Here is a 57,671-nt window from a genome sequence, read left to right as displayed (position 1 = left end):
ATTTCTAAGCGAAGATTTCGTATTCTTAACAAATTCTGAATATGCTAATTCGATAAAGTCCGATCGTTTCGTGGATACCGATCCCATTTGGGCGCCTGATAATCGACATATCGTTTTCTCCTCGGATCGTCTTAGTCCCGGCACGCCGAATTTAGTCCTCTGGGACACTAAAGGATTAAGCAAGGCAAAGTTATTGACGAAAACCGGAGCAGCGAGTCCTTTCTGGTCGGAGGACGGGAAGAGAATCGTATACATTTCTTATTCGGAGTCGCCGAGAGGCGAATTGTATTCGATTGAGGTTGCGACAGGACTGATTAAAAGGATCACGAAAGATAATTATCTGGATTTTTCGCCTAGCTTTTCTCCGGACTCAAAATTCATATATTACACTTCGATCCGGAAAGATTCGGATAATAACGGAAAAATCGATGAGCGAGATAATAGCATAATCGTCAAAATCGACCTTTCCAACGGTCGAGAGGCGTTGCTGACATCCGGAAATTTTTCGTTATTCGATACTAAATATTCGAGGTTTAACGGCGGTAGCATTCTGTTTACCGCATCGTTTTACGAAACGATGAATATTTATTTTTTGCCCGAAAACGGTTCCGTTCCTAAAGCGAAGAACATCGCGGAACAATTCGATCTAGCTCTTCAATATAAACGAAAGCAAAGTTTCGAAAATTTTATATTAGCAATCGATTCCATGGATTCGTATTTTTCGGAGGATCCTTTATTCCCGATATTTAAAGCTAAAGGATTATTAGAAAAATATAAAGAATCGAAACGAAAAGGGAATTTGCAGGTTCTCGCGGAAGTCCGAAGAGAGATGACTTCCAACAGACTGCACCCCGACGCGGGCTTGTCATTCGCATTCCTACTGGAGGCGGATGGCGCGACACCCAAAACGCTTAAGGATTATTCCACGGCATGGGAGAAAGTTCCGAAAATAAACCGGAATGCGCTGGCAGCGTTGGAGGAAGAAATCGGAGACGCGTATATTAGTCGGAACGATGAGGACTCGGCCCTCGGAGTATTCGAATCTTTGCGAGTTAGATTTCCCGATTACCACCATGATCGGGATGTACTCCGGAAAATCGGCGCCTTGAGATTCAGCGGGTCGGAACGTTCGGGTTGGGTTCTTCCGAATTCTTTGCTTTTAGTCGCTAACGATCCAAAGTCGAATATGGAAGATTTGAGAAATATATACGAATTACTCGAATCCGAGACGGTTTCCGAGCGTTCAGATGCGGAGAAAATATCGATTGCCGATACCGCCGAAAAAGCGAATTCGCTCCGAACAAAATCTCCCGTACTTCACCGTTTTTTCTCATATGTAAAGGCCTTAGGTTTAAAGGGACAGGGCGATTTTAGGCAGAGTAATTCCATTCTTGACGGTTTTCTCGAACAGTTAAAGGCCGAGGACCCTTTATTCTTAAAAACGCATATTCTAAAATCGGAAAATTTTAGAGGTGTGGGTGATACCAGGAACTCCCTTTCGGAATTGAGAATTTTCCTCGAAAATTACGATGGCGCTTCCGGTGTCGCGATCGATGAAAAAGAGATGGAACGCTCTTTTCTCTATTTCGAAAATTTGGCTCGGAACTACGAAAACAGGTCCGATTTTTTACAAGCCTCATTCCACTATTTTTTTAACGCTGAGAACATGTTCCTCGCGAAAAGTAAGAATTTGTTTTTAGATACTCTGTATAAAGATTACGCGATATATTACCAAAGATTAATGGTTGATACTTCTTTCAAATTGGCCAAATCGATCAGCGACAAAAACGCGAAAGGATTGCTCGGGACTTTGAATCCGGTGGAATTTGATCCTTTGGATAAGAAGGAAGGATTATTTTACGTAACTCAATACTATGAAAAGGAGAAAATCCTTCCTCGAGCTAGAACATTTCTCGATTTGGCGACTCTTTACGGGTACGCATATTATCTGATCAATCGGTCGGTTATTCGGGAGACTTACTTTTACGCCGCCGGAACAATGGATGTCGCAAAAAAGGAAGCTGCTTTACGAGATTTTAAACAAGCCGAATACGAGCTAAGGTGGATCATATTCTCCGATCCGACATATCATGACGCCTATCAGCTGTTAGGCTGGTTATATCAGTACGTCGATATAATGAAATCTAGAAAGCCGCCTGATGCAGAGTTATCGGATGAGGATCAGTACGCGGCCGTTTATAAGAAGTATTTTCCGGAGAAAAACTTCGAAGAAAACGTAGAGCTTTATAGTCAAATTCTGGAGCTTCTAGGGGAGGGTTTCGCGAATAAAAAGGCGCTATCCGACTTACGCTTAAATCTCGGGAATAACTATTTCCTTCTTAAGAATTATCCGAAAGCCGACGAACAATACTCGTTAGTAGAGTCTTACTCTAAGTTTATTCTCTCCAAAGCACAGTTCGAAGATTATCGTCAGAAGGCGGTGTTTCTATTTAATTCGGCGCGATCCTCCATTTATATGTCGCGATACTCGGACGCCATTCGTAAATTGAACGAGGCTTCCGATCTATATTCAAAAAACGAATTTTCCAAGCTATATTACCAATCTGATCCTCGAGGGTCGATAGAAAGTTACCATGAAAAATTAGCTTTAATCTATACTCTTACGGGCTTATCTCATATGGAATCGGGAGAATATAGCGCCGCGATTCCTTTCTACAAAGACGCACTTAAGTTAAATGATTTTTCTCGTTTAGTGGATCCTGTTAATTTACATAATGCCCTCGCGCTCTGTTTTCAGAAAATCGGATCTTTAAGCGAATCGGAAGAAAATTTGAGGAAAGCGGAATTACTCGTAAAGGAGAAAGGAGTCAATTGGTTTCCTCGTAAAGTAAAGATTACTTTCTGGGATTATTTTTGGGATCTCGTATTCGATACGGTCCTTCCCGATTCTACCCGAATTTCAGGGTCAGGAAGATTTCCCGAGGCGATTCCTGCATCCTACCAGCCTCTATTATCTTCCGGTATCCGAATCAATAATCTTCTACTGGAGCAAAATTACGAGCTGGCGGGAGAGGAGACGGATAAACGTCTTGCATACGTAAATGGAAAAGGTTTGAGCGGAAGCTTTCCCGGAAAATTGATTAAATCTCAATCTTGGAACGATTTAGGATTCGTTAAATATAAAAGGAACGAGTTCGAACAGGCCAAGGCCGCATTTCGCTCGGGAAAGAGTTATGAAGCGTCGACAAGCGAAATTTCGTTCAAGTCACAAAGCACGTTCCGACGTTATTTATATTCTCTCTTTGCCGAAATCGAGGCGGACGATAAAAATTTAAGGTTTAATGCGGAGGCGGAGCTGGAGGAAGCATATCGGTTCCTTTACTCTATGAAAAGGAACTATATCGATTCGTGTCTGTCCATATCCGATGATCAGGATAAGGTCTCACTTAGAAAACGATGCGAGGAAACATTCTACAAAGAAAATTATGATTATGATATTCTAATATCGAATCTCCTTTATTATTTAGGCGAAGAGGAACTTAAGCGAAAGGATTGGATTTCCGGATTTGAAAAACTCGGTTTGGCAGTTTCGTTGCTTGAAGATCCTTCCGGGCTACCGAAAGAAATCGTCGGATTGGCTCAAGATCCTTTTTCTAAGAAGGAAAGAGTCATTCATTCATTGAGTCGTGCGAGCATCTATTTTCGACTCGGAGATCTGGAGCGCGCCTACCTCTGCTTGAATTTTGCGGAGGAGATGGCTAACGAATTTTTTTACGCGCATGAACTCGTCCAAACTTGGGTTTTACAGGCCAGATTGGACATGATATCGGGAAAGTCTTCTCGAGCAAAAGAACGTTTACTCAAAGCCGAGAATCTCATTCAAAAACAAGCTCATATCATTCCCGAAGTGAAAGGGTTTTTGCTAAGGGATTTATATGAAACCAGGATTCGCTACGAAGTGGAATCGGGTAATCCCGCTGGAGCTTTAAAGACTTGGGATCGATATCGATCCGTTTTATTATTTAGAAATTTTGAAAAAGGAACTTGGGAATTCGAAGGGAATCCAAAGGAATATCTTCAATTTGAAACATCGTGGAAATATTTTCGCACGGCTTACTTAAAATACCAGATTGCGTTGGAAAGACGAGTTGAAATAAAAGAAGCGGAGTCGGAATTGAACGCGGCATCCGTTTCGGCAGTGCAGTCGCTGGAGCTATTGAGGAAAGTTTTTCCGAGTCGGTCCGCGTTCCTTAACCCGTTCCGTGAAACGACTGATCAGAATTTAGGTCCTCAAGAGAGCGAATTTAGGATCATTAAGGTAATGGGAAAGAATTTTGCACGAATTCGGAGAGCGGAATCGCTCCGATTCGTCACAGTCTTAGGCAACGAAGAGGAAGTTTTCGCCGAGTTGTCACGGCAACCCGAGTGGTCTGTGCCTAAAAGAATATTCGATCCGGGAAATACAGACTACGCGGATCTTTTCGTGCGTCGAGTCGAGGGATTGATTCTAAAAACCGATTTGGATTTGCCTCGGGAACATAACGAAGCCTTGCCGAGGACGATAGCTTCGTATCTCGACATTTCTTCCAGATTAAAAGTTCGTAATGTAGCCTCCGGTTTTTTGGGACATTTACGGGACGATTCCGATATAATTGTATCCCCGTTTCCGGAAGTCGAAGGCGATTTTCTCTTCGGCGAGCGGGTGCGAGATCGGTTGGATTTAAAGGAGATTTTTTCCAAACGTCATAAAATTTCTTCCATTATTTTCGTGACTCCAAAGCGGGTATCGTGGCGAAAAATCGCGAAGGTCGCCTCTGCAAGCATCGGTTCAGGTGTCGATAAAGTATTCGTGTGCCAGGATTCAAAGGACTGCATTGCGAACGTGCTTGCGGAGATTGACGGACAAAGAATCGCCCCGAATGTCTATAGGTTCGGTCGGATTTCACTAAAAAGAGTGCCGAATAGAATCCGAGCCGAATCTCTTCTCGCGGAATCCAGATCGCTTGAAATATCGGGGAAGTATCAGGCCGCTTATGACAAAATTTACGAGGCCAAAGATTTTGTAGAAACCGGATCCGATTTTTCTCGTAGAATTGAAGCAAATCTGCTTAGGCTTTTAAGGCGAAATCATCCGAAGCTTTCGATCGAGGAAATACAAACACTATCGTATGAGACGCGCGACATTCCCCTATTAGAAGAATTGAATTTTTCTCTTTGCCTCGCTGCGCTGTTGGATCACGACGAATTAGATTGTTCCGGAAGAAAGCTTCCTGCGGACAAGAAAGATTTAATTTCCGCAGTTTCTGCTTTAAAGCAGGGACAGGACCCCGGAACCAAGTTTGATGAATTGGTCGATATCGGAATTTATGACCCTTTCTTACTTCGAATTCGCTTAGCAGAACTTGCTTTGGAAAGTTATTTTCCGGTAATTGTGAAAGAGCAATTAATGAAGGCAGCCAAAATCGCGAAAGGGGCCGAATCCCTAACACTCGTATCGAAATTATCCGAGGATATAGTCGAACAAACCGCTCTGCTAGAAGAAATTTCCGAGCCGAAACGCGGAAAAGGAGTCGCTTCGAATTTGGAAAATCGACTGGAGGAAAGTGAGCGATATAAAAGACGACTGATCGACCTTGCCGACAAGAAATCTTTCGGAGGGAAAATTTCGCCGATCGCCTTATATTCGGAAGTGTTTGGGGCATCGCAGGAATTATTTTCATCGCTTACTTCTTCGGAAAGAGCGGTGATCGCGGATTTATTGAGATACTCGATAGGAGATGAAATGGTCGGAGAAATATCCGATTTTCTCTCTTCTTACATCGAATTCGAGAGAAAGAAAGGAAATCTGCCGAGGGTTGTGAGATTCATGATCGAACTTTCTCGCGCATATTATTCTAAAGGAGATTACGAAAATGCGCGAAAATGGATGCTTAAAGCCGAAAGCGAACCGGGACATTTTCAAGATTCGGAAATCGACTATCTGAAATATAAGGTAAACGTGTTAAACGGAAAACCGCAGACGACCGCTTCCGATTCTCCTTTTTCCCTATTTACAAAATTCTATGAAGAATCTCTTTCGACTGCTCCTAAGAATTTTCTCGATATAGCGAACCGGTGGGTAAACTCGCGAAAACGAGCTTCTTTGACTCCGAGAGAGAGGAGAGAGCTGAACGATTTCTTGACGTTTCTGCAAACTCTCGCTTTTAAAAAAAATGATTCGGAGGTTTTCTTCGATCTCTGTGTCGCTAAAGACAAGGTTTCCATCGCTAGAAAGACGATTCTCGGTAAAGAGCCGCTTTTTTCCGATATCCCGAAATTCGAGCCAGTCTCGCATAGATTGGAAGAAAAACTTCCGATAGGCCAGGAATTTCTTGCGGTGGCGGATCTCGGCCTTACGACCTTCTACATTAAATTTACGAAAGGAAAATCTAATGGAGATATCGCCTATAAGGATAACCGCAAATTAAAAGCGGCTATTCGGCAATATCATGAAGAGGCGGAAAAAGGAGGCTCTGAAATTTTATTGAGAGAATCCTTGGAAACGGAATATCGCCAGAATATTAGGATTTCGAAGAATAAGATCACCTATATGTATCTTCCGAATTACCATTTTCTCGTTCCATTAGTTCCTCGTTCGGAGGAGGAAATCTATTATGTGACGGATCCGGTCTCTTTTCTGGAAAACCCTATTCATCAAGAAAAGGACGAATTTTTACCCGGCTTTAATATCATTGCTCGGGAACCGAATTCGGCTCCCGATTGGTATAAACGATTATTAAAGTTAGACGCATTGGAACTGGGAAGTAAGACCGGGCATTCGGGGGTTTATCCTTTTTTCATAATGCAGGAACCGCTCGAGCTTGATTTTAATCGTGGAGTTCTATTCGGTGGAAAGCCGTTGCCTGAAATTTCGGAGGCCAAGCAAAAAGGTACGTGGATGCTTTCATCGTCTTTTCTGAAAGAATTCGACTTCGGTTCCGAGAATTTACGGGACTCTCTTTACTTTTTGCAGAAATCTCTCCGGGGATCCGGTATAGTAAATCTCGGTTTTCAGACGGATACGCATAACTCACGATTCTTAAAAGAATTAACGAGACGCGAAGATTCTAGAATATCTCTTCGAAATCGATTTTTGAGAGCGATTGAAATCATGCGAGACGTTTATCCATTTGATAAATATTGGAATGGGTACCGTCTCTTTACGACATCGATCATAAGTAAATAACGGACAAGAGGGAGTTTAGCTATGGGTTTTTGTATTCCCCACCCGTCGTGGGTGGGGGCCGGATCGGCGGTACCCGGGGGATTCCATCATGTATCAGATTTATCGTTTTTTTGCAGAAGTTGTAGGAGCTCCTACAAGAATTTTAATGCATTGTTTTCTTGACGGTTCTGATAGTTTCTGATATGGAGTTTCTTTCGTAAAACCGCCTCCATCCCCCACGAGCCTGTTGAAAAAGGGATGCAATTTTAGGGAACTTGCTAGATTTACGGAATGGCAAAGTTCAAGAATACGGATCCGAATCAGCTTAGAATGTACGTTTTAGAGTTCAAGGAATTGTTCGGGGAAGAACATCCGATTCACGGTTTTAAGAAAGTCATTGATCGGTTAGATTTCGAAGATTTCGAAAAGAATTACCAGAATGATGAGACTGGAAGACCTGCAATTTCACCGAAGAAAGTTATTTCGGCTCTTTTTTATTCCATTTTAATCGGCAATATCTCGATGCGGGAACTCTGTAGGTTATCCAAACTCAGAGCTGAATTGATCTATCTTCTGGATGGAGAAGAGCTGGATCATAGTTTTATCTCAAAGTTCAGAAAGACTCACAGAACTGAAATCGAAGATCTATTTTCTCAAACGGTATTTCTCGGTTACGAAAGCGGTTATATAGATTTTGAAACCGTTTCCATAGATGGCACTAAGATAAAGGCGAATGCGAATCCCGATGATATAGGGGACCTGGAAAAATTCGAGCTTAGACTTGAACAAATCGAAAAGGTAAGTAAGGTCAAATTTCAAGAATGGGAAAAGTCTGCCGATATGGATCGTTCTCAAATTCGAGACAAAAGAAAAGAATTAGAACTAAAGGCAGAAAAGCTTCAGGATGCGGTAAAATTCCTAAAAAAGCACAAAGACCGTCGTAGAGTCCATCTCTATGAGAGAGATTGCGATCTACAGAAAAAAGGAAACGTATTCCTGGTAGGTTACAATGCTCAAGCGGCGGTCGATTGCAAATCCAACATGATCATTTCTCACAGTGTGGAAACGGAACAATCCGATACTAAGTTTGCGGAGAAAATGATTCGAAAAGTCGAATCTTGCTACGAATTCTTAAGATCGGAAAAACAAGATTTAAATAGAATTCAATATGTCTTAGATGCCGGTTATGCAAGCGAAAGTAATTTCCAGAGATTAAAAGACTTCGATCTTTATTGTCCCGATCAAAAAGTAACAAGGTTATTTCAAGCAGGGAAGATCCCAAAAGTTACCGATTTCTCCAAACGAAGGCCTCCGTTCATCAAATTTATCTATGAAAAGAAAGCCAACAACTTCGTCTGTCCATCGGGCAGAACACTTAAATTCCGATCCGAAAAGTATCTTCATGGACAATACAGTTATTCGGATTACAGATCGACGGGTTGCAACGGCTGTAAGTTGAAACATTTCTGCACAAAAGGTCGATCTAAATCCATTTTGGTGAATTCTAATAACTTGAGAAGAAACTACATTCATTTAAGTCCAAGTAAAAACTACCATCCGAGCGAGCTGAATAATTTCTACACGATGGAAATGCGCAAAAAGTTACAAAACCCGAAATCGAGAAAAATTTATGCCAAACGGTTTTCTTCGATTGAAGGCGTCTTTGGTGCAATGAAAGGATCTCGTGCAGGAAATAGATTCATGACAAAAGGATTGGAAAAAGTTTCTCTTGAATGGTCCGAAAGATGCTCCGCTCACAACATAGGAAAAATTTGCGGATTTCGGTATATTTAAACGATCTGCTACGGCAGTCCCTTCTTCTTTTTGCCATTCGCTTTAAAGAGGAAGAAGAATTTTCAGACAAACCAGGCCTCTTTTTCAACAGGCTCCCCACCCAGGAAGGGTGGGCCCGCGCGCGACTTGAATCATACTTTACGAATTTCTAATCTTTCTCGGAGTCTAAAAGTGTTTTTCTTTCAGCCGAAGATAGCGAAACAAGCTTGCGCATTTCTTCATGGAATTTTCCGAAATCGCGACCGACCTCCAAAAACTTCCTTTCAAAGAAAGCCGAACCGGAATGATAGCGAAGCATTCCGACAAAATCCTCGTTGTTCCAATCTCGTTCGGACAGTTTTTTACCGTTTACGGTCTTCCAATTTCGCTGTCCGAGTTCTCTCTTGAAGGATAAAAGAATTTCGCCTTTCTCTTTTCGTATTTGTTCTTCGGAAATCTTTTTTGAATAAAGATTTTTCAGCAATTCTGCGGTTTCTCGTAAAAGCTTTTTGTATTGTTCTCGCTCCTGCTCCGAAGATTCGCGAGCTTCCACAAGCTTCTGACCGCCAATCGAAAATAAATAAGCCTTCGTTCCGGCCTCTTCTACGAAACTCGCATAACTTTCGTTAAAGACGCTATCTCCCGGAAAATAGACCGTTGCATGCGCCATTTCATGTAAAACTAAAGCGGCGAGATCCGCTCGATCGTCGTATAATTGCGCGGAAAATAGCGGGTCTTCAAACCAACCGAGAGTGGAATAACCGGCAGTGATTCTGATTCGAGTGTCCCAACCTTCTTCTTTGAGTCGCGTTTCCTCTTCCTTTGCTTTTTCCAGCGAAAAATAGCCTTTGTAAGGAACAGAACCGATGATTGGAAACCACCAGGTGTAAGATTCGAATCGCAAAGGATGGCAGGCGCTTACATGCCAACCGACCGCATTGCGATCCAATGAGATGAAACTTTTGAAACCGCCTTTCGAGGAAAGAGCCAAGGATCGTATTCCGAAATCCCTGATCCGTTCCACTTCCTTTAATTTTTCCTTCGTTCTTTCGGAAACTGAAGGATCCGAAAGAACTTCTTCAAACGGTCGCTTCTGTATGACGATTTTTGCCTGCTCTTTACCGATATGAAAGAGATAGGGAATACAGCCTTGGGAAGAGATCCAGAATAGAAAAAGGATAGGAACCGGTAGACGCCCTCTGGAGAATCCGAGTCGACGATTTGCCAACCTGGCGACAGGATGGGCCAAGGTAGTTTTCATGCGATTCTCTCTTCCTCCAGTTGTGGTTGTGAACGCCGGGCTGGCGGTTCTATTGATTCTAATCCTAATTCTCCCAGGCGAAGGAGGGTTGTCTTCCTTTTTCCGGGGAGATAAGCCTCTCGACTACGGAGAGCAAAAAGCCGGGATCGAACTTCAAAACGCATTTCGCAATGTTTACAGACTGGCAAAAGATTCCGTCGTATCGATTCGAACAAAAAAGTCGGATCTTATCGTAAGTCCATATCATTACTTCGATTATAGAAACGAACGGCTTGCTTCCTTCGGAAGCGGTTTTCTAATTCATGAAAAAGGATATATCGTTACCAACTTTCATGTGATCGAAGGAGCGGAGAGTATAGAAGTCATCACTTCGGACGGGAGCGTCTTTCCGGCTAAGTTTGTCGGAAGCCACGAGAGAGCGGATATTTCGCTTTTGAAAATTCGCGAAGGTTCCGGGTTGAAACCCGTGCGTTTCGGAAATTCGGACGATATTGAAGTCGGTGATTGGGCGATTGCGATCGGCTCTCCGTTCGGTTTAGAACGATCTTTCTCGGTAGGCGTTGTTTCGGCAAAATACAGGGAGGATTTGGATGAAACAGGGCAGACGCATATTCAGATTGATAGCATGATTAATCCGGGCTCTAGCGGCGGGCCCTTATTAAATATTTATGGAGAAGTTATCGGCATCAATCGACTTATCCGAAGCGATACGGGACGGAATACCGGAATCGGTTTCGCGATTCCGATGAATTATGCGAAGAAAATCATTCAACTGATTCAGGAAAACAAAGGAAGAATTATTCGTCCCGCCACCCTCGGCGTTATGGCAACGGTTCCTCTAACGGACCACCGGAAAGCCTTGGGCATTCCGGACGACTGGACCGGTGTTCTCGTTTACGATATAGAGGCGGGTTCTTCCGCAGAATCTTCGGGAATGAAACGGTATGATTTCATTCTAGAGGCGAATGGGCTGCCCGTAAAAAATATTAATGATCTTCGGGAGCAGGTCGGAATAGTGGGATTAGGGGGGAGGCTTAAACTCAGAATTTATCGAGAAAAAAGTCTCCAAGAACTCGTAGTCCGATTAGTGCAAAAATAAAAAAGGACTACAGGCGGGATATGAGAAGAAATATCGTTCATAGCGGTGCGGATGCTCTCATCTATGAGATCCGTCAGATCGTTGCAGTCGCTAAAAAGTTGGAAGCATTAGGCGTTCAAGTCACCTACGAAAACATCGGTGACCCGATTCAAAAAGGCGAGAAGGTAGCTCCTTGGATGAAAAAGATCGTCGCGGATCTTATTCTCGAGGATAAGTCTTGGGCCTATACCGCAACGCAAGGATATGAAAAAACCCGCAAGTTTCTCGCCGAAAAAGTAAATGAAAGAGGGGGAGCACAGATTACTTCCGACGATCTTTTGTTCTTTAACGGCCTCGGAGACGCCGTTGCAAAAATATTCGGTTTTATGAGAAGGGAAGCTCGTGTGCTCGGACCGAGTCCAGCATATTCGACTCTTTCTTCGGCAGAAGCGGCGCATTCCGGCTACGAACATATGACTTACAATCTCCTTCCTGAACGAGGTTGGATGCCGGATTTGGAAGATATCGAAAACAAAGTAAAATACAATGATTCGATTGCGGGAATTCTACTGATTAATCCGGATAATCCTACCGGGGCAGTATATGGAAAAGACGTAATGCGTCAGATCGTTTCCATCGCGGAAAAATACGACGTTATGATCGTTTGTGATGAAACGTACGCCCATGTAAACTACTCCGAAACGGGAACGATTCATCTGTCCGAGGTGATTGGAGACAAAGTATGCGGTCTTGCGCTCCGTTCCATCTCTAAAGAATTTCCTTGGCCCGGCGGCCGCTGCGGTTGGGTGGAGATTTTTAATAAAGATAAGGATCCTATCTTCGCGCGTTACGTAAAATCCCTCCTAGACGCAAAGATGCTGGAAGTCTGCTCTACGACTTTACCGCAAATGGCGATTCCTGAGGTGTATTCTCATCCCGAATTCATCCCACATTTAAAGTCGAGAAACGAAAAATTTAAAAAAAGAGCGAAACTCGCGACTCAATATTTCGACAACCTCAAAGGAGTCCGAGTCGTAGAACCGAAAGGCGCATTTTATCTCACCGTTGCTTTCGACGAAGGCGTTCTTAGCAATAAGATGTCTCTGCCCGTTGCGAATCCTCAGGCTGAGGAATTCATTCGACCTCTATTGGAGAATTGTGCGAACGATCGTAGGTTCGTATACTTTTTGCTCGCTTCGACCGGAATTTGCGTAGTTCCACTTTCTTCCTTTTGCACGAACCGTCACGGATTCCGAGTCACTCTCTTGGAAGAAAACGAAGATAAGTTTCGCTGGATTTATTCCACGCTTCGAAGTAGCATAGAGGAATACATTCGTTCGGCGTAAGGCTGCAATGGAAAACCAAGACGGAACTCCTATTAAAATCGGAGTCATGGATTCCGGAATGGGCGGGCTTTCGGTTCTTCGAATGCTTCTTTCACTTCCGTATCGAGCACATTACGTATATTATGGCGATTTAAAAAATGCGCCCTATGGTGAACGACATACCGATGAAGTGCTGGCGCTGACTCGAGACGTTTGTCGGGAGTTGCTTTCTCGTCAAGTGAGCGCCATACTTTTGGCTTGTAATACCGCGACTTCCGCAGCCGCATCCGAATTGAGAGCGGAACTCCCGATACCCGTATTCGGTATGGAACCTGCAATTAAGCCGGCGCTACTTACTCATCCTGATGAAAGAATCGCATTGCTCGCAACTTCGGTCACTCATCGGGAAGAGAAATTACGAAATTTGAAACTTTCCTTGTCAGCCGAAGAAAGGATCGTTCATCTGAACTGCGACGGTCTGGCAACTCTTGTCGATTTGGGTAAATTCAAGGAAGCGGAGATTTTTCTAAGAAAAATCCTAGAACCCGTCAAGTTAGAAGGAATTCGGACGCTTGTTTTAGGGTGCACGCATTATGTTTTTTTAAAAGGCTTACTTTTGTCCGTTTACCCGGAGGCGATTTTACACGACGGGAACGAAGGAACTATGCGGCATTTGATTCGGTCCTTACAATTAGAGCGTTTTCCGGGGACTTCCAGTTTCGAACTTTTCTTTTCCGGAAGGGAAAAAGAGACTGATGCTTACTTATTGGGCAAACGACTCCTCGACGAAAACGAGTGATACGTGCAAAACTTTCGGTAAGAATTTTTTTCCATTCCCCTTTTTTTTAGTTCCCTCCGTCTCCGCGACAATCTAAGTTACGGTACTCTATGAACCGGCTCGCAAAAATTCTAAGTATATTACTTACTCTTTCAGCTGTAATTTCCGGCTGTAAACCGAAATCGGAAGGGACCTCCCAAGGAATCGTCACGTTTCTAACGGGCAAGGTAACGATCGGGAAATCGGGCAAAGGTCTGAAATTGGATGATACCGTCTCCGAGCACGACACGATCGTCACTGCAAAGGACGGACTTGTGGATTTGACTACGCCGCTCGGAACGATTCGCCTTTTGGGGGATACGGAAGCCTCTGTTGCCGCTTTAAAAGCGGATCAGGCGTATCTAAAGGTGAACGAAGGTAATATCCTCGTAAAAGTGATTAAACTTTCTAAAAACCAGTCTATTTCGGTGGATACTCCCGCCGTCGTTGCAGCCGTTCGAGGTACCCAATTTTGGGGGCAAGTGAATCGTTCTGCGGAAACCGGAACCTTTGCCGTTCGCGAAGGAAGCGTTTTAATCACTCGGAAAACTGACGAAGCTAGAGTTTTAGTAAAAGCCGGCGAAGCGGTCGATTTAAAACCGGGATTATCGCCATTGGTGACCAGAGTAGCGGCCGAGGCGGAGCTTTCCGCTATGCAGCAAATCGATCAAATGAAATAATATCGCGATCTTGTCGTTTCGACTCGCACCGGACGACTTTATTAAATCTCCTTTTTTTTCTGTCCAGAAGACTCGACTCGGGAATCCTGTTCCCGAGCGGGTAGGATGGAAAGCAAGATCACTTATAAAAGCGCCGGTGTGGACACCGAAGCCGGTCAAGACTTCGTAAGAAGAATCAAAGAAAACGTGGAATCCACGCACGGACCTCGCGTCGTGGGTGGTTTAGGCGGTTTTTCCGGCGGCTTTGACGTTGCATTTCTTAAGAATTATAAGAATCCGATTTTGCTTTCCGGTACGGATGGAGTCGGGACTAAATTAGAATTGGCCCGCCTTTTCGGGATTCATGATACAGTGGGTATCGATTTAGTCGCGATGTGCGTGAATGATATTCTCGTCTCCGGCGGTGAACCTCTATTCTTCTTGGATTATATCGCTTGCGGAAAATTGGATCCCGCTCGAATGGAACGAATCGTTTCCGGAATCGTGAAAGGTTGTCGCTTATCAGGCGCCGCTCTTCTTGGCGGTGAAACTGCGGAACATCCAGGCACAATGGAGCAAGACGAATATGATTTGGCCGGCTTCGTAGTCGGAGTTGTGGAAAAAGAGGATATGATTGACGGTTCGAAGATCCGTCCCGGAGACGTAGTGCTGGGATTGGAATCTTCCGGTCCGCATAGTAATGGCTTCTCCTTCATTCGAAAATTGTATTTACCGGAAGGTAGAAAGCTTCCGTCGGACGTCTCTACAGTAGACTTTCTGAGGGAATTCGCACTTAGGCCGACTCGAATTTATGTACAAAGCATTCTGAATCTAATAAAGAAAGTGGAAGTAAAAGGGATGGTTCACATTACCGGTGGGGGATTCTACGAAAATATCCCGCGCGTTCTTCCGAAAGACTGCGGAGTTTCGATCGAACGGGAAAATTTACCCGCGAATCCTTTCTTTGAAAAATTGAAAAAGGACTTTCCGCAAGTTGAAGAAAAAGAACTCTATTCTACATTCAATATGGGCGTAGGATATATCGTTATTGTTTCCCCCGATTCGGAAGCGGCAGCTCGGAAGAATTTGGAAGAAAAGGGCGAAAGTGTTCGAAGAATCGGCACTATTATTTCTCGTAAAGATAAATCCGTAATTTTCGTCTAACCAAAGTTATGGACAAAGTCCGCTCCTTTTTTAGAAATCCGATCTTCGTTATTTCGAAAAAAAACCCCTTCATGCTTTCTAGATGGAGTATTCTTTACGTACTTCTCGGAATTTTCGGCGGTTTATTCGCCGCGCTATTCTGGAAATGTTTGGAATTCCTGACCCAATTTTTAGGAAGGGTCGAAGGCCCATGGGTCATCGCCTTAATGACCGGCTCAGGTTTGTTGATAGGACTTTTGATATATTGGCTGGGCGAGCCGGGCGAAATTTCATTAGTAATCGATAATATACGATTTCGTGGAGGAAAGTTAGACCCTAAGAATAATCCTTCAATGGCGGTCTCATCCCTTCTTAGTATTTCTTCGGGTGGGAGCGCTGGTCCCGAGGCTCCCTTAGTCCAGATCATCGGTTCCATCGGCAGTTGGTTCGCTGAAAGACTGGGGCTGGAAGGGGAGGAGGTTCGCTCGATGACGATTGCTGGAATGGCTGCGGGTTTTACCTCTCTGTTCGGTTCGCCATTAGGCGGCGCTTTGTTTGCACTCGAAATATTGCAACACAGGCATGTCGTCGAATATTATGAGGCCCTGCTGCCGGCTTTCCTTTCCAGTTGTTCGGCATATTTCGTATTTCTTTGGATGACGGATATGGGCATCGGACCCACATGGCAATTCCCTCAATATGTTCCCGGAGGAATCGAAGATTTTGAAAATGCACTCGCTTTCGGAATCGCGGGGGCGGCAATCGGCTGGGTTTTTTACGGAGTATTTCGTACTACCAAATATTCCTTTTCCAAAATTCCCGGTCCGATCTTTGTCAAGACGGCTTTAGGAGGATTGATTCTAGGATGCATTGCATTCTACCAACCTCTGACAAGATATTTTAGCCACGAACAACTGAATCAAATCGTAGTTACAAAAGGAGATTGGCTATTTTTCGGGAGCTTGGTTCTCTTGAAAATTATAGCGATCAATATCACCGTATCGAGCGGTTGGAGAGGAGGGATCATTATTCCTCTGTTCTTTATCGGAGCTGCTTCCGGAAGGTTTTTTATGGATTTCTTTCCGACCGAAAATGAATCTTTTTTGCTGATATGCTTAATGGCCTCGGTTAATGCCTCGGTTACGAAAACTCCGATCAGCACGACAATTTTATTGGCTGACTTAACGGGAGTCTCAAGTTTCACACCGGTTTTGTTCGCATCCTTGAGCGGATACTTTCTATCTCCAAAGGCTCCATTTATTAAATCGCAAGCCGATTCTCAATAGCCTTTTTCGTAAATTTTCTACGGGAAATCGTAGACGTTTTCCCGTTAATTTTGGAATCTTCAACCTAACTCGAATGGGAACGAACGCGTATATCAGAATCTTTCCGTTTCTCATTCTATTTCTCTTTATTTACTGCCGCCCTTTTCCTAAAGGAGCAATTCTTGAAAACGGAATCTTAGATTGGGATAAAACCAAGTCAGCGGGCAGAGGTGATTGCTTCCGATTGACGGGAGAATGGAAATTCGCTTGGCTAGGTGAGACTCCCGGTACGGAGCTTCCGAAAAACCCGACGGATTTTTCCACTCAGATTAGTCCCGGAAGTTGGACTGGAGAAACCTGGCACGGGAGTATTCTTCCCAAATATGGAAAGGCTCTATACCGCTTAGAGCTAATCTCTCAAGGACACGTAGGTAATCTTCGATTGGTCAGTTTTGATCAGGGAACGAATTATCGAATCATTTTTAACGGAAAAATTATTTCGGAAGTCGGCAGAGTAGGAGATCCATCGCTGGATGCTCTCGCCTTATTAACGCGTTATGTGACTTTGCCTCCTTGGGAAAAAAAAGCCGACCTAGACTTTGAAATTTCGAATTACAATTACAGAAAAGGCGGTTTATGGAAGCCTCCGATTTTCGGCGAACCGGAATGCGTCAATAGATATTACCAGGATCGAAGGGATCTCGAATCGCTTTTGGCGGGAGGACTTCTTTTTCTAGGTCTATTTCATATATTCGTTTCCGTTTTTTACAAGAAGGATTCTTCGGCGATCATTTTGGGACTATTCTCCCTAACGGTTTTCTTGAGATTGTATTCTACCGGTGTAAGGTTATTTCCCGAGCACTTCGACGTCGGGCCGGAAATTTATTTGCGTACGGAGTTTATATCCTGGTTTATCGGCATGCCTTTGGCTCTGCATTTTTTGTATTCGGTTTTTCCGATCGATGCCGGACGGATACTTTTAAAAGTCGGATATTCAACGGCGGCAATTTTTATTATAATAACGTTATTTACGGGTCCGGAAATCTATTCATATCTGATCGGGCCTTCCTATATAGCGTTTGTCTGTATGGGGGCGAGCTCCCTATTCGTTTTGGCCAAGGCGATCCGAAATAAACGACCGGGTGCGATCCTATATTTGGTCGGCTTTCTCATCCTATTTTTCTTCCTAGCCAGCGAAGTTCTCTATCACTCGGAAGTAATGGATTCCTGGGAGTTGAGCGGAGTCGGTGTGGGAATTTTCGTACTATCCAACGCTCTGTCCTTATCCAACAAGCTTCTGAGCGGTTTTCGACAAAGGGAAGAAGTTCAAGAAATTCTGAATATGGATTTGGAAGAACTCGTAAAGAAAAGAACAAAAGAGTTGGAATGGGCCAGAGACGAAGCGGAGGCTGCGAATCGGGCCAAGAGCGAGTTTCTGATCAATGTGGATCATGAGGTCCGAACTCCTATGAACGGAATTATGGGAATAACTGAGATGCTATTGGATAGCGACATGAAACCCGAGCAGAAGGAGATGGTCGAATTATTGAAACGGAGCGGAGACGCAATGATGTTGATCTTGGGATCAATGCTGGACGCTTCCAGTTTGGAAAAAGGAACTCTCGTTCTGGTCAATCGTCCGTTTCACTTGCGAGCGGCCGTCTATGAAGCCGCAATGCGTATGGAAGATTCCATTAAACGAAAAGGCATCGCTTTTTCCGTATTAATAGCAGATGATCTGCCTGATTTAGTCGTAGGAGACGAAGGTCGCTTTAAGAGGATGATCATCGGACTCTTGGAGAATGCCGAAAAATTCACAAAAAAAGGATTCATTCGGTTTACCGGCATGTTGCTTAGTGCGACTCAATTTAGCTATCGATTCCGATTCGAGGTGGAAGATAGCGGGATCGGAATTTCTCAAGAACTTTGGGAGGCCATTTTTACTCCGTTTCAGCAAGTCGATTCAGGAGTAACAAAACCTTTCCAAGGCGCGGGTCTAGGACTTTCCCTAAGCCGCGCATTAGCCAGGAAAATGGACGGGGATATTCAAGTGCAAAGTGTCCCGGGCAAAGGTTCCATTTTTATCCTGGAGTTAGGTCTTTCCAAGCCTGAAATCCACCCTTGACATGTCGATAGCCACCGTGGATTCTGGGTCCAGGCTTATGGCTCGAATACAGGAACTTAGCCCGGATTTAATCAACCAAATTGCTGCAGGCGAAGTTATCGAATCTTCCCATTCAGTCTTAAAGGAATTGATGGAGAATTCGGTCGATGCCGGGGCGACCTCCATCGAAATCGAGACAAGAGACGGAGGATTAACTTCCCTATTAATTTCGGATGACGGTTCCGGAATAGAGGAAGAAGATATCGAGCTCGCGCTGAAGCGACATGCCACTAGTAAAATCAAAAGTTTGCGCGATTTGGAACTGGTCTTATCCTATGGTTTTCGCGGAGAGGCTCTAGCGTCCATCGCATCCGTATCCAAACTGACTCTTGAAACCGGAACGGGAGGTCAAACTGCGTGGAAAGTCCGAACGGAAAAAGGGAAAATTCTCTCCAAAGAAGCGATTCCCGGATTTCGAGGCACTCGAATCCTAATCGAAGATCTTTTTTACAATACTCCCGTCCGTCGTAAATTTCTGAAATCCGTCCGTTCCGAAGATAAGCGGATTCGGGATCGATTTACCGTTCAGGCGTTAGCGCGGGAGGAAATCAGATTTCGCTTGGTTCAGGATGGAAAGGAAGTCCATAGACTCGCAGCGAAAGAAAAGAAAGAACGAATCATCGATTTGTTCGGAGAGAATTTTCGGGATCATTTATTAAGCGTCAATCTCGAAAAAAGAGGATGGAAGGCGTGGGGATATATAAGTGACCCCGACTTTTATAAATCCAATCGAACCGGACAGTTTACCTTCGTTAATAATCGTCCTGTAGAGATAAAGTATTCCTCTCATTTATTAAAGAAATGTTATGATGAGCTCCTTCCGCCAAATGCTCATCCATATTGCTTTTTATTTTTCGAAGTCGATCCGGAAGCGATCGACGTTAACGTTCATCCTGCAAAGAAAGAGATTAGATTTTTAGACGAGGAATCCTTTAATACCTTCTTTCTACAGTTGATACAGAAGGAACTCCGCTCCAGTACGCCTGTAAGTTTCCTTGAACTAAGAAATCGGCTTCTTCGTCCGGAACGTCCCAAAACGGGAGCCGTATTACAAGCATATTCTTCGACGGGATCGGGCGATCAGCAACTGCTCGGCGGAGAATTATATCAGGAAGTAAGACATTCTCCGTCTTTTTCGGTAGAAACTGTCGGCCCGGGCTCGAGGCTGGAGGATTTGACGGATGAACCTCGCAAACATGCCGAATTCATTCCTAAGAAGCATTTCGGTTTACTCTTTGAGACGTTCATTCTTGCGGAAGGAGAGGACGGGTTTTATATAATCGACCAGCATACCGCGCACGAAAGAATTCGATACGAAGAAGTTTTGAGAAAACTGAAACGGAAAAATTACGGTATCCAGCCGTTGCTTACCCCGATTCGAATTCCCGTCTCTAAACAAGAAGCTGAAGATATCCGTGAGCGAGGCTCCGAATATGAAGAAGTAGGATTGAAGCTGGATGCTCTCGGGGAAGACAGTCTCGTCCTTCGGGAAGTTCCCGGGTATTTTTTACCGGGACATGAAAAGGAAATCATATTAGATTTTTTGAATCGAACCGGAGGCAAGGAAGTTCCCGAGCCGGAGCTTTACGATTTGATGGCAAAATGCGTAGCTTGTCGATCGGCCGTTAAGAAAGGCGATCAACTATCGGATCATCTGATTGCCGAATTGTTAAACCGTTTGAGTTATTGCGAAAATCCCGCCCGATGTCCTCACGGCAGGCCGACGTTAGTCAAGCTGACACGGGAAGATTTGGAGCGGATGTTTCATCGTAGGTGATAGCGCTTGAATAGAAAAACCGCCGAAATGTCCAATTCGACCGAAAAAATGTTAAGCCGTTTGATGAAGCAGACGCTTATCGCAAGCTTTGTTTTATTCTTGGGAGTCATCATACTCGCAAGATTCTTTCACGAACCTGTATTACAAGTTTCTAAAGCATTTATCGATTTTACGGGTCCCTTCGGCGTAGGAATCGCCATCCTGATTGCGGATTCCGTACACGTATTCTTTCCGCCGGATACGTTTCTGATTATCGCGGTTGCGGCAGGACTCTCGGATATTTGGGTAATTTCGTCCGCGTCGATAGGCTCATTAATCGCCGGATGCTGCTCCTATGCGCAGGGAAAATATTTACTTCCTAAATTGGATTCTTTTACGCGTTTTCTTAGAACCCACGAAGAAAAGCTGGAGGTTTATGTTAAACGTTTCGGCTTTTGGGCCGTCGTATTGGGGGCTTTGACTCCTTTACCGTATTCTTGGACGAGTGTTGCGGCGGGAGCGATGGGGATGAAATTTAGGATCTTTTTGCTTGCAGCTTTATTTAGAATCCCTAGATTTTATATTTATTATTACCTTATCAAAGGAGGATGGATAGCGGTCTAAAAATAATACGATACTCTTGAAAAACGAATCGTAGAGTCCTATCTAATTCTATGGAAGAAACTCCTTTACTATTTCCGAAAACCAAACGAGATCTGATTCTGGAAAATTTGGATTGCTTCGGTCTTCCTGCTCGGATAGGCGAATTGGTCGAAAACGTTCTGGACGGAAAAATTCGAGAACAATCCTTGGTTTGCTGTCATAGCGCTTGCGATGTTTGTAATTCGACGATACGGTCCTGTGTTCGTAAAGTTCAAAGGGAACTGGAAGGACTTGGATAGTTTCTTCGATCGCCCTCCGCTTCCTCATCGAATCAGACCATCCGTCTTCTCGGAAGTAATCGGACAGGAAAAAGCAAAAGCTCAACTTCAAAAATTTAGAGAACCCGTAAGTCTGATCCTTTACGGCCCGCCGGGAACAGGTAAAACCACGATTGCGAGGATCCTCGGAAAAGCTTGGAAACTTCCCTTCGTAGAATACAATGCGGTGACTACAGGTGTCGCCGATATTAAAAAACTCTTAGAGAAAGCGGAATCGGGAGGAAGTATTCTCCTATTTTTGGACGAAATCCATCGCTTCAGTTCTTCACAGCAAGACAGTCTGCTAAAAGGTGTCGAGACCGGAAGCCTAGTGTTGATCGGAGCGACGACGGAAAGTCCGTCGTTTAGAATTACCAGACCTTTGCTCTCTCGGTGTCAGGTTCTAAAACTTGAAGCATTAGGAATCCTTGAAATGAAAGAGATTCTCGAACGGGGAATCGGAAATTTAAAGCCTTCTCCGCTTTTAGAGGAGAAGGCTAAGGAAACTCTAATACGATATTCGGGTGGTGATGCACGACGTTTGCTTTCCTTATTGGAAGCCCTATCACTTTCCATGGATCCGGGAGTATTGATCACCGAAACTGAAGTGAACTCCTTCCTGGAAAGTCGAGTGATTGAATACGACCAAGCAGGGGAAAGTCATTACGACGTAATTTCCGCTTTTATAAAATCCGTAAGAGGTAGTGACCCGGATGCCGCACTCTTTTATTTGGCGTTGATGTTAGAAGGCGGGGAAGACCCGATCTTTATCGCTAGAAGACTGATTGTGCTTGCTTCGGAAGATATCGGAAACGCTTCCGTTCACGGATTATCCCTCGCCGTATCCGGTTTGCAAGCGTTAGAAGCAATCGGAATGCCGGAAGGGAGAATCGTATTGGCGCAAGTCACGACCTTCCTCGCTTCTTGCCCTAAATCGAACGCTTCATACAAGGGAATTTCTTCGGCTTCTTCGTTCGTAAAAGAAAGAGGGACCAGTTTGAATATTCCGAATCGGTTGAAAAACGCACCGACATTTTTGCATAAGAAAGAGGGTGCCGGTCAAGGTTATAAATACCCGCACGATTTTGGAGGATTTACGGAATTCGAATATTTTCCGGACGATCTCAAAGGCGATCCGCCTCAATTCTATTTGCCGACTAGGAACGGAATGGAAGCTAAAATCCGCGAACATCTGGCATCGGTTTGGAGAAAGTTTAAAGGGAAACAATATGATTGAGAATTTGGTGGACCTTTTTACTGCGCCCTTCTTATAACCTTTGGAATATTCAACTTCTCGCATACCAAAAGCTTCTTTTTTCGAACTCCGACAAAATTTACGCTGAAATTCGCTCAAAGCCCGAAATTTTCACTTTTTTCCCTTATAAACGTAATTTAATCGTATTAAAACTGTTTTATATTGTTAGGGTACCTTTAGGACGCTAATTTTTTGACATAATTAGTGTCATGAATCCGACTCTTTCTGACGAAACTTAGAAGGAAGATTGAGGGTCCTAAGAATCTAAATGAAAAAGGGAGGTTTCGAATGTTCGAATCTGAAAGAATAAAAAAAGAAGAAGCGAAACTCATTAAAAAACTGGAAGCGGTTCGCAACGAATACAATTTGAATCGGCCTTCATATTCCGATATCGCTCGGGTTTCGGACGCAAAAGTCGTTCGTCTTCGGCCGGATCTTTACGATAAATAAAAGAAACTCATATTTCCCGAATTCATCGGGGATATGAATTTTTCGTTTTGAAGTCGTCTTAGGCGGCTCAAGAATTAGTAAAACTTAAAGTAATGCCTTCAGGCGATCCAGCAGTATTCGGTTTTGATCGGAACGCCCGATTGTAATTCGAATCGCATTTAATCCGTAGCTTTTAAGATTTCTTAAAATAATTCCTTCCCGCAATAACGTTTCAAAAAGTTCCCGAGAGGAAAGTTTTGCGTCCTCCAAGCGAATCGTAATGAAATTGGTATAAGATTTAAAGTAGGGAAGTCCTTTGGAATCGGCAAAGGATTCGTAATTCGGTAGCTCGTCTAAATTCGATCGGAGATACGAATCCACAAAATCCGTATCCTTTAACGCTTCGATCGCAGCTAGTTGCGAAAGTTGAGATACGTTAAACGGCGGACGAAGTTTGTAAAAAGCGCGAATGATTTCCTCGCTTGCTATGCCGTATCCGATCCGCATTCCCCCCAAACCATGGACTTTCGAAAAGGTTCCCGTATAAACTACATTCGGATATTTTGATATTACTTCTGCAGGCGGAATATCGGTTTCTCGATCCCGAGTTCTGCCGAAATCCATATACGCACCGTCTATAACGACCAATGTTTCATTGGAAATTTTATCCAGGAAAGAATAGACATCGTTCTTTTTGAGGGCGTCTCCGATGGGATTGCAGGGCGTGCAGATGAATATCAATTTAGGTCGGTATCGTTTGTATAAATCCAGCAGTTGATTTAGATCGTGTTCGATCGAATCGGTGGAAACGACTTTTGCGCCACATTGCTCCGAATATATCGAATACATGGAGAATGTTTTCCCGTTCTGCAATACGCAATCGCCGGGGCCCAGAACGGATCGAGTGGCGAAGTCGAAAATCTGATCGCTTCCATTTCCTTGGATGACGTTGGAAGGCTGCACGCCGTAGGCTTGGGACAAAGCTTCCTTTAATTCTCTATATGTATCATCCGGATACAAAGGCATTTTATCCAGCGATCGAGCCACCTTTTCTTTGACTTTCGACGAGACTCCGAAGGGATTTTCGTTAGAGGCTAGTTTTATGACTTTATCCGGAGAAATTCCGTATTCTCGGACGACTAATTCGATCGGTTTTCCGGCCTCATAGATGGGAAGAGTATCTAAAACTGATTGGAAGCGCATCTATCCTCCAGATAAAAAACGACTTAGCTTTCTTCCAATCGTTTTATCGTTTGCTCGGTAAAATCGATCTTACGCTCGCGGAAATTTTAGGCGTCAAGAGATCTAGGAAATTTCCGTGCCTCTTACGAGTTTCGCGAACGCTTGTTCAAATGCCCGAAAGAATTTATCTTCTTTTAAGGCATATTCGGTAATGAACCTCTTTGTTTCCTCCGAACTCAAGAGGGCGCGATCTGCCGCGGTCATTTTTGTCCCGCCGTCGTAAAGCAGATCCTTAAAGTAACGGTTATCGAATATGTTCGGAGTGTCCGTATAAAACCCTCTTTCGTGTCTTCCGATCGTTTTCGCTCCGAATAAAGCGACCATTTCTTTCGTATCGAAGTTCATCCTTGCGTAATAATCGATACTGTCCGTAAGATTCGGATTATTAGGCGGAAGTTCCATGCGTCCGATTGGATATTCGGAATCTTGTCTCCGGGAAAATTCAGAGATTTTAGGTCCTCCGGATTTTTGGACGGCAAGAGCGCCGGCAAACGCGATCAAATCGGATAAGGAAGGGATTCGGTTTCCTCGTGGCCCGTCCGATTCCCCCTGTAATTCTTCATGAATTCGGATCAATACATTCAAATGGGACTGAATTTTGGAATTTAGTTCGTCGGTTAACAAACTTGGAAAGCGAATCGATCCGTCCAGTCCTAACCAAGACCCGTCCGCCGCAAAAATAAACGACGAATGAAAGGCGAGTGTCAGCCAATTCCCCGTTTCCGAAAGATCTATGGAATCCCAGATTCTATACTTGGCTTCCTGGGTAATTTCCTCCCGACAGTCCCGGGTGATTCCTACGATTTCATGTAATTTATATTTTCCTGTTTTTCCCTTTAAGGTAGTTTCAAAAGTTCTTCCTTTTTTTACCCTACCTTTAACGAGCTGAAGAACGCTTTCGGAAATTAGCAATCTTGCGCCTGCTTTTTTTGTAGTGGATTCGATTCTGCTGGCTTGATTCACGGAATCTCCGATCGCGGTGGATGACATGAACAGCGGATGTCCTAGTTGTCCTAATATCGCAGTTCCATAATGTATTCCGACTCCGATTTCGAATTGAGTGTTAAAATGTTCCTTTAGATAGGAGTTTAAGTTGTCGAGCTCGGTTTTCATTTCGAGAGCGCTGCGAATCGCCGCTAAATTGGTTTTGAGAGGATCGGATTCCTCCAACCCGAAAACGGCCATTAAACCGTCGCCGATATACTTATCGATTGTCCCGCCGTATTTTAGAATCTTATCACTCATTCGGTAGAAATACCGGTTTAGTATATGTATCACGTCGTACGGTAAATGGGATTCGGAGAAAGTGGTAAATCCTCGAATATCGCTAAAAAGAATGGTAATCGCTTTTTCTTTTCCTGAAACGTTATGCGAAAATGTGGAGGCGAGAGTCTGATCGGAATCATCGATGATTAGCCTTCTAACTTTAATATCCCCTAAAACTCGCGATTGGCAGGCCAATCGCACGTTCTCAGGAAAGCCTTTCCTTTCTGCTAAAGCGGATTCCTTTTCATCTCGGGAGGATAAATTGTCGGCTCCTTCTAATACCAATACTCTACAGGTGGAGCATCTCGCGTTTCCACCGCAGGCATGTATATGGGGAATTCCTTCCGCTAATGAAATTTGTAACAAAGAGCGGAGTCCTTCAGGCTCCTCGATTTGGATTTCTTTATCGTTTTCAAAAATTATACGCATCGCGCCGCCTTTTTCCGAAAATATCCTGCTTGCTTGTTAAAAAATAATGCAATGATGGGTGAGGAAATCCTTTTTTACGTCTAATTGCATGCCTAGATCAGTACTTCCGAAGTATGGAAAATAATGTAAGTTTAATTCCCAATATTCCCGAGATATCTAAGTCGATTATTTTATGCGTTGATGATGAATTGATCATTCTCAGGGGATTGAAGGAGCAATTGAAACTGGCTTTCGGAAAGGAATACCAGGTCGAAGCCGCCGATAATGCCGAACTGGCCTTAAGCATCATAGAGGAAGCGAACAAAGCCGGCATACATGTGCCGGTCGTTATCAGCGATCAAGTGATGCCGGGAATCCGGGGTGATGAATTCTTAATTCATATCCAAAAATCCAATCCTAATACTCGCAAAATCATGTTAACAGGGCAGGCAACCGCCGATTCTGTCGGGAACGCGTTGAACCATGCCAAACTATATCGCTATCTTTCAAAACCTTGGGATTCTAGAGATTTGATTCTGACCGTGAAAGAAGCGATTCGTTCTTTCGAAGCGGAGCTTTCTCTCTCGGAGTTGAATCGAAAGTTGGAGCACGCCTTACTTTATAATCGGGACTCAGGATTACCGAATTTGGAATATCTTCGAAGAAGACTAGAAGAGAAGGAAACCGAAACGGATGAATCGATTCTCGCTTTGGTGCGCATAGAGTCCACATCTTTGACGACGAAGCATTTCGGTGTTTCTCTCTATAAAGACCTCTTGAGAAAGTTTTTGGATTCGATGAATTCGATTTTAGGAAATTACGGAGAAATATTCCACGTTTACGAAGACGAAGTTGCGATTTTATCCAACGTTTCGGAGGAGCGATTTCTTCCGCATTTGATCGCATTTAAAATTTTACTTCGTTCGGACTATTTGACCACCGAAGGGATCTCCTTTCGAATCAATGCTACCATCGCTACTGCTAAAGGTTTTAAAGATCTCTATTATAAAGCTAGACTTGCGTTGGTTAGAGCTAGTCAAGATCCGGAGGAAAATTTGGGCGCAGGAATATTACAATATTCCGAAAAAATGGACGACCAAGACCTTTATCAGATCAATATAAATTTGGGGAAGAGATTAAATAACGCGATTCGCACTGGAAATATATTGCCTTATTTCCAAGGCATTTTGAATAACAGGACCGGGAGAATCGAGAAATTCGAATGTCTTGCTAGAATTGTGGAAGATGGACGCGTGTATACGCCCGCTTCCTTTATTTATTTGGCAAAGTCAACCGGACTTCTAAGAATGATTACTCCGATCCTATTCGAAAAAGCGTTAAAAACTTTTGTAGGCTCCGAATTTTCCTTCTCCATTAATCTTTCCGAAACGGAGTTAGAAAGCGGAAGTTTTCCGAAATGGGTTGCAAGTCGTTTGGATCATTATAAAATTCACCCCTCTCGAGTCGCATTCGAGATTTTAGAAACTGCAAGCTTGAAAGGGAATCCGAATCACTTTAAGGTAATAACCGGGTTAAAGGAAATCGGTTGTTCGATTGCGATCGATGATTTCGGAGTCGAACATTCGAATTTCTCTCGTCTGCTGGAAATTCAGCCGGATTATATCAAAATCGACGGAAAATTTATCCAGTCGCTTGAAAGAAACCGCACCGCTTTCATTTTAACGTCGGCGATTACTGAACTTGCCCACAGGATCGGGGCGGAAGTGATCGCCGAATTTGTAGGCACGAGGGAGGAGTTCGAGGCGGTTAAATCTCTCGGTATCGAATATTCTCAAGGATACTTTATTATGGAACCGAGCCCGGAGATCCCGCAAATTAGAACAAAATTTATTGACTAGTTCGATCCCGCGAGCTATCATCCGATACCTCAATTAGCGCTCTATGTAGGAAATGTCGCTGCCGCTGCTACAAGTATTAATGCACAGCGGTCGCCCTATCTTGTCGTTGCTGGAAGGTTGATATTTTCTTGAAAATGAGTTGCAAGGCGAGAGGAAAATCATAGGATCTCTTTTCTCGACTCGGTTTTTTCCTGGGGAGAGATGTTTTTTTATTCGTCTAATTATTAAGGTTCATTTCGGGGGAACGGTGGAGAAAGCGATACTCTTCGTCGATGACGAGGCACTCATTCTAATGAGCATGAAATCTCAAGTAAAAAGACACTTGGGAGATACCTACCGCTATGAAACTGCCTTGGATGCTTCGGAGGCGATGCAAATTATCGAAGAACTGGTAACCGAGGGTGTGAAAATATTGATAGTTATTTCGGATTGGTTAATGCCGAATATAAAAGGGGATGAGTTTCTACGTAGCGTTCATCAAAGGTATCCCGAGATACAGAAAATTATCATAACTGGGCACGCAGACATCGCCTCGGTGGAAGCTCTTAAGAAAGAAATCAACCTCTATAGTTATCTAAAAAAACCTTGGGATGAAAAAGAACTCGTCACTACTATCACTTCCGCGTTGAAATAACGAAGATTAAACCGGAAAAAAACGTAGTTTTTAAACTTAAGCTTCTTCTTGATATAGATTATTCCGCCGGCAAAAGGGGAAGAAAAACCCTAAACGTCGTGGAGCCGGGAACGCTTTCGACTTCGATTCTGCCCCCGTGCTTCACGATGATTTTATGAACGATATCCAGTCCTAACCCGCTACCTTCTCCTGGGGGCTTAGTAGTGAAGAATGGCTGAAAGATTTTTCCCCTTATGCTTTCGGGAATTCCGGGGCCGCTATCGTTTATTTCCACCGCCACTTCTTCGTTCTGAGTGTACGTTCGAATGCGTATTCTTCCCCTGAAATCCATGGCTTGCAACGAGTTATAAATTAAATTCGTCCAAACGTGCAATAGGTCATCCGGATAGCATAAAATCTTCGGGATATCGTTGTATTCCTTCGTGACTTGGATGCCTTTCTTTAATTGATTTTGATAGATCGTCAATACGGTTTCGATGCTGTCTTGCAAGGAGGCGGGTATTTTCGTAGAAGCCGTGTCGAAGTGGGAAAAATTCTTTAACGCGTATAGAATTTTAGACACCCGATCCACCGCGATTTGAATCGTATTCGTATTCGTAAAAAAGAACGATTCGATGGAAGAATATTCCAATAAAGTGGTCGCTTTCGAGCTTTTAAGGAACGGAATGGCTTCTTTCGGAATCGTACGAAATCCCATATCGGCCAAACTGTCGGCGAACATGTACGGAGATTGAAAACCGAGCGCTTCAAATTCTATAATTAATTCTTTTTTTACGCGCCGCTCTTCTATTCCCGCCAAATGTTCGCGTATTTGTCTCACTTGGTTCAGGAAGTGACGGAATGATTCGACTTCGTCATGAGGCATCTGCGCGATAATAGACTGTACTTCGGGAAGCAGAGTCTGAAAGCGTAATAGACATTCCTGCAAATTTTGATTGGATGCCTGAACTGCCCCGATCGGATTATTGATTTCATGAGCGATACCTGCGATCAGTTGTCCTAAGGCCGCCATTTTTTCGGATTGAATTAGTTGAGCTTGAGTTCGTTTCAAATCCTCTAGAGTCTCTTCCAATTCATTTTTCTGCATTTCTATCAATTTATTTCTGACGGAAATCTCGTTATTGATCATCTTTAGCTCTTCGATTTCCTGGATTGCGGAAGTATCCAACAAGCTAACCGCAGCTATATAAGAATCTTTTTCATTATAAAAATGGATACTTCCGATAGCAGGGAAGATCGTTCCGTCGACTCGAATGGTTCTTAGCTCCAGATTATCGGCGCTTTCGAAGGATCGCAAACGAGTATGCACCGTAGCCCAAGATTCGACGGTAAACAATGATTTTGCGGGAATGCCTTGTATTTCCTTCTCATTCACGAATCCGAAAATATTCAAAAAGGCAGGATTGGTATCTAAGATTCTCTCAGTACGAGGATTCAGGAATAAAATCGCCTCGTTTGCGAATCGATAGAATGCTTGAAATCTAAGTTGACTCGCCTTCAATTCGTTTTCGGCATTTTTGCGATCCGTAATATCGGTGATCGTTCCCGCCATTCGGATCGGATTTCCGTCGATATCCCTATAAACTCGTCCTTTCCCTTCCATCCAATGGACGGTTCCATCTTTATGAAAGATCCTGTGCTCGATATGAAAGTCGTCGCTTTTGCCCGATATGGATTGTTCTACCGTGAATTGAACTTTTTCCATATCATCGGGATGTATTAATCCGAAAAAATGTTCCGATTTCCCGCCGAATTCCTCAAGTGAGATCCCGAAAAGATGTGCCGTGTTCGCGGACCAATGGAGGGAATCTTCTTCCAAGTTCCAGCTCCATGTTCCCATGTTGGCGGCATTCAGAGCAAGTCGGAGCCGCTCCTCGCTTTCTTTCAACGCTCTTTCGGCCAAAAGGGAATCGGTGATATCCGTGACTAAAAAGACTAAACTAGTTATTTCTCCTAGATCATTCTTTATCGGTGAACCGTTGATGGAAAGATATTTCTTAACTCCCCTGTCGTCTTCGATGGCATGTCGCACGTCAAATACCGGTTCTCCGGAGTTAATTACGCGGAGAAAGGGTTGATCCTCCGGTTGCCATGGCCCCCCATCGATCGAACTGGATTTCCACTCGGGGGAATTGTAAGTTCTTTCCTTTAGATCTTCCGCACTAAGACCTAGAATTCTTTCCGCGGATGAGTTAGCGTACGAAATTCTTCCATCGGGTGTAAGAACAGTGATCGCAGCGACGGAAGTATCCATGATTCCGGCAAGAAGGTCGCGTTCGGAATGAAGTTCTTCCTCCTTCTTTTTTCTTTCCAACGCGTTTGAAATCACTTCTCCGATCGTTCGCAGATGGAAAATCTCGAACTCTTCGAATCTGTGCCGCACTTCATTTCTGTGCCGTTCGGCGTTTAATCCGATTGCACCGACGACGGTGCCTGCAAGAGTGAGCGGGATTCCTACTAAAAATTTGATTCCAACTCTATCCAATAATGTCTTTAAGTCGATGGAGGTATCCGGGATTTCCAGTATATCCAAGGTTATGATTTTATTATATAAAAGGTTTTTAGTTAAAAAACTTTCAGGGTTGATATCGGATAGTTCGGGCCAAGAAGGGGACTTGTTTTTCGCTTTCGGACTTATATATTCATAGAATAAGGTCCTTTTTAGTCGTTCCAAATCGTACAGAACTAAATTGACCCTATCCATCTGAAAAAATTTGCAAATCTTATCCATCGTATTACGAATCGCTTCACCGATTTCGTGACTAGGTAGATTGATCAGCTCGGTCGAAATGGAAGTCGTCAGAGCTTCTAAATTTCTTTTGATCCGATCGGATTCTTCGGCTTTTTTTTGTTTGGAAATGTCCGCGTGAAAGCCGAGCATCTTCGCGGCTTCACCCGCTCGGTTTTTTTCGATAACCTGTCCTCTAGTTATAATCCATTTGTAAGTTCCGTCTTTTCCGCGCATTCTATAGTCTGCATCGAAAAGATCTTTCTTTCCGCTCAAGGTCTGCTGCAAAAGCGTTAAAGTTTTGCGTGCGTCGTCGGGATGTATCAATACTTTCCAGAATTCGAGGTTTCTAATTAACTCTTTAGGAGAATATCCTAATATATCGTCGAGTTTCTCGCCGGGAAGAATCGGATTCGAGGCAATATCCCAAAGCCAGACGTCTTCCGATAAATTCTTAATCAATAGGTCGAATCTTTCATGAGTTCCATGAAGAAGAGAATCGATAGCCTTTCGTCTGCGAATGTCTTCTATCTGCACACTGAGCATCGATTCGAAATTTTTTAATCTTGAAAATCGGACTTTGCATGGAAAAGCGCCGCCTGTCGAATTTAGATACTCCCAATTAAAAGATACTTCTTTGTTTTTTTTACATGCTTCGAATTTAGAGCGAAGTAATTCGAGAGAATTTTGTCGATCCGGTTGGAGCGCGGGAGAAAGTTCCATCATTGTTTTTTTCAGCAGTTCTTTTCTGGAATAGCCGAACAACGGAAGCATTGCCGGGTTTATCTCCATGAATTTTCCGGAGGAGGAATCTATAATAGCGGTAGGATAAGGTGAATAATCTAAAAGTTCTTCGAAGAATGATCCGTTTCCAGTTTGGTCCTTTAATTGTTTCTCCAACGCTTTAATGCGTCGTTTCGCGTCGCGTAGGTCTACGGATGCGTCTTTGGTTTTTTCTTTTTTGGGCGAACGATTCACGGACTTTTCACTAACTTAACCGAATAAAGATTACCTTGAAAATCAAAAAAACCATTTTGAAACCGGAAAGATGCTAAGGGTATTGCAGCTTACGATTAAAAGTCTTGGAATCATCGACAGAACGAAGAAACCCTAGTTGTAATGTTAAGTGAATACACGATTTCCCCAAATGCAAACCGTTTCGGACATGATAACTGATCGACTTCGTGAAATGTTTATCCGGCAATGGTCGTTACTTTTTGCAATGCTCCCTAAAAATAAATTTCCGAAAATTGAGACATTTATAGACTCGGCGTCCCCGCTTAAGTCCGTTCCCGTTGATGATTTGCCCAAATCATCCGATTAATCGTAACGGCTCGGGAATTGAGATTGCCCGCTCAATGGTTTAGGAGTAATCTATTATGTTCCATACTCTGATCGAGGGGCTTCGCGGTTCCGGAATCATAATACGTTTTGGACTGATTTTTCTTGTCTTCTTTTTTTCTTTGGATGCTTCGGACTTTATTCGTTTAAAAGACGGTTCCACTATTCAAGGAAAAATCGCGTATGAAGATGATGAAAAAATTCTGATCGCTGAAAATGAGGATTTTATCCGCTACGTAGATAAGAATTTAGTGGCTGAAATAAATTATGAGAAAGGGCGACCTGCGTCGTCCCGATTCGAAAAGAAGTCGAGTTCCGAATCCGTTTCAACGGGTCCATCGGATATTCCGGTCGGCCCTGTAGAAGTCAGGCCGCCGATGTACGGTCCTAGTCCGTCTCAACGTTCCGGAAGCGGAACGCCGGATACTTCGATCGAGGTAATTCACGAAATTGTAACGGACTTTATTTGGAGAGGATTAAGTTTTTCCGGCGAGGATTATGATCGTAGAAACAACGAACGATATCGAGCCTTCAACTTCGTTCCATCCTATCAACCCACTGTGACGTTTAACACTCCTTTGAAAGGATTCCAAGTTCAGTTCTGGGGAAATTTTCAATTGACCGAGAGAAATGACAAAGATAGCGACGGAAGATTGCAATTATATCCCGGTGGACCGGGCCCCGCTTATCCAGGACAAGGTTCTGCAGGTTCTATAAGTCCGTTTTCCGCGCCTTCTCCGGATTCGCTGAACACAGAATGTGTTTACGATACTCAAACTAATATCATGAACGGTCACCCTCAGACCGGATCGACATGCGGAGGTCAGATCCCCGGTTTTAAGAAAGAACAAAACGGGATGAAGCGATCGGACGGTTTATTCTACGCCTTCTATTATAATTTCGATAAGACGAATTGGGGGACGTTCACTGCTGGTCTATGGTTTTATAATACGTTTAACAAAAGTACTTCTTACGTATCCCCTCCTTTGGGGGCCAGTAATTCTCTTGCGGCTCAAGGAGTTTCGGGAGCAAACAACACGTCCACTCAGATCACGAGGCTGGCATGGCAGGAATACTTCTTTTTTTGGAAATTACCATTTCTCCAATGGGCTAATCCTACGATTTCTTTCTATACTCAGTTTTCGACGGAGAATGCCGGTTTAATGGCTGGAAAAAATTATCTGTCTTTGACCGTCGGCCACGAATTCTTTCGCGGTAAGTTCTTTCGAATCCTTCCTCAGGTGAATGTAGGATACGCTATGAGTAATAATATCGTCGATAACAGAAACGGAGTTCAGGATGTTACGTCCACTTTTACTTTCTTTTTCGGAAAATTCTTCTTTAAAGCCGCAAATGTTTGGCGACCGAATTTGTATCTATACGACACGGATAATTATTTCGGAGCAACGGGAGGTTACGTAAATAGGAACAATCGGGACGGGAAAATCGTGGATCCTTCCAAAGTAAACGGCCCCGCAAACCAGATTGTGCTCGATTATATAAACGGTAATTCGGCTTTTTCCGATCCGGTGCGTCAAGTTTTACGGGAATCTTATCTGCTGCAAAGGATTCCGGCTAATTTATTTTGGTTCAGTATCGGATTTTCCCAGAATTTCTGGTATATTAAATAAAAATACTATACTGAATCGGATTCTAGTTTCGTTTGCCGAAAGAACTGAAACAATTTTGATCCATTTTCAATGGGAGAAATTTAAGGATTCGGACGATTTATGATATTCTCGATTATTCTCCTTTGTTTTTCAAGAGCCTTCTTTTCGATTCCGTTTTTCGTTTGATAGATCTTTTTTCCTTTCTCGAATAGCGCGAGCTCCCAAGGGCGCTTTTGCATAATTACATGAACGTAAGATACGAATGATTCCGCAAAGAAATCGTCCGCATTCGTGGCGGAATATAAGGTCGGAAAAGGAGTCGTTTCTAAAACAGGATAGATACTATTCCAGTTTTCCTCCAACGCAAGAGACGAAGAGTAGAATTTTATCGCGGGTCGAAGTCTAAACTGCGAATCATCATAGATCGATTTTTTTTCCGATTTCCAAATTCCTTGATAGAACGGGAGATTCTCGAATTTCCTGGTTTTTCCCCTGAAATCCGGACCGATTCCCGAAGATACGGAAATGATATGCCCGAATTCGTGGAGAAGAATGTACATTAGTGCGTTGACTTTGGTATTCGAATTTTCCTCTTCAATTTTGATTTTGATACTGATATTACCCGGTTTAAAGGCGGAGTTTTCCTTATAGCTGATCCAATCGTTTGCATTTTTATTTAAAATCTGCGAGTCTAGGATCACGAATCCTCCCGTTGCACGTCCATTCCGGTAAACGAAACCGCTAACTGCGCTGCCCCCCAAATTTTCGCAAACGTATATTCTAAATAAGAATTCGGTTAACAATTTGTTAATTGACTTAGGAAGTTTTGCTTTTACCGATTTAATTTCTTCCGCGACGATTTTCCAGGACCCCGAAGAGGAAGGAATATCGTCGAACCCGTCGATTCGATTTAAGGAAGTGACAAAGTCCTTGGCTTCGACGTCCAAAGGAAAAACTCTGAACTCCCAAGACGGAACCTGATCCTTATAAAACTCGCTCCTGGTCAGAGTACTATTATTAAAGAGATCCATGTATGGATTGATCTCTTCCGATTCATGTTTGCAAGTGGAGCCTAAAACTACCAAAACAAGCAAGACTAAAAGTCGACACACTTCTACCGCATGTTTTATCGAACTCATTGTGATACCGAATCTCGGATTATGTAAACTTTAGTTAGATAGGAAAGTATTTTTCTTTGCACTGCAAAAAATGAAAGGCTTCTTTCACGGGTTTAAGGTTTGCAATCAATCGACGGAATGCGAGATTTGTGCCTATTCGTTATGAAGTTCGGAGCTGTTTCGCATTCTTCCACTTTTCTTGTCGATTGCTGGCCATGGCCGGGGGCTTTTTTACTGGCCGGTCTACTAATTTCTAACTCTTCACAATTTGCGGATGTTATCAATCCCTGGGATCTTCCCATTACGGAAAGGATTTTGAATCGTAAACACATTTCGCATATCATACTTGAAACAAGACCGGGAGGGTATAGGATTACTCTTTTAGTAAACGAAAGATTTCCATATAACTATAAATCTAAATCCGCTCCGTTTTTCGTTCGGGTGAGAGATGCTAAAGCCGGTTTGGAATTGGCTGAAAAATTGGATAAATACTTGGATCGAGGTTATAGCCTTCGAGTTCATTTGAACGGGTCTGAGATCATTGAATACGAACTTGATGAATCTATTAAATAGTAAAACCGGCGGAATATTAAATCCTTGGAGCTTCTTAGAGCGGGAGTTCAATTATAAAGAAATCGGTGCGTGGAAAGATCTGATACGGATCGATCAATCGTTTATCAGGATCGCTTTCCTACTGCATTTTCTTGTCTATTTTCTATTGCTTATCCCGGACGTTCGCCAATCTCATAGAGGGGTCGTCTACTTCGGGATCATATTAAGTTTAAATCTACTTAGTTTCGTTCTCTCTTTTCAAAGGCGCTATCTATCGGCGATCATACATGGAACGAATTTTTCCATAGTATTCCTCGTGATGCTGATTTTAAACGAGTCGTTTTATATTTTCCACGATCTACACAGCCTTCAATTATATAATAATTATTTTCTATTAGTCGGGTTCCTAGTCTTATTTCAGATGTTTAGACTTAGGGTGGAAGGTTGCCTGATTACCGGAGCATATTCGATCGCGCTTCATCTCGGTTTCGTATTCGTAAAAGTTAAAGGGATGAATTTGAGCCTTGCCCCTTTGATACTGTTGGTTCCTGATGTCGTCTATATTATTCTTAGCATAATCGGGACCGCTATCGTGATTATCGTTAGAAGACTCGTGAGAATATCCTCGGAACTCGATTCGGATTATCGGTTTCTGCAACACGAACTTCAAATTGCTAGAAAAGTGCAGGAGACCCTATTTCCCGAAGAAATCAGTATTAAAGGATTTAGATACGAAGTATATCGATCTACTCCCAACGAAATTGGCGGCGATTTCTACGATTTTATACAATTACGGGAAGGAAATACCGGCGTTTTTTTGACCGATATCGCGGGCCACGGAATCGCATCGGCTCTTGTTGCGTCGTTTATTAAGATTATGGTAGCGACGATGCCGTATCGATTGAAGCTTCACCCGGTTCGTCTTTTGGAATACATAGACGACACGTTACTACGACAGTTCAAGTCACATCATGCTTCGGGCGTTTACATTTTCTTCGATTTTATCTCAAAGGAGATCCATTTTGCGAATGGGGGACATCCATATCTAATTCATTCGCAAAACGGGAGCGAATTTAGGGAAATCGAGACTACAGGTAGCATAATGGGTTTCGGAATAAAACGACCCATTGCGGAACTTGTAAGTTTACCGATTCGTTCGGGAGAACGTCTTTTTCTATATACCGACGGGCTGATCGAGAATCGAAATAAGGAAGGAAAACAGCTTGGTACGGAAGGGCTTTTGGAAATATTGAATAAGAATAGAGTCGCCGAGAATCTAAAAACCTTTAAAGAATCCATTCAAGCGGATCTCGCTAAGTTTTTCGGAGACGTCGAATTCGAAGACGATACTCTTTTTTTGATAATAGAAATGGAATAGGAATCAAATACCATGAGCGAAATTTTAATCAATGTGACGAAAGAAGGCGCGGTCGCGCTTTTAGAAATAAATCGACCTTCCGCACTGAACGCTTTGAATGAAGAATTATTAATTCAGATTAAAGAGTCGTTCCAAGCTTTAGAAAAGGACGGAACCGTCAGGGTCGCCATTGTTACCGGCCAGGGAAAAGCCTTCGTTGCGGGTGCGGACATTGCAAAAATGCGAGATCTTGACGCGAAAGCCGCGGAAATTTTTTCTAGAACCGGACAGGAAGCATTCGATACGATTCAGAACAGTGGAATCGTTTCCATCGCAGCCGTTAACGGTTTTGCGTTGGGTGGCGGATTGGAATTAGCGTTGGCCTGCGATATTCGAGTTGGAGCCGAAAAGGCAAAGTTGGGTTTGCCTGAAGTCTCCCTCGGATTGATTCCTGGATTCGGTGGGACGCAAAGACTTGCCCGCTTGATCGGTTACGGTCGAGCCATCGAACTCGTACTTACGGGCGATATGATTTCAGCGGAAGAAGCATACAGAATCGGACTGCTTAATAAATTTGTAAAGGACGGAGAGGATCTGATTTCGGTTGCGAAGCAAATCGCTCAATCCCTCTTGAAAAAAGGTCCTATCGCGGTTAAGACGGCTAAAAAAATCGTTCAAGAAGGATTGGATGGTCCGTTGTCCAAAGGAATTGAAGCGGAATGCAAAGCGTTCGGCGGCTTGTTTGCAGGAAAGGAATCTAAAGAAGGAATGGCCGCGTTTCTGGAGAAACGGCAACCGAATTTTTAAAACTTGGAGGGAAGATGAAGCCGAGCGTATTCGCAGTTATTTTCTTTCTACTTCTGTTTCCTGCCGCAGGTTGGGGAGAATATCAATCTCCCATTTATCTAGAAAAAACCACTATTTACGTTAACGAGCATCCCTTGGTCGTTGAAATTGCGAATACGGAGGCTGCGAGACAAAAAGGCTTGATGTTTAGAAGGAAGCTTCTGGACAACGAAGGAATGCTTTTCATTTTTCCTTCCGAAGATTATTTGACCTTTTGGATGAAGAATACGCTGATTCCGTTAAGTATCGGGTACTTTAATAAGGATAAAAGAATGGTGGATTCCTATGAGATGGAGCCGAATCAAACGAAGGTTCTATATCATTCGACCGAGAAAGTACTGTATGCGTTGGAAGCAAACAAGGGATGGTTTGCAAAAAAGGGACTTGGGCGATTTGCCGTACTTAAATTAGACCCGCGTTTCATCGGCAAGTGATCTTAGACAAATTATTAAACGAAAAAGGATTCCCGATCGAGAATCCTTTTTTTAGGCGAAGCGGTAATTAAAGAGCTTCGACGACCTGGGACTGTAAATCAGCCAAAGTCTTAGCTTCGATTACCTTAGACGATTTAAGTTTTCCTTGCTCTACTAGTTTCAGGATTACTTGCGATCCGATCGTTTCGGAAGTGACTTCGACTTCTACCAATTTATTTCCTTCCGACTTAAAGAACTTACCGGGTTGATTTCTTAGTGCTGTCAAAGTTTCGAATTTGCCGTCCTTTTCCACGCTAAGATCCAGCCGAGAACCGAAGCCGGTAAACGAAAGGGTAATGTTCACGCCGTCTTGTTCGAATGTTTTTGCGAATTTACCTTCTTTATCGAATTCGTTTAAGCCTACCGGATTGCTGCCGCTCCAGAATTCGATTAGATTAAACAATACTACGTCTACGAAAATTCCTATGCCGTACAGAATTGCGAAGGGAAAATACAATAGTAAAGTTTTTACAAACTTGTTAAAGAACCCGCTTCCTATATTAATTCCGTCATGCGCACTAAAGAATTTATGAGTCACGGCAAACCTGCCGAAACAATTTGCTAGCGAAGCAAGCGAGACCATCGCAACTACGAGTAGCAGGAGGGTTTTTTTAAGGATTTTTTTTACCATGTCGAATTGGACTCCGTTTCTTGGAATTTAATACCAGAAGTTCTCTTTGAAAGTTAAAATCTTGCAAGATAATTCCAATTGTATATAAGACCGAAATCGAAATTTATTCCGTTTCGCTTTCTCATACATACGAATCGGTACTCGCGGGGGCTCGAGAATCCCTTGACCGTCTTACGGCTTCGTTATTTCTGGATCTACGGTTGGTCTACCGACCAGTAGAAAGCTCGGTTTGAGATCGGGTTTTTGACTTAAAAGGGAGCACGGATTTTGCTTTTCCCCACGCTCGAATTTTTCCTCTTTTTTTCTTTCGTATTCTTAGTTCACTGGTATATTCTTCCGTTCCTATTTCCGAATCACCATATTCGCAAATTCTTCGTCCACGTATTTCTATTAATCACAAGCTATGCGTTCTATATGAGCTGGGATTGGAGATTCGGAGGATTGATTCTTCTTTCCACTGTGATCGATTTCGTGCTTGCGGATAAGATTCACGAATCTAACGACCCTGTGTTCCGCAAATCGATGATCACCTTAAGCTTAGTGTTGAACTTGGTGTTCATTCTAGGCTTTTTCAAATATTACAATTTTTTATGCGGAAGTTTGAACGAGCTCTTGATCGTTCTCGGTTTTACCGAAATATTCCCGATTCTAAAAATCGTTCTTCCCGTCGGAGTTTCGTTTTACACGTTTCAATCCCTGAGTTACACGATCGACGTCTATCGAGGTACGATTCCTTCCGAAAAAAGCTTCTTAAGATTCGCCTTATTCGTATCCTTTTTCCCGCAGTTGGTGGCCGGGCCGATCGTTACGGCTAAGACGTTTCTCCCTCAATTGGAAACGGAAAAAAAGCTGGAGTCCATTCCGTTTAGAAAGGCAATACGGTATTTCTTTTTAGGATATTTTAAAAAGGTAATTTTGTCGGATAATATATCTCCAATTTCGGATTTGATTTTTAAGAGTCCGGAATCGTATTCCACCGAAGCTCTTTGGCTCGCGGCCTTCCTTTTTTGGGTTCAGGTTTATTGCGATTTCAGCGGCTATACGGACATGGCGTATAGCTGCGCGCTATTATTAGGATACGAATTGCCGGAAAACTTTCGCATGCCGTACCTCTCTCAAAGCGTCACCGAGCATTGGAGGAGATGGCATATCACTCTATCCAGCTGGCTCCGAGATTACGTATACATTTCTCTAGGCGGAAGCAGAGCCGGAGCTCTCCGTCATCGATTCAATATTTGGTTTACGATGTTTGTAGCCGGGTTTTGGCACGGAGCCAATTGGACTTTTGTCCTTTGGGGATCCATCCAAGGCAGTTTCCTATTGATCGAATCTTTGTTAAAGGATTTGAAATCCCGCTTATTCCCGAATTTATCGCCTCGCCCCGCTTGGGATAACGCGTTTGTTCCGATCCGAATCGTCTATACAAGCTTGGTTGCAATTACGTTTGGGGTCATCTTCCGGTCGGAAACTTTGAGTAAGGCATTTATCATGATATCGGGAATGTATTCCTACCGAATCGGGGAACTTCGGCCATATATGTTCAAGTTCGGTCTGCCCGCCATCTTATGCGTGATTGTCGGACATTATCTAGGTTGGCTAATATTCGAAAAAGGGAAGAAGGTTCAGATTCCGGCATGGTTGGAATTTTCTATGTATCCTTTCGGAGCTGTACTATTCGCCTTACTGAGTCCGGATGCCGAGGTGCCGTTTATCTACTTCCAGTTTTAAACGAGTAAAACGCTGGACAGATGGTTACTTTGGCCGTATTTTGATTTCCTAATTGATGAATGACCCGGGTCAAAAACCGAGAAGTCCGCGATTTTATCCTAAAGATTTCGATGAATATATCGTTCATGTGGAATCCGGGTTGATCACCCTAGAGGGTAAACTGGGAAATATTTCCGAATCCGGGATATGCGTTCTCATGCCCGGTGAAGACCTACCGACTACCGTTGCTATCGAAGGTTCCGTGATCGAAAGGAAGACAGGGAAGCGGCTCGAATTTTTGGGCGACGTAGTTTGGTGCATCAGCAAACAGATCGGGACGAAGGAGAAATTCTTATACGGAATTCGATTCCGATTTCCTATGGAACTTACCGAGTCCCTAATCTTAATCAATCTTTCCTTGGAAGGCTAAAAATTCCTTTCCGTTCTTTCGTTTCACTTTGATTTGCCCCGCACTTTCGGGGTTATTTTTATTGCAAGACCGGAGGGAAAAGGTTTCGATGTCGGGAAAGGATTCTCATGGTCGAAAAGGAAACTCCCCATCGCAAGCTCACCGTCCGCGAAAAAGAAATCCAACTCCTAAAACTCATTCGAGAAGGCGACGATAAGGCTTACATCGAGCTGACCGGACCGTATAGAGAACGTCTGTATCGGAAGGCTGTTTCGATGGTCAAAGACGGGGACGATGCCGAAGATATCGTTCAAGATGCCTTAATTTCAGGATATCGTTCCATAAAGAATTTTCGGGCAGAATCCGGCGTCTACACTTGGCTCTATCGGATCGTCGTGAATAAGTCCAAGGACTTACTTGCAAAAAGAAAGAGAGCTCGAGAAAACTCGATGGACGATTCGGAATTTCAGGTCACTGACAATCGACTTGGCTTCGAAAAAAAAATAGAACTTTCGGACGAGTCTGACTATCTAATTAAAAAGATAAACGAACTCGAAGATATATATAAAGAAGTGATCGAACTCCGGTATTTCGAGGAAATGTCCTATTCACAAATAGCAGAAGTCCTTGGCTGTAATATCGGAACGGTTAAGAGTCGTCTATTTAAGGCAAAAGAATTCCTTAAACACCTGATCCAGCAAGATGGAAAGGGTGAGGGTTATTTCAGGTAGAAGGGTATGGAAAAAGAAATTCAAAGTATACGCGTAAGGACGCGTTCCACGCGCATATTGTCCGGCATTTTTGGAAACGAAGATCAGGAATTGATTCGCTTAGAAAACTCCCTCGTGAGGGCCATATCGGAACTAAGGGATAAGGAATTGAATCAAATTCGGTTGCCGGATAACTTTGAAGTTCGCCTTCAGAATATGCTGAAGGATGTCAAAGTGGACGAAGAGAACCTCTGGGATAAAATCACCCGCAACTTGATCTGGAATCGTTCATTTCAATATTCGTTAACTGCCAGCTTAGCCGTATTGGTCCTGGCCGTCGCTGTGGGCCGATTCTCTTCTCCTTCCAATACTCTCTCCGCAGAAAGATCAGGAACCCTTTCTTTGGGTAACGATCGAGAATTTATAGATTTACCTTCATCGGCAAAAATCGGCCAAAATACGGATTCCGTTCGCTTGTTGGAAGTCGCTAAAAATCCTGAAAGCCGCAAGGTTTTAGAATCTCTTCATCTTTATTTTATCGAAAAAGGTGATTCGCGGACGGCGGAAGAAATTCGGGCAATCATGGAATTGACCGCAGCAAAATAAAATTTGTAATTCTCGAACTCCTGACTAACGAAAAAAGCCCGGGAACTCGGGCTTTTTATTGTACAATTTATTCCGAAGAGCGCTATCTCGTTCTACCTAGACGTTTCTGGTAAAAATTAGGATCCAGAGAGTCCAGAATTCGCTTCGCTTCCTGGGCCGTCTCCGCATAGTAAGCCGAAGTCCGAGAATCCAATAGAGCGCAACAGAGCTGGATCATTCTACATTTAACTTTTAATTCGTAGCTTCCTTTTCGAAGAGCGAGGGAATCCTTCAGACAATTCAATTCCGATCGAAGTTGTTCGATCTCCTTTTCTCCAAGTTTTCGAATATCCCTGAAAATTCCCGTTTCAAGGCAGAATACCGGTATAGCTTCCTTAAGATCGTTTTTATCCGAAAAATCACCGTTTAAAGTTTCAATCGCTCGTAAGATAGGCTCGGCTTTTATGCAATCCAATCGAACGGCGCTAGCATCTTTTAAAAAAGCCTCTCGATATAAGAGTAAGCCCTGGGATTCGTTTCCGGATAAGTAAGTACATTCAGCGCGAAAGAAGAGTAGCTCCGGAGAAAATCGTTCTAGTCCGGCTGAATCGCGTAAGACTTCCGACGCAAGTTCCGTTTCTCCGGCTAATAATAAACGATATGCCAATTCCGAGATTGTGGATGCGGGTAAAGATTGGAGTCCTTCTTTACGCATAGCGATTCTCAACTGGTCCGTCGATTCTTTTAGAATGGAATCTTTCGCGGAAAGGTAGGCCAGGGACTTAGGGTAAGCTTTTTTTTCGTATATGATTTCGAATTCTTTCAGAAATTCTAATAAAAGAGCGGCACGTTCTCTTCCTTCTCGAGAATGGTGGATTCGGTCGATTCGATGATCCCAGTAAGATGTGACGTAGAACCCTGCCGCAAAATCGGGGTTCTCCGGATCCGCTTCCAAGAGGAAATCGAACACCTTCTTGGCATGATCGAATTCCCCCTCTGATAAATGTCTGATTGCTTCTTCGTATTTCCTGTCGGAATCCATCAATGAGCGGCTTTTTTGTCGTGGTGCTTACTTGCCTGCTTTACAATTTTATCTTCAAGCCCGTCGATGCAAGCGTATATGTCTTTGTCCTCTTTATGGGCATTGAATTTGTTTCCGTCCGCCGCTAAGTTCAAATTGGCGTTTATCACGCCGTGGATTTGTTCGAACGATATTTCTAACGAAACAACTTTCTGGACATATTTTGCGATTCGTTCCAGCTTCTTGCTTGCATAGTCTTCTGCGGCTGCCGAACGATCTAAATTCTTCCAAGTAAAAACGATTTTCATATTGGTATATTCCTCCGCGGTCTTGCAAACTTCCAAACGTATTAAAGAATCCGTCGAGTTGAGTCGGAATTCGTTTGGGAGCGGTTTATCTGGACAGGAAAACGGGGAGGATTCTTCCTCACCCGGAAAACTCGGAGTAAAAGTATGGGACAAAAGCCCCTCGTCAAATCAAAAAAAGCGCCCGCCCCGGAAGGGGCGGACCAGGGAAGTTAGAACTAGAGATGGGATGATTTAATCTTTGGAAGTAGCTAGTTCCTTGTTCAACGTTAGGCTTGGCTGTTTGAAAGCCAGGCTACACGCCTCCTGGTATTTTTTTAAGCCCTCTTCTTCTGCTTGGAGGGCGGAATCTAGGTCTCCCATTTTTTGGTAGATTTGGATTACTTCTTTAATGTTCTCCAAGGCTTGGCAAGAACGACCTAAGCGGAATTCTGAGATTGACTTCAGATAGAGAACCAATGCAAATCCTTGGCTTTCGGTGTCCCCGATTTTCGTCCGAACGGCTAAAGATTGATTGTAAAAGGCGATTGCTGATTCATAGTCTCGGGTCTTCTGTCTTAGGCTCCCGAGAGCAGTAAGCTTGTTAGCGAGCTGAATATCTGACTCAGGAGCATAGTTTTTGAGCGAAGCTTCGACCGTTGAGGTCTCGGGATCTGCGTAAAGAGCAGTGGAGATGCTTAAAACCAGGGCAATTTTAATAATTTTGTTCATCTTTTTATCTCCTTTTCCGAGGGTTCGTCTATAATAGTGCAAGTCTTGTGCCATCTTCTGGTTGTGAATTGGAAAAAAAGGGAGTTTGTTCTAAAAATCCGCACCCTTTTTTGATTGGCCGGTAACGCTGCTTTTGGAAGGAACTGAGATGCTTTCATAACTGAAGAAAGCGTAGCACGTCTGGAAATTAGCGCAATTGGCAAGGCCGTTAGGGATCAGAGCGGGCGAATTAAGAATGCGTTAAAAATCGGGTAGATTCGCCGAAACTGCGCGGGAAAACAGTTCGCCGTATTAATCGCATCCGGGAGAATCGATTTTAGGGGCCTGCCGGATGGTCGCGCTTCTCTTACTCTATGGAATGGCTATCTGCCTTCCCTGGGTAGAGTGTGAGGAAAGTCCGGACACCATGGAATCGCGGGACCGGGTAATCCCCGGAATTCTTCTCTTTCGAAAGAAGGGAAGGGTATGGAAAGTGCAGCAGAGAATAGACCGCCTCGAATTCGTTTGAGGTAAGGGTGAAACGGCGGGGTAAGAGCCCACCGCCATTCTTGTGAAAGAATGGGCAAGGTAAACCCTCCCCGGTGCAATCCCGAATAGGCGACCGTCAGTTGCGGATTCCGCAAGGTCGTGGGTAGGGAGCAAAGAGTTTGATCGGTAACTGTCGAACCAAGATAAATGATCATCGTCGGAGCGCTTCGAAAGAAGCCTTTCGATACAGAATCCGGCTTATAGGCAGGCCCCTATTTTTATTTTCCTTATTGTGCAGGTTTGGGCGAACAATGAAGAGGCTCGCGTAAACCCTTGATCGGTCGAGAAATCCGTAAAAAGAGCTTTTTTATTCCATAATTTATTGATCTTTTCTTCTTGTTTTCTCGGCACAGTAAGTCGTTAGATGCGATTCACTTAACGTTTCTTGGTATATACTTTGATTTTGCCGAGAGTATGCAGTCGGAAACAATAGATCCGTATTTTACTCTTGTTGAATTTTGTTTTTTATCCCTAATAACACGTCCGATACGGTTCATAATTTCTATGCGGAAATTTTCTATCGGTATCGTTTTCTTTTTCGGTCTTTATTGCAAGATCGCGAGTTATATGTAACCCGGGAGATACGGAGGCGGCATAGGCCCGAATGCAAGATTTTCCAAACCGTACGGGATCACCTTCGATGGAATTCATCCATATGTTTCCGGGGACAATAATAACAATACACGAAGAATTCGCTAACGGTCCGTTATACGGAAAATGGGTATTCGAAGATTATAAAGAATTAGATCAGCCAGACGACTTCTTTAATTCTAAATATGTTCGTATTCTTTTGATCGCAGTCCGCGTGAAAGATTTTGATTTCAAACCATATCTAACTCTTCTGATTCAAGAATTATTCACTTTTCCTTAAACCGGAATCGAAGTTTTTTGGTCTATATGTCTAAGCCTGAAAAATATCCGTATAGCTTATTTCAAAAAGTGGCCTGGGGGGATATGGATGCCTTCGGACATGTAAATAACGTGGTTTATGCGAAGTATTTTGAGACTGCACGCGCCTCTTTTTTCGAAGAAAGGAAGCTTTGGGAATCTCCCCAGAAGCCGAATGAGGGAGGTCCGGTGATAACTCACATCGAGATGGATTATCGCAAGCAGGTTCGTTTTCCCGAAACGATTGAAATAACGATAAAAGTGGAATCCGCGGGAAATCGTTCCTTTTCAATGCTCTGTACGATGTGGAATGCGGCAGGGGAATGCGTCTTGACGGGTCATGCGGATTTTCTATGGTTTAACTTCTTAACCGGACGGCCAACAGCGATTCCTGATGTCTACAAGGAGCATTTTTTTCAACAAGCGGGAGGATGAGCTCGCGTTAACCGGTTTAAAGGGATTTCTATATCAAGAATCTCTTTCTAGATTTCGCTTTGCACTTTCCTTATTCGCCTTTTTTGCCGGATTCGGATTACTATTCGGCGATCCTTCACAAAACGGATTAAATGACCCCCGCTGGATTAGGATCCTTCACGTTTCGCTGATAATACTTTCCTTTTTTTGCAGCTATTGGATACGCACGTTTCGAAATATCAGCGAATATATTCTGCTGTTTCACTTCGGATTAATGAGTATCCATTCCTATTATCTTTTATATTCGAACGGTCTCTATCTAGGCTATTTGTTCGGATTGATTTTAGTAAGCCTAAGCGCAGGAGTTTCGTTTAATAACAGAAAGTTACTCATCCCTTATCTATTGGTTTTTCTTTCGGTTGCTATTTTTGTGGGGATTAACTGCGTTAATCCTAGAATCGAAGTCGGAATGTATTATTTTGGAATTCTATCCTCTTCCATCTTGGCGGTTCTTATATTGGGATTTCGACTCAAGACATTCGATACGCTGGTACAGGCAGACGCACAATTGGAGAAATTCCAGGCGAATATAGAGGAGGAACTCCAACTCGCACAATCGACTCAAAAAAGTTTGGTAGATTTGGAATTTCCGGAAACCGGCTCCTTTAGAATTCATTCCTACTTTAGACCCTTAGTAAGCGTAGGCGGTGATTTGATAAAATCTGAGGCCGGCGCGGATGGAAAATTGAATTTCTTTTTTGCGGACGCTGCCGGCCATGGAATTTCCGCGGCGATGGTCTCGGCTATGGCGGTCATGGCATTTAAGATGACAGCTCCTCAAACGGATTCGCCTGCCAGAGCATTATCCCTAATTCACGAATCTCTAATGACTATGATCGGCGGTTTTTTTATAACAGCAGTGTATCTGCGGTTGGATCCTGAAACGAAAGAGCTAGTTTACGCTTATGCGGGACATCATCCGGCGGTACTGATCGAAGATAACGGAAATGTCTCTCAGTTGGAAGGGCGGGGAACGGTTTTGTTGGCCTTACCGCAACTTCGAAATAAAGATTATAGTAGGATCTTAAAATCGGGAGATCGCATTCTCCTCTTTTCGGACGGCTTATTTGAATTCTTCGGGGAGGGACGAGAATTTTTCGGCTACGACGCGTTCGTTTCTTTAGTTAAAAAGAATTCTGCGATGCGAGGGAAGCAATTGTTGAACGAGTTAGGCGAGGATATCGCTTCTCTTCATCGGTCAGCTATGCTGGACGATATGACCATGCTTCTTATCGAAGTGGTTTAGATCTATAAACCAACGGGAACTTAGAATTAAAAACCGCTTGCCCTAACTCCGAAACCGAGTAAGATTCCGGCCTATGTGTGATACATTTGTCGCTACTCCGGATATTACGGCTTCCGGGAAAATGATTTTCGGAAAGAATTCGGACAGGGAGCCGAATGAGGCACAATGTCTGGTTCGCTACCCGGCGAGAAAAAATTCCTCACATACGGTCAGAATCACTTATCGCGATATTCCTCAGGTAAAGGAGACCTATGAAATATTGGTTTCTAAACCCTTTCATATGTGGGGAGCCGAAATGGGCGCCAATTCAAAAGGAGTCGTCATCGGTAATGAAGCCGTTTTTACGAAGATCCGCATAGAGGGAAAGAATAAAGGTCTTACCGGAATGGATATGATTCGCGTCGCACTGGAGCGATCTCAGAATTCCAAGGATGCTCTTGAATTAATCGTCGATCTTATCGAGCAATTCGGCCAAGACGCGTGCGGCGGATATTTAAATAAGAAATTCTTTTATCATAATAGCTTTATTATCGCCGACGCCAAAGAAGCATACGTCCTGGAAACGGCGGGACGTTTTTGGGCGTGGAAAAAAATTAAAGGATTCTACTCCATTTCCAACGGATTAACGTTGGAATCCGATTACGATGATTTACATTCCGACGCGATCGATTATGCGCGTAGTCAAGGCTGGCTTGCAAAAGGGGCGACTTTTTCTTTTCGAGAATCCTTCTCGGATTCCTTTTACACTACATTCAGTAAATGTAAAGTACGAAGGGGCATAACTATGCGAGAAGGAAACTCCGTCGGTGAGAAAATGAGCGTCCGCAGAGCGATGGAAATACTGCGATTAGAAGGGCAAGGGGGCCCAAAATCGAAAGTAGGTGGTGGACCTGGCGGTTTTCCACCTAAGGATTCCGGATTTTCCCCGGCTAACTCCGGGATGGGTTCAGTATGCTTGCACGCGACGGGATTTATTGCTCCGAATCAAACGAACGGATCCTTTGTCGCGGAAATCGATGCCGACTCCGAACGTTCCCAGTTTTGGGCGACAGGGGCATCCATTCCGGCGATTTCCATTTTTCTCCCTTTCTCCATTCCTGGAAAGGCGGCATTAGAAGGTACGATCGTTCAACCCGGCGCTACCCCTGATACTTCGCTTTGGTGGAGTCACGAAACTTTGTATAGACTTTGTCTCAGAAATTATTCGGACGCCATTTCCGTTTTCGGAGCGGAATTAAAAGATGTGCAGGAATCCCTTTTGAGAAAAAGCCAAAGCATTCTCTCTAAAAAAGGGAAGGGTGCATCTTTGGATACTTTATCGGAGGATGCGATCGTCGGAGCCGTACGGTCGTATCAAAAATGGAGAATGCAGGTCGCCGAATTGGCCGTTAAGGGAAGGCTCTTCGCGCGTCCATGGTTCGATCCTCTTTACAGAGTTAGTTGGTTTTTATGGAATAAAAAAGCCAGAATTACCGATTCGGTGCTTACTGGGAAGGATCTACCTTTCGAGCCCGCATATTTATGAATTCCACCAAAAGTGAGAATGCCATTGCGAAGTAGATGTAACCCTTGGGGATATGAAAATGAAGTCCATCGGCAAATAACATGACTCCGATCATTATCAGAAATGATAAGGCCAAAATTTTCATGGTAGGGTGATTATTTATAAAATCGCTAACCGTTCCCGAAAAAATCAACATGATAACTAATGAAAGTATTACTGCGATTACCATTATATAAAAATCTCCGGATAGACCGACGGCAGTGATAATGGAATCGACTGAAAAGATGATATCTAGTATTATTATCTGTGTTACCACATTCGCAAAAGATGCTTTTTTCGGCTCCGACTGGGAACTTTTTTCTCCTAGTTCGATCTTATGGTGGATCTCGCTTGTGCTTTTGGCGATTAAGAAAAGGCCTCCCGATAACATGATTAAATCTCTTCCGGAAACGCTAAAGTTGGAGATAGCAATTAATTCATTCGTAAGATTTGCCAACCAGCTAACTGCGAATAATAGAACGATTCTTAATCCAAGCGCGGCTATCAATCCGACGCTCCGACCTTGTGCCCGGCGATTTTTCGGTAGTTTGCCCACGATGATGGATAGGAAAACGATATTATCGATTCCGAGAACGACTTCCATAGCAGTGAGAGAAAACAAGGCTATGAGAGAGTCTAATATTTGTGATTCCATTCGGAGAAGAAAATTGTATAGAAACCTAGAAATACAATCGATTTCCGACAGCACGGAAATGGCTGATTTTGGTCGTGCAAAATGAAATTCCTTCCGAAAGAATTTTTGTCTCATCCGGTAGAAGGTCGGCGATTGGTCGGAACCGTTCTGGGAGAAAATCTTCCGGCTAAACCCAGTTTATTAATCTTTCTTCGCCACCTTGGTTGTATTTTTTGCAGGGAAACAGTAGCCGATCTGAGATTAATGGCGGAATCGATGCCGGCTTTTCCTCCTGTGTTATTCATTTATCCCGATATGGCCCGCGACGGGGAGGAATTCTTTCAACGATTTTGGCCCGAAGCGAGCGCGATTGCTGATCCGAAAACGATTCTTTTCCGATTGGCCGAACTTCATGACGGGGGATTTCTCGAACTCGCAGGACCGGAGGTTTGGGTCAGTGCATTGCGTGCCGTTACAAAAGGGAATTTTTACGGAGTGCAGGGGCAGCACTTATTACAAATGCCGGGCGCCTTTCTCGTTTTAAAAGATAGGATCCTTTGGAAGCATACGTATCGTCATATAGGAGATCATCCGGATTGGACAAAATTACCGGGTTGCACTCCGATTCCTTCGGAGGATTTTGATCCGGGAATTCTTCCCGCATAAGATTTTTTCTTTTGCGAACCGATTTGAAGCGCATCGGAGTAGTCGTGCGAGTTCTTCAGCCGAGAAAAAAATCGGAAAATTACGCGTTAGCTAAGGAATGGCGGATAACGTGCACACTCCGCATTTCTGAATTGCTGGATAAAAATCTTCGGTTCTTTTGAATGAGTTCATGCTGAATCGAGATCAAAGATTAAACTTATCAGTTCAAGAATATTTTAATACGGGCAGGAAGGACGCGTTTCTGAAAGAAGCCTGGGTATGGGTTAGGGAGATTTGCCTAGGTCGATTTCAATTGGACGAGGATGCTAGTTCCGAAGTGACTTTACATCTGATCCAAAATGCGGATCGATGTTTGGAGATTTTTCAAACAAGAAACTATAGTAATTTCCCGGCGTACCTAACGGTTTTCATTAAGAATTTGATTTTAAATCAAAGGAAAAAGGAAATTTCCAAAGGAAGACGAGAGAAGTTAATCCTGATATCCGAAGAGCGCGGATATGATGAAGGCGACGACTTCGAAGGGAAGATCGTTTTGGAAGAGGAAAACGTCAGCGCTCTGGTACGGAAAACTTTGTCCGAACTTTCTCCGATAGCATGCCTGATCGTAAAGATGAGGCATCAAATTCGATTAAACTTGAGGGATATCCGGTTATTAAGATCCAGGTTGGATCTGATAGACTTCGAGCTTCGGACATATTTAAGGGAGGATGAAGAGGAGATCAGAACTCAAAGACTGAGGAGGAAAGCGATTTCGGATCAGTTATTGGTACTTTTTGGACGGATCCACTCGGCCGATCAAGATGAAGTAACTAAATGGAGGCAAAGGAAGAATGATCGACTCGGAAAAATGGATCGCATCAGCGACGAAAAAAGTTTTCGGCGAATTAGCGCTTATTTGAGTTTTAGCGAACATAGTGTTCGCCGAATTTATTACGATGCGATTCGAACGATTCGGGAGCGCGGTTATTGGAAGGAGATCGGAATTTCCAAAGTTGCGTAGCGATCGGTCATAGGTCCGGTTTGACGGTCGGTATCCAAAGTTTTTGAAAAATTTTGGATTTATTTCGTAAGGATGAAAGTTCTGCGAGCAGATTGGTAACGGCTCGATGGCCGGCTTCCATTCCTCGGGTAACGGAGCGATTTAATAATCTTGCACTCGTGCTCACCATGCTTAACTCGGAGATCTTCGGGGCAATGACTCGAATCTTAATTCCCTTAGGCGGCGATTGCATGATTTTCACCGCGCGATTGTACATCGTGTGGTGGACCTTCGTAATCATATGATAGAGTTTTTTATCCGACGGATACGAAAGCCATCCTTGGAAGTTAGGAATCGGATCCGAGAGATCTTCTTTCGGAGAATTCAGCACGACCGTTATATCCTTATAGCCGGCTTCGATTACTTTCTCTAAGGGAATCGGATCGGAAATACCTCCGTCTCCGAAGTATTCCTCCTCCAATTTCCATTTTCCTCGGGTGGCGATCGGCAGGGAGGTGGCGGCTTTCAATAAGTTCAATACATTCGAAGTCGTAGCTCGGACATATTCGGCCCTGATTTTAGCTAAATTGGTTACGACGACGTAGAAAGGAGTTGTCTCTTTTTTCTCCAGATATTCGGAAGGAAGGCGATACTTGGCGCCGAATAAATAATCGATCAAATATTCCTGATCCAGAATTGTTTTACCTTTAAACGGGTTCAGTAGGTTGATGAGCTTATTTCCAACTAATTCTTTTCTCCAAATATCCAGAATTCGGAGACTTTCTTCTTGGCCCGCCTCGTAACCGGTAGTATAATAGGCTGCCGCACAGGATCCCGATGACACTCCTACGATTAAATCGAAGAATGTCGAGGGTACATACTGATTTAAGGCGTATAAGGCTCCCCCTGCGAACGATCCTTTCATACCGCCCCCTGCAACTACCAGGGCTCTAGACTGTTTTTTTGCGTGGGGAAGGCCGTTTGAACCTGTGGATTTATCAAATTTCCCGGGCGAAAAATAAGAACTCATTGAATTCTATGATTTGAGGAAGAGCCGGTTTCGCAAGCAGGATGCGCGGCACTTCGTTCAAAACTCGTATCGATTTTTCGACAATTTCCCCTCTTTTTTGCAACCTTATATGTCCCATTTTCTTGTTCGTAAGTAACACAAATGGCATAATTAGTGTGCAAAAAGTGGGAATTTATTCTTTTAAGAATTGACTTAGGGATTCTTCCTAACAATCGTCTAAGAAGCATATGCAATTCGCCGTTGTAAATACTGGGGAACGGAATGGGGGAAGATTTAAGATTTTCCAATCTGCGATTCTGAGTACCCTGCTGTATTGCCTTGCGATGGACGCCGTAATAGATACGATCGATATCTTGGATGGCGATTGGTCCGGGGTTAGCCGAGAAGTTTTAATTCTAAAGACGCAAAGGCATAATGTTCATGAGCGGGAAGGCCTTTACACCGGGTCTTATTTCGAAGCTCAAACCAAAAGTGAATCCGAGGGGGAATATCTACCTCTCCACGGTTTCCGATTAGTCCAATCCGGATCGACTAGCTTTTTTATCGATATCTCGGGAGGATTAAAAATCTTCCCTCTTCTACTCTATATTCTTCTCTCACTCCCGCCTCCAATATCAACTTAACCTAGAACATTGATCAGTTTCGAATTTGGGAAAAAACTATATACCCGGATTCGGCGGATGGAAGGGTGCGGGTGTACTACGCCGCTCTACTTCTTTGTTAGAAAAAGAGGAAATATTATTTTTATGTCAATTATTCATACTAAAGATCTGGTAAAGCCAATCGAAAATGGTAAAATGGAGCTAGAAAAGGAACTCGGATACGAATTTTACGGAAGGCATTTAATGACCGATTTTGTCGGATGCCAAATCGATTTAGACGATGCCGAGCAGATTGCTAAGGATATGGAAGAAGCGATCGTTTCGATCGGAGCTACGATTCTGAATAAGGTGGAACATCGGTTTGACCCGCACGGAGTAACGATTCTATTCTTGCTTTCGGAATCGCATGCAAGTATCCACACGTATCCAGAATTCAACTCCTGCTTTTTAGATATATTTACTTGCGGTAAAACGATCGATGTGATTCCTTTCGGCGCTTATCTGCAAAATTTATGGAAACCTACAAAGGTAATCAATCGTTATGAGGAGCGCTCTGCCTAAGACAGAGGCTAAAGGAAAGTAAAATGGATTCGACTACAAAGTCGTGGTTTACCGAGCAGGTAGACTATCGAGAAATGCACCAGTTCTTAAAAGAGAAGAACTCAACGAGCTTCCGGACGGAGTTCCAACAAGTTGAGCTGCACAATCTTACTGCTTTTGGAAGAACAATGGTGCTGGATGGAGCGGTACAATCTGCCGAGGCTGACGAGCATTTGTTTCATGAGTGCTTGGTTCAGCCGGCGATGTTAGCTCATCCCGAACCTAAGAAAGTTCTGATTTTGGGGGGCGGCGAAGGAGCGACTCTTCGGGAAGTTCTTAAACACCCGAGCGTAGAATTGGCTGTAATGGTGGATATTGACGGGCAATTCGTGGATTTTTGCAAAGACAAACTACCGGATTGGAATTCGGCAGCGTTTTCCGATTCGCGTACAAAGTTATTGCATATGGATGGCCGGAAGTATCTGGAAGAAACGAATGAAACTTTCGACGTTATCATCACGGACATCACCGACATTCTTTTGGACGGACCTGCGATCCGATTGTATACCCGTGAATTCTATGCACTTTGCGCTAAGAAATTAAATAAGGACGGATATCTGGCTCTCCAAGCGCTGGAACTTTCGCCTTCGGTATGGGAACAGCATGCTACTCTACGGAGAACGATTCGCCAATCTTTCTCATCCGTGGAAAGTTATAGTATATATGTTCCATCATTTACTTCAACTTGGGGATTTATCATCGCTTCCAATACGGGAAATCCGATTCTTTCCACCGAAGTTTTGGTACAAAAACTGGAAAAAAGAAATCTACCTTCGAAACTATTTGCGTTCGACGAAATTACTTATAAGGGAATTTTTTCCTTATCAAAGGATCTACGTAAATATCTAACTCTGGACGGTTCCATCTTGGAAGACGGACAGCCTTTAAAATTCTTTCCTAGAGACAGAGAATTCAGAAAGGGGGATAAAAAGTGACCCAGAGCCAAATGCTCTTTAGGGTGTATTTCTTATCTCGAAGCAAAACCGACTCCGGGCTACCTGCTGGAATCGGCTCCATTTCATCTCCAACAAAACGGGCATGGACTCTCGGCTTTCCTTTTGATTGCGTTGTGATTGAAGGGAATGGCTCGGGCGAGGAAGGCGATATTCTTTTTGTCGAAGACTGGCTTAAAAAAAGCGGTTACGGATATTCGATCGCCGAGATGTCCAGATGGATTCGATTAGATAAAGAAAGAGGAAATTCGCGACAAAAGGAAACGACCACCCTTTTTGCGGCTAGGGCCGCGCTTATCGCTTTTTTTGAAAATGCAGGTTCTTTTTTGGAGCAGTCCAAAGAGTGGGTGGTTCGAAGTTTATCGAAATATTCTAAAGTGACCACGTTACAATTACTAACCGCGGACGAAATTCGGGAAAAACATGACCGCAGTCTAACGTTACTTGTTAAGTTAGAATCAACTTGTTCTTTACTTACGGAACCATTCAACACAAACTGGAAAGAGTTACGAGAATTCGGAGCGGGAAAGCAAGGACCGACCGTAGAAGAGTTGGAATCCTTGATGGGATCTTGGGAATCCATCCAGGAAGCTTTGGAACTACTTTTGGAAAGAGTTTCCGAAAAGAAGTTTTTATTCTGGGAAATGCTCGCCGAATACATGATCGTAGTTCTCATCCTTCTAGAACTAGTGATAGGGATAATGGACTACCTACATACTTAAATAAGGTATCGAATGCAACTTTGTTCACATAGGTCTCGTGCAAAAGTTGCGTTCGTCTTACTTTTTTTTTGCGTGACTTCCGCATTATACGTGCTGACCGCACAAAACTCCTCTTCTCCTTTCGGTCCCAAAAATTCAAAACGGGAAAAACCGAGTTCAGCTCAAAAGGTTCAAAACGGAAAGGCCAACCCGGGTTCGAATGGTAAGGACATAAAGAAACAAACGAAGCTCGATGCCAAAGCTGCGGAAGAGCAAGAGGGCGATGACGACGAAGAAGAGAATCATCCTCCTCTCCTTGCGAAACAATCGGACAAGGAAGAAGACGACGAAGAAGATGATAAGATCGAAGTTAACGTAGAATTTGCCACTGACTTTGTTTTTAGAGGGAATACGTTCGGGAGCGAATCCATCAGTCAAAGGGATAACATCGCTTACAAATCGTTCTTGCCGGCTTATACCTTTCAACCTTCGATCGAAATTCCCGTAACGGATCGGCTTACCGTTGAATTTTGGTTTAACTTGTTCCTAAACCACCTGGGAAATCGCGATTCGGATCAAAGGTTTTTGCAAAACGGTCCCGGAGGACCTGAGCTGTTAGGTTATTATCAACCTGCGTTAATGCAAGGGCAGCTTCCTTTCGACCCAAGGTATGTTCATCCTTATAAGGAGGATAACGGCCTAAAGTGGGATAACGGAGGGGAAATCGAGGTCACTTATGAGCTTAGCAAATCGAAATTCGGAAATATAAACGTAGGGTTCTTTTCCTATAATACGTTTCTCGCGAAAGATCGATTTTCCTGGACGCAATTCTTTGTGAATTGGGAAATTCCGGTCGCTAAATTTTTAAATCCGAAACTTTCCTTTTATAAAACGACCGACCCCGATAATCTTTCGGCAACGACTGGAATTAACAAAGGTTGGGGGTATATTCCATTCGAATTAAGTCATGAATTTAAGTTTCGCGAATCGATGAAGCTTTCTCTTTCAACTTCGATCGGATACATCATCAGGAATAATCCTGCGGATAATCGATCCGGATTTTCGGATATAACCACTACGGCGAAATATTCGATCGGGTCTTTTTTTCTTTCGGCGAATGTCGCTTACCGACCGGATTTGGAGATTTACGACAACAGTTACTATTTCGATAATATTAGAGGCCGTTATCAAAATGAGGATGGGCTTACGGTCGACCCGTCCAAACAATACGGGATGTATAATAACGCCTTTAAGCAAGCCGTCTATAATAACGTTCATGATCCGATCGCTCAGAAAGTGATCATAGATTCCTATCAGAGTCAATCTATTGTTCGAGCGATCTACTACTTCTCGATAGGTTATACAAAATATTTATAGCTTCCGCCAATCGACGAATTAGTCGTCGATTCGCAAGTTTGGCCCCCTGAATCCTAGGAAAAATTCCGATAGAATATTATTATTTTATTATACATTAGCAATCCAAGGCGTTCGAGACGCGTGTGGACGGCCGTAATGGATAAATAATAGTCACAGCGAGACTTACATTTAATCAGAATAATTTTCACTATTTACGTAGAATTTCAGCGTGGTTGTTGGTTAAAAAATATAAAAAGGTATTGACCGGTGTGGAGACGTAATTATTGTGGATAACGCACCTGAGAGAGGCGCCCGAGAGGGAGAGTGCTTGAGGGAAGTAGAAGTTCTTTGAAAACGAATAGAGTAGCGTGACCCGCGATTGATCTTGAAAGAGATTGATCGCATTTAGGATGATTCGACCTGAATCATTCTGAACCCGAAAAAACACAATTCCAGCGAAACCTGAAATAAGGTTTTCAGTTCCGGAATAGACCGGTTTGATACCCGGTCACCAGATAGACGCTCTAATTTAATATTGCCCGCAAGGGTGATATCAACACGGAGAGTTTGATCCTGGCTCAGAACTAACGCTGGCGGCGCGTCTTAAACATGCAAGTCGAGCGGGGTAGCAATACCTAGCGGCGAACGGGTGAGTAACACGTGGGTAATCTTCCTCCGAGTCTGGGATAACTTTCCGAAAGGAAAGCTAATACCGGATAGTCCTGTTGGATCACAAGATTTGATAGGTAAAGATTTATTGCTTGGAGATGAGCCCGCGGCCGATTAGCTAGTTGGTGAGGTAATGGCTCACCAAGGCGACGATCGGTAGCCGGCCTGAGAGGGTGTCCGGCCACAATGGAACTGAGACACGGTCCATACTCCTACGGGAGGCAGCAGTTAAGAATCTTGCTCAATGGGGGAAACCCTGAAGCAGCGACGCCGCGTGAA

At 43.6% G+C, this 57,671-nt stretch carries 47 protein-coding genes, 1 rRNA gene and 1 other RNA gene (1 of these 49 running past the window's edge); 38 read left to right on the top strand and 11 right to left on the bottom strand.

Annotation, left to right across the window (positions count from 1 at the left end; genetic code table 11):
* Both LEP1GSC058_RS00250 and LEP1GSC058_RS00245 read left to right on the top strand, forming a co-directional pair.
* A protein-coding gene (locus LEP1GSC058_RS00250) for a TolB-like translocation protein (protein WP_016547681.1) crosses the window boundary here: on the top strand, positions 1-7,186 show its 3' portion. The gene continues 443 nt to the left of window position 1, outside the view; the window shows 7,186 of its 7,629 coding nt (coding positions 444-7,629); its start codon lies off the left edge, out of view; it ends in the stop codon at positions 7,184-7,186.
* Between the two features lie 270 nt (positions 7,187-7,456).
* Complete coding sequence (locus tag LEP1GSC058_RS00245) at positions 7,457-8,959, top strand: transposase (RefSeq protein ID WP_016547494.1); 1,503 nt, start codon at positions 7,457-7,459, stop codon at positions 8,957-8,959.
* A 148-nt stretch (positions 8,960-9,107) separates the two neighbouring features.
* Here the strand turns inward: LEP1GSC058_RS00245 and LEP1GSC058_RS00240 are convergent, their stop codons facing one another.
* Positions 9,108-10,199, bottom strand: a complete 1,092-nt coding sequence (locus tag LEP1GSC058_RS00240; RefSeq protein ID WP_016547721.1) for an aminopeptidase — start codon at positions 10,197-10,199, stop codon at positions 9,108-9,110.
* On the opposite strand from LEP1GSC058_RS00240, the gene LEP1GSC058_RS00235 reads away from it, so the two are divergent.
* The 12 genes from LEP1GSC058_RS00235 (at position 10,198) to LEP1GSC058_RS20100 (ending at position 23,031) form a co-directional block, all read left to right on the top strand.
* The gene (locus LEP1GSC058_RS00235) at positions 10,198-11,298 is read left to right on the top strand and encodes a S1C family serine protease (protein ID WP_016547636.1); all 1,101 of its coding nucleotides are present in this window, start codon (positions 10,198-10,200) and stop codon (positions 11,296-11,298) included. The genes LEP1GSC058_RS00240 and LEP1GSC058_RS00235 overlap by 2 nt on opposite strands.
* A 20-nt stretch (positions 11,299-11,318) precedes the next feature.
* Positions 11,319-12,623, top strand: a complete 1,305-nt coding sequence (locus LEP1GSC058_RS00230) for a pyridoxal phosphate-dependent aminotransferase (RefSeq protein WP_016547743.1) — start codon at positions 11,319-11,321, stop codon at positions 12,621-12,623.
* A gap of 7 nt (positions 12,624-12,630) precedes the next feature.
* Positions 12,631-13,401 (top strand): glutamate racemase, encoded by a 771-nt coding sequence (murI, locus tag LEP1GSC058_RS00225; protein WP_016547719.1) that lies wholly within the window; start codon positions 12,631-12,633, stop codon positions 13,399-13,401.
* A gap of 89 nt (positions 13,402-13,490) precedes the next feature.
* Positions 13,491-14,099: an adhesin Lsa19 gene (lsa19, locus tag LEP1GSC058_RS00220; protein WP_016547756.1), complete on the top strand. Its 609-nt coding sequence runs from the start codon at positions 13,491-13,493 to the stop codon at positions 14,097-14,099.
* Between the two features lie 105 nt (positions 14,100-14,204).
* Complete coding sequence (purM, locus tag LEP1GSC058_RS00215; protein WP_016547521.1) at positions 14,205-15,242, top strand: phosphoribosylformylglycinamidine cyclo-ligase; 1,038 nt, start codon at positions 14,205-14,207, stop codon at positions 15,240-15,242.
* An 8-nt stretch (positions 15,243-15,250) separates the two neighbouring features.
* The gene (locus tag LEP1GSC058_RS00210) at positions 15,251-16,507 is read left to right on the top strand and encodes a chloride channel protein (protein WP_016547499.1); all 1,257 of its coding nucleotides are present in this window, start codon (positions 15,251-15,253) and stop codon (positions 16,505-16,507) included.
* 73 nt (positions 16,508-16,580) lie between these two features.
* Positions 16,581-18,611 carry a sensor histidine kinase gene (locus LEP1GSC058_RS00205; protein WP_016547695.1) on the top strand — a complete coding sequence of 677 codons (2,031 nt, stop codon included), beginning with the start codon at positions 16,581-16,583 and terminating at the stop codon, positions 18,609-18,611.
* A 37-nt stretch (positions 18,612-18,648) separates the two neighbouring features.
* Positions 18,649-20,427, top strand: coding sequence for a DNA mismatch repair endonuclease MutL (mutL, locus tag LEP1GSC058_RS00200; protein WP_016547775.1), 1,779 nt, complete (start codon positions 18,649-18,651; stop codon positions 20,425-20,427).
* A 27-nt stretch (positions 20,428-20,454) separates the two neighbouring features.
* Positions 20,455-21,030, top strand: a complete 576-nt coding sequence (locus tag LEP1GSC058_RS00195) for a YqaA family protein (protein ID WP_039947837.1) — start codon at positions 20,455-20,457, stop codon at positions 21,028-21,030.
* Positions 21,031-21,080: 50 nt separating this feature from the next.
* Positions 21,081-21,308: a hypothetical protein gene (locus LEP1GSC058_RS00190; protein ID WP_016547599.1), complete on the top strand. Its 228-nt coding sequence runs from the start codon at positions 21,081-21,083 to the stop codon at positions 21,306-21,308.
* The gene (locus LEP1GSC058_RS00185) at positions 21,301-22,563 is read left to right on the top strand and encodes a replication-associated recombination protein A (RefSeq protein WP_039947779.1); all 1,263 of its coding nucleotides are present in this window, start codon (positions 21,301-21,303) and stop codon (positions 22,561-22,563) included. Before LEP1GSC058_RS00190 ends, LEP1GSC058_RS00185 begins: the two co-directional genes overlap by 8 nt.
* Positions 22,564-22,869: 306 nt before the next feature.
* The gene (locus LEP1GSC058_RS20100; RefSeq protein WP_016547735.1) at positions 22,870-23,031 is read left to right on the top strand and encodes a hypothetical protein; all 162 of its coding nucleotides are present in this window, start codon (positions 22,870-22,872) and stop codon (positions 23,029-23,031) included.
* Between the two features lie 84 nt (positions 23,032-23,115).
* Here the strand turns inward: LEP1GSC058_RS20100 and hisC are convergent, their stop codons facing one another.
* Entirely contained in the window at positions 23,116-24,213 is a 1,098-nt protein-coding gene (gene hisC / locus LEP1GSC058_RS00175; protein ID WP_016547698.1) for a histidinol-phosphate transaminase, read from the bottom strand.
* 102 nt (positions 24,214-24,315) lie between these two features.
* A complete protein-coding gene (locus LEP1GSC058_RS00170; protein WP_016547699.1) occupies positions 24,316-25,947 on the bottom strand; it encodes a peroxidase family protein in 1,632 nt (543 codons plus the stop codon).
* Positions 25,948-26,060: 113 nt separating this feature from the next.
* Between LEP1GSC058_RS00170 and LEP1GSC058_RS00165 the strand changes: the two genes are divergently transcribed.
* Together LEP1GSC058_RS00165 and LEP1GSC058_RS00160 are read left to right on the top strand one after the other, a co-directional pair.
* A complete protein-coding gene (locus LEP1GSC058_RS00165) occupies positions 26,061-27,785 on the top strand; it encodes an EAL domain-containing response regulator (RefSeq protein WP_016547560.1) in 1,725 nt (574 codons plus the stop codon).
* A gap of 247 nt (positions 27,786-28,032) precedes the next feature.
* Positions 28,033-28,419, top strand: coding sequence for a response regulator (locus LEP1GSC058_RS00160; protein WP_039947835.1), 387 nt, complete (start codon positions 28,033-28,035; stop codon positions 28,417-28,419).
* A 58-nt stretch (positions 28,420-28,477) separates the two neighbouring features.
* On the opposite strand, the gene LEP1GSC058_RS19755 is transcribed toward LEP1GSC058_RS00160, so the two are convergent.
* A complete protein-coding gene (locus tag LEP1GSC058_RS19755) occupies positions 28,478-32,125 on the bottom strand; it encodes a PAS domain S-box protein (protein WP_016547717.1) in 3,648 nt (1,215 codons plus the stop codon).
* Positions 32,126-32,526: 401 nt separating this feature from the next.
* Between LEP1GSC058_RS19755 and LEP1GSC058_RS00150 the strand changes: the two genes are divergently transcribed.
* A complete protein-coding gene (locus LEP1GSC058_RS00150) occupies positions 32,527-34,119 on the top strand; it encodes an LA_0442/LA_0875 N-terminal domain-containing protein (protein WP_016547557.1) in 1,593 nt (530 codons plus the stop codon).
* An 80-nt stretch (positions 34,120-34,199) separates the two neighbouring features.
* Here LEP1GSC058_RS00150 and LEP1GSC058_RS00145 read toward each other — a convergent pair whose 3' ends face one another.
* The gene (locus LEP1GSC058_RS00145) at positions 34,200-35,237 is read right to left on the bottom strand and encodes a hypothetical protein (RefSeq protein WP_016547752.1); all 1,038 of its coding nucleotides are present in this window, start codon (positions 35,235-35,237) and stop codon (positions 34,200-34,202) included.
* Between the two features lie 141 nt (positions 35,238-35,378).
* On the opposite strand from LEP1GSC058_RS00145, the gene LEP1GSC058_RS00140 reads away from it, so the two are divergent.
* Genes LEP1GSC058_RS00140 through LEP1GSC058_RS00125 form a run of 4 tightly spaced genes read left to right on the top strand, consistent with a single transcriptional unit; the run spans position 35,379 to position 38,405 of the window.
* A complete protein-coding gene (locus tag LEP1GSC058_RS00140) occupies positions 35,379-35,789 on the top strand; it encodes a hypothetical protein (RefSeq protein ID WP_232224585.1) in 411 nt (136 codons plus the stop codon).
* Positions 35,773-37,146: a PP2C family protein-serine/threonine phosphatase gene (locus tag LEP1GSC058_RS00135; protein WP_016547508.1), complete on the top strand. Its 1,374-nt coding sequence runs from the start codon at positions 35,773-35,775 to the stop codon at positions 37,144-37,146. The genes LEP1GSC058_RS00140 and LEP1GSC058_RS00135 overlap by 17 nt, the downstream gene beginning before the upstream one ends.
* Before the next feature lie 12 nt (positions 37,147-37,158).
* Complete coding sequence (locus tag LEP1GSC058_RS00130) at positions 37,159-37,932, top strand: enoyl-CoA hydratase/isomerase family protein (protein WP_016547733.1); 774 nt, start codon at positions 37,159-37,161, stop codon at positions 37,930-37,932.
* 14 nt (positions 37,933-37,946) lie between these two features.
* A complete protein-coding gene (locus LEP1GSC058_RS00125; protein ID WP_016547641.1) occupies positions 37,947-38,405 on the top strand; it encodes a DUF192 domain-containing protein in 459 nt (152 codons plus the stop codon).
* Between the two features lie 67 nt (positions 38,406-38,472).
* On the opposite strand, the gene LEP1GSC058_RS00120 is transcribed toward LEP1GSC058_RS00125, so the two are convergent.
* A complete protein-coding gene (locus tag LEP1GSC058_RS00120; protein ID WP_016547574.1) occupies positions 38,473-39,075 on the bottom strand; it encodes a DUF3332 family protein in 603 nt (200 codons plus the stop codon).
* A gap of 267 nt (positions 39,076-39,342) precedes the next feature.
* Here LEP1GSC058_RS00120 and LEP1GSC058_RS00115 point away from each other — a divergent pair, with 267 nt between their 5' ends.
* The 4 genes from LEP1GSC058_RS00115 (at position 39,343) to LEP1GSC058_RS00100 (ending at position 42,507) form a co-directional block, all read left to right on the top strand.
* Positions 39,343-40,803 carry an MBOAT family O-acyltransferase gene (locus tag LEP1GSC058_RS00115; RefSeq protein WP_016547732.1) on the top strand — a complete coding sequence of 487 codons (1,461 nt, stop codon included), beginning with the start codon at positions 39,343-39,345 and terminating at the stop codon, positions 40,801-40,803.
* A 52-nt stretch (positions 40,804-40,855) separates the two neighbouring features.
* Positions 40,856-41,212 carry a PilZ domain-containing protein gene (locus LEP1GSC058_RS00110; protein WP_198014365.1) on the top strand — a complete coding sequence of 119 codons (357 nt, stop codon included), beginning with the start codon at positions 40,856-40,858 and terminating at the stop codon, positions 41,210-41,212.
* Positions 41,213-41,319: 107 nt separating this feature from the next.
* Positions 41,320-41,922, top strand: coding sequence for an RNA polymerase sigma factor (locus LEP1GSC058_RS00105; protein WP_016547571.1), 603 nt, complete (start codon positions 41,320-41,322; stop codon positions 41,920-41,922).
* Positions 41,923-41,928: 6 nt separating this feature from the next.
* Positions 41,929-42,507, top strand: coding sequence for an LIMLP_12425 family protein (locus tag LEP1GSC058_RS00100; RefSeq protein ID WP_016547511.1), 579 nt, complete (start codon positions 41,929-41,931; stop codon positions 42,505-42,507).
* Positions 42,508-42,589: 82 nt separating this feature from the next.
* Here the strand turns inward: LEP1GSC058_RS00100 and LEP1GSC058_RS00095 are convergent, their stop codons facing one another.
* From LEP1GSC058_RS00095 to LEP1GSC058_RS00085, 3 genes are all read right to left on the bottom strand, one after another.
* The gene (locus tag LEP1GSC058_RS00095) at positions 42,590-43,528 is read right to left on the bottom strand and encodes a hypothetical protein (protein WP_016547669.1); all 939 of its coding nucleotides are present in this window, start codon (positions 43,526-43,528) and stop codon (positions 42,590-42,592) included.
* Positions 43,528-43,815: a ribosome hibernation-promoting factor, HPF/YfiA family gene (gene hpf / locus LEP1GSC058_RS00090; RefSeq protein WP_039947830.1), complete on the bottom strand. Its 288-nt coding sequence runs from the start codon at positions 43,813-43,815 to the stop codon at positions 43,528-43,530. The genes LEP1GSC058_RS00095 and hpf overlap by 1 nt, the downstream gene beginning before the upstream one ends.
* Before the next feature lie 231 nt (positions 43,816-44,046).
* The gene (locus LEP1GSC058_RS00085) at positions 44,047-44,523 is read right to left on the bottom strand and encodes a tetratricopeptide repeat protein (protein WP_016547522.1); all 477 of its coding nucleotides are present in this window, start codon (positions 44,521-44,523) and stop codon (positions 44,047-44,049) included.
* Between the two features lie 319 nt (positions 44,524-44,842).
* Between LEP1GSC058_RS00085 and rnpB the strand changes: the two genes are divergently transcribed.
* The 5 genes from rnpB to LEP1GSC058_RS00060 all read left to right on the top strand — a co-directional run bounded on the left by rnpB (position 44,843) and on the right by LEP1GSC058_RS00060 (position 49,184).
* Positions 44,843-45,268: RNase P RNA component class A (rnpB, locus tag LEP1GSC058_RS19765), an RNA gene on the top strand.
* A gap of 387 nt (positions 45,269-45,655) precedes the next feature.
* A complete protein-coding gene (locus LEP1GSC058_RS00075) occupies positions 45,656-45,922 on the top strand; it encodes a hypothetical protein (protein ID WP_156860620.1) in 267 nt (88 codons plus the stop codon).
* A 26-nt stretch (positions 45,923-45,948) separates the two neighbouring features.
* The gene (locus LEP1GSC058_RS00070) at positions 45,949-46,374 is read left to right on the top strand and encodes an acyl-CoA thioesterase (protein WP_039947773.1); all 426 of its coding nucleotides are present in this window, start codon (positions 45,949-45,951) and stop codon (positions 46,372-46,374) included.
* The gene (locus tag LEP1GSC058_RS00065; RefSeq protein ID WP_016547487.1) at positions 46,334-47,659 is read left to right on the top strand and encodes a PP2C family protein-serine/threonine phosphatase; all 1,326 of its coding nucleotides are present in this window, start codon (positions 46,334-46,336) and stop codon (positions 47,657-47,659) included. Before LEP1GSC058_RS00070 ends, LEP1GSC058_RS00065 begins: the two co-directional genes overlap by 41 nt.
* Before the next feature lie 73 nt (positions 47,660-47,732).
* Positions 47,733-49,184 (top strand): acyl-CoA--6-aminopenicillanic acid acyltransferase, encoded by a 1,452-nt coding sequence (locus LEP1GSC058_RS00060; RefSeq protein WP_016547649.1) that lies wholly within the window; start codon positions 47,733-47,735, stop codon positions 49,182-49,184.
* Here the strand turns inward: LEP1GSC058_RS00060 and LEP1GSC058_RS00055 are convergent.
* On the bottom strand, positions 49,144-49,857 hold the full coding sequence (locus LEP1GSC058_RS00055) for a TerC family protein (protein ID WP_039947828.1): 714 nt from the start codon (positions 49,855-49,857) through the stop codon (positions 49,144-49,146). The two genes, LEP1GSC058_RS00060 and LEP1GSC058_RS00055, sit on opposite strands and share 41 nt — an antisense overlap.
* Positions 49,858-49,938: 81 nt before the next feature.
* Here LEP1GSC058_RS00055 and LEP1GSC058_RS00050 point away from each other — a divergent pair, with 81 nt between their 5' ends.
* Both LEP1GSC058_RS00050 and LEP1GSC058_RS00045 read left to right on the top strand, forming a co-directional pair.
* Positions 49,939-50,502: a SelL-related redox protein gene (locus LEP1GSC058_RS00050; protein WP_039947772.1), complete on the top strand. Its 564-nt coding sequence runs from the start codon at positions 49,939-49,941 to the stop codon at positions 50,500-50,502.
* Between the two features lie 169 nt (positions 50,503-50,671).
* Positions 50,672-51,502, top strand: a complete 831-nt coding sequence (locus tag LEP1GSC058_RS00045; RefSeq protein ID WP_016547602.1) for a hypothetical protein — start codon at positions 50,672-50,674, stop codon at positions 51,500-51,502.
* Positions 51,503-51,509: 7 nt separating this feature from the next.
* Here the strand turns inward: LEP1GSC058_RS00045 and LEP1GSC058_RS00040 are convergent, their stop codons facing one another.
* The gene (locus LEP1GSC058_RS00040; protein WP_016547724.1) at positions 51,510-52,511 is read right to left on the bottom strand and encodes a patatin-like phospholipase family protein; all 1,002 of its coding nucleotides are present in this window, start codon (positions 52,509-52,511) and stop codon (positions 51,510-51,512) included.
* Positions 52,512-52,738: 227 nt separating this feature from the next.
* Here LEP1GSC058_RS00040 and LEP1GSC058_RS00030 point away from each other — a divergent pair, with 227 nt between their 5' ends.
* The 6 genes from LEP1GSC058_RS00030 to LEP1GSC058_RS00005 form a co-directional block, all read left to right on the top strand.
* Positions 52,739-53,134, top strand: coding sequence for a hypothetical protein (locus LEP1GSC058_RS00030; protein ID WP_039947770.1), 396 nt, complete (start codon positions 52,739-52,741; stop codon positions 53,132-53,134).
* 123 nt (positions 53,135-53,257) lie between these two features.
* Positions 53,258-53,674 (top strand): adenosylmethionine decarboxylase, encoded by a 417-nt coding sequence (speD, locus tag LEP1GSC058_RS00025; RefSeq protein ID WP_016547478.1) that lies wholly within the window; start codon positions 53,258-53,260, stop codon positions 53,672-53,674.
* 23 nt (positions 53,675-53,697) lie between these two features.
* Positions 53,698-54,648 carry a fused MFS/spermidine synthase gene (locus tag LEP1GSC058_RS00020; protein ID WP_016547729.1) on the top strand — a complete coding sequence of 317 codons (951 nt, stop codon included), beginning with the start codon at positions 53,698-53,700 and terminating at the stop codon, positions 54,646-54,648.
* Positions 54,645-55,388, top strand: a complete 744-nt coding sequence (locus LEP1GSC058_RS00015) for a hypothetical protein (protein ID WP_232224577.1) — start codon at positions 54,645-54,647, stop codon at positions 55,386-55,388. The genes LEP1GSC058_RS00020 and LEP1GSC058_RS00015 overlap by 4 nt, the downstream gene beginning before the upstream one ends.
* 12 nt (positions 55,389-55,400) lie before the next feature.
* Entirely contained in the window at positions 55,401-56,744 is a 1,344-nt protein-coding gene (locus LEP1GSC058_RS00010; RefSeq protein WP_016547666.1) for a hypothetical protein, read from the top strand.
* A 534-nt stretch (positions 56,745-57,278) separates the two neighbouring features.
* A 16S ribosomal RNA gene (locus tag LEP1GSC058_RS00005) occupies positions 57,279-57,671 on the top strand; the annotation flags it as partial.

The organism is Leptospira fainei serovar Hurstbridge str. BUT 6, assembly GCF_000306235.2.
GTDB lineage: Bacteria > Spirochaetota > Leptospiria > Leptospirales > Leptospiraceae > Leptospira_B > Leptospira_B fainei.
Note: the sequence above shows the minus strand (reverse complement) of the source record. Positions and strands in the feature narration are given on the sequence as shown.

What these genes read in the sequence shown, in the direction of transcription:
- LEP1GSC058_RS00125 (WP_016547641.1), top strand. Translation starts at nt 37,947, where the DNA reads ATGAAGCCGAGCGTATTCGCAGTTATTTTCTTTCTACTTCTGTTTCCT.
- LEP1GSC058_RS00230 (WP_016547743.1), top strand. Translation starts at nt 11,319, where the DNA reads ATGAGAAGAAATATCGTTCATAGCGGTGCGGATGCTCTCATCTATGAG.
- LEP1GSC058_RS00070 (WP_039947773.1), top strand. Translation starts at nt 45,949, where the DNA reads ATGTCTAAGCCTGAAAAATATCCGTATAGCTTATTTCAAAAAGTGGCC.
- LEP1GSC058_RS20100 (WP_016547735.1), top strand. Translation starts at nt 22,870, where the DNA reads ATGTTCGAATCTGAAAGAATAAAAAAAGAAGAAGCGAAACTCATTAAA.
- LEP1GSC058_RS00145 (WP_016547752.1), bottom strand. Translation starts at nt 35,237, where the DNA reads ATGAGTTCGATAAAACATGCGGTAGAAGTGTGTCGACTTTTAGTCTTG.
- LEP1GSC058_RS00140 (WP_232224585.1), top strand. Translation starts at nt 35,379, where the DNA reads ATGAAGTTCGGAGCTGTTTCGCATTCTTCCACTTTTCTTGTCGATTGC.
- LEP1GSC058_RS00095 (WP_016547669.1), bottom strand. Translation starts at nt 43,528, where the DNA reads ATGGATTCCGACAGGAAATACGAAGAAGCAATCAGACATTTATCAGAG.
- LEP1GSC058_RS00135 (WP_016547508.1), top strand. Translation starts at nt 35,773, where the DNA reads ATGAATCTATTAAATAGTAAAACCGGCGGAATATTAAATCCTTGGAGC.
- LEP1GSC058_RS00190 (WP_016547599.1), top strand. Translation starts at nt 21,081, where the DNA reads ATGGAAGAAACTCCTTTACTATTTCCGAAAACCAAACGAGATCTGATT.
- LEP1GSC058_RS00030 (WP_039947770.1), top strand. Translation starts at nt 52,739, where the DNA reads ATGCAATTCGCCGTTGTAAATACTGGGGAACGGAATGGGGGAAGATTT.
- LEP1GSC058_RS00045 (WP_016547602.1), top strand. Translation starts at nt 50,672, where the DNA reads ATGCTGAATCGAGATCAAAGATTAAACTTATCAGTTCAAGAATATTTT.
- LEP1GSC058_RS00085 (WP_016547522.1), bottom strand. Translation starts at nt 44,523, where the DNA reads ATGAACAAAATTATTAAAATTGCCCTGGTTTTAAGCATCTCCACTGCT.
- LEP1GSC058_RS00205 (WP_016547695.1), top strand. Translation starts at nt 16,581, where the DNA reads ATGGGAACGAACGCGTATATCAGAATCTTTCCGTTTCTCATTCTATTT.
- murI (WP_016547719.1), top strand. Translation starts at nt 12,631, where the DNA reads ATGGAAAACCAAGACGGAACTCCTATTAAAATCGGAGTCATGGATTCC.
- speD (WP_016547478.1), top strand. Translation starts at nt 53,258, where the DNA reads ATGTCAATTATTCATACTAAAGATCTGGTAAAGCCAATCGAAAATGGT.
- LEP1GSC058_RS00130 (WP_016547733.1), top strand. Translation starts at nt 37,159, where the DNA reads ATGAGCGAAATTTTAATCAATGTGACGAAAGAAGGCGCGGTCGCGCTT.
- LEP1GSC058_RS00065 (WP_016547487.1), top strand. Translation starts at nt 46,334, where the DNA reads ATGTCTACAAGGAGCATTTTTTTCAACAAGCGGGAGGATGAGCTCGCG.
- LEP1GSC058_RS00075 (WP_156860620.1), top strand. Translation starts at nt 45,656, where the DNA reads ATGCAAGATTTTCCAAACCGTACGGGATCACCTTCGATGGAATTCATC.
- LEP1GSC058_RS00245 (WP_016547494.1), top strand. Translation starts at nt 7,457, where the DNA reads ATGGCAAAGTTCAAGAATACGGATCCGAATCAGCTTAGAATGTACGTT.
- LEP1GSC058_RS00100 (WP_016547511.1), top strand. Translation starts at nt 41,929, where the DNA reads ATGGAAAAAGAAATTCAAAGTATACGCGTAAGGACGCGTTCCACGCGC.
- LEP1GSC058_RS00120 (WP_016547574.1), bottom strand. Translation starts at nt 39,075, where the DNA reads ATGGTAAAAAAAATCCTTAAAAAAACCCTCCTGCTACTCGTAGTTGCG.
- hpf (WP_039947830.1), bottom strand. Translation starts at nt 43,815, where the DNA reads ATGAAAATCGTTTTTACTTGGAAGAATTTAGATCGTTCGGCAGCCGCA.
- LEP1GSC058_RS00240 (WP_016547721.1), bottom strand. Translation starts at nt 10,199, where the DNA reads ATGAAAACTACCTTGGCCCATCCTGTCGCCAGGTTGGCAAATCGTCGA.
- LEP1GSC058_RS00195 (WP_039947837.1), top strand. Translation starts at nt 20,455, where the DNA reads ATGTCCAATTCGACCGAAAAAATGTTAAGCCGTTTGATGAAGCAGACG.
- LEP1GSC058_RS00050 (WP_039947772.1), top strand. Translation starts at nt 49,939, where the DNA reads ATGAAATTCCTTCCGAAAGAATTTTTGTCTCATCCGGTAGAAGGTCGG.
- LEP1GSC058_RS00040 (WP_016547724.1), bottom strand. Translation starts at nt 52,511, where the DNA reads ATGAGTTCTTATTTTTCGCCCGGGAAATTTGATAAATCCACAGGTTCA.
- LEP1GSC058_RS00020 (WP_016547729.1), top strand. Translation starts at nt 53,698, where the DNA reads ATGGATTCGACTACAAAGTCGTGGTTTACCGAGCAGGTAGACTATCGA.
- LEP1GSC058_RS00170 (WP_016547699.1), bottom strand. Translation starts at nt 25,947, where the DNA reads ATGCGTATAATTTTTGAAAACGATAAAGAAATCCAAATCGAGGAGCCT.
- LEP1GSC058_RS00150 (WP_016547557.1), top strand. Translation starts at nt 32,527, where the DNA reads ATGTTCCATACTCTGATCGAGGGGCTTCGCGGTTCCGGAATCATAATA.
- lsa19 (WP_016547756.1), top strand. Translation starts at nt 13,491, where the DNA reads ATGAACCGGCTCGCAAAAATTCTAAGTATATTACTTACTCTTTCAGCT.
- LEP1GSC058_RS00210 (WP_016547499.1), top strand. Translation starts at nt 15,251, where the DNA reads ATGGACAAAGTCCGCTCCTTTTTTAGAAATCCGATCTTCGTTATTTCG.
- purM (WP_016547521.1), top strand. Translation starts at nt 14,205, where the DNA reads ATGGAAAGCAAGATCACTTATAAAAGCGCCGGTGTGGACACCGAAGCC.
- LEP1GSC058_RS00105 (WP_016547571.1), top strand. Translation starts at nt 41,320, where the DNA reads ATGGTCGAAAAGGAAACTCCCCATCGCAAGCTCACCGTCCGCGAAAAA.
- LEP1GSC058_RS00060 (WP_016547649.1), top strand. Translation starts at nt 47,733, where the DNA reads ATGTGTGATACATTTGTCGCTACTCCGGATATTACGGCTTCCGGGAAA.
- LEP1GSC058_RS00010 (WP_016547666.1), top strand. Translation starts at nt 55,401, where the DNA reads ATGCAACTTTGTTCACATAGGTCTCGTGCAAAAGTTGCGTTCGTCTTA.
- hisC (WP_016547698.1), bottom strand. Translation starts at nt 24,213, where the DNA reads ATGCGCTTCCAATCAGTTTTAGATACTCTTCCCATCTATGAGGCCGGA.
- mutL (WP_016547775.1), top strand. Translation starts at nt 18,649, where the DNA reads ATGGCTCGAATACAGGAACTTAGCCCGGATTTAATCAACCAAATTGCT.
- LEP1GSC058_RS00165 (WP_016547560.1), top strand. Translation starts at nt 26,061, where the DNA reads ATGGAAAATAATGTAAGTTTAATTCCCAATATTCCCGAGATATCTAAG.
- LEP1GSC058_RS00055 (WP_039947828.1), bottom strand. Translation starts at nt 49,857, where the DNA reads ATGGAATCACAAATATTAGACTCTCTCATAGCCTTGTTTTCTCTCACT.
- LEP1GSC058_RS00235 (WP_016547636.1), top strand. Translation starts at nt 10,198, where the DNA reads ATGCGATTCTCTCTTCCTCCAGTTGTGGTTGTGAACGCCGGGCTGGCG.